At 74.2% G+C, this 55,460-nt stretch carries 58 protein-coding genes (1 of these 58 cut by a window edge); 36 read left to right on the top strand and 22 right to left on the bottom strand.

The genetic code is table 11. The features are described from left to right. On the bottom strand, positions 1-957 hold the 5' portion of the coding sequence (locus ACGFI9_RS01395; RefSeq protein WP_393173640.1) for a sensor histidine kinase. Its footprint begins 237 nt before the window's first position; the window shows 957 of its 1,194 coding nt (coding positions 1-957); the start codon lies at positions 955-957; its stop codon lies off the left edge, out of view. Between the two features lie 76 nt (positions 958-1,033). Further along, a complete protein-coding gene (locus tag ACGFI9_RS01390) occupies positions 1,034-1,939 on the bottom strand; it encodes a RecB family exonuclease (protein WP_393173638.1) in 906 nt (301 codons plus the stop codon). A 72-nt stretch (positions 1,940-2,011) separates the two neighbouring features. Here ACGFI9_RS01390 and ACGFI9_RS01385 point away from each other — a divergent pair, with 72 nt between their 5' ends. The 3 genes from ACGFI9_RS01385 to ACGFI9_RS01375 all read left to right on the top strand — a co-directional run bounded on the left by ACGFI9_RS01385 (position 2,012) and on the right by ACGFI9_RS01375 (position 4,934). Next, positions 2,012-3,163 carry a site-2 protease family protein gene (locus ACGFI9_RS01385; RefSeq protein WP_393175191.1) on the top strand — a complete coding sequence of 384 codons (1,152 nt, stop codon included), beginning with the start codon at positions 2,012-2,014 and terminating at the stop codon, positions 3,161-3,163. After that, positions 3,160-4,137 carry a tRNA (adenine-N1)-methyltransferase gene (locus ACGFI9_RS01380; protein ID WP_393173636.1) on the top strand — a complete coding sequence of 326 codons (978 nt, stop codon included), beginning with the start codon at positions 3,160-3,162 and terminating at the stop codon, positions 4,135-4,137. Before ACGFI9_RS01385 ends, ACGFI9_RS01380 begins: the two co-directional genes overlap by 4 nt. Positions 4,138-4,361: 224 nt before the next feature. Then, positions 4,362-4,934: a hypothetical protein gene (locus ACGFI9_RS01375; protein ID WP_393173634.1), complete on the top strand. Its 573-nt coding sequence runs from the start codon at positions 4,362-4,364 to the stop codon at positions 4,932-4,934. Positions 4,935-4,985: 51 nt separating this feature from the next. Here ACGFI9_RS01375 and ACGFI9_RS01370 read toward each other — a convergent pair whose 3' ends face one another. Continuing rightward, positions 4,986-5,279, bottom strand: coding sequence for a ferredoxin (locus tag ACGFI9_RS01370; protein ID WP_393173632.1), 294 nt, complete (start codon positions 5,277-5,279; stop codon positions 4,986-4,988). Positions 5,280-5,455: 176 nt separating this feature from the next. Between ACGFI9_RS01370 and arc the strand changes: the two genes are divergently transcribed. The 6 genes from arc to prcA all read left to right on the top strand — a co-directional run bounded on the left by arc (position 5,456) and on the right by prcA (position 11,343). After that, positions 5,456-7,237 (top strand): proteasome ATPase, encoded by a 1,782-nt coding sequence (arc, locus tag ACGFI9_RS01365; RefSeq protein ID WP_393173630.1) that lies wholly within the window; start codon positions 5,456-5,458, stop codon positions 7,235-7,237. A gap of 180 nt (positions 7,238-7,417) precedes the next feature. Then, the gene (gene dop / locus ACGFI9_RS01360) at positions 7,418-8,935 is read left to right on the top strand and encodes a depupylase/deamidase Dop (RefSeq protein WP_393173628.1); all 1,518 of its coding nucleotides are present in this window, start codon (positions 7,418-7,420) and stop codon (positions 8,933-8,935) included. A gap of 116 nt (positions 8,936-9,051) precedes the next feature. Next, positions 9,052-9,258, top strand: a complete 207-nt coding sequence (locus ACGFI9_RS01355; protein WP_393173626.1) for a ubiquitin-like protein Pup — start codon at positions 9,052-9,054, stop codon at positions 9,256-9,258. Positions 9,259-9,474: 216 nt separating this feature from the next. Then, the gene (locus ACGFI9_RS01350; RefSeq protein WP_393173624.1) at positions 9,475-9,684 is read left to right on the top strand and encodes an endonuclease VII domain-containing protein; all 210 of its coding nucleotides are present in this window, start codon (positions 9,475-9,477) and stop codon (positions 9,682-9,684) included. Next, a complete protein-coding gene (gene prcB, locus ACGFI9_RS01345) occupies positions 9,603-10,442 on the top strand; it encodes a proteasome subunit beta (RefSeq protein WP_393173622.1) in 840 nt (279 codons plus the stop codon). The genes ACGFI9_RS01350 and prcB overlap by 82 nt, the downstream gene beginning before the upstream one ends. Before the next feature lie 61 nt (positions 10,443-10,503). After that, positions 10,504-11,343: a proteasome subunit alpha gene (gene prcA, locus ACGFI9_RS01340; RefSeq protein WP_393173620.1), complete on the top strand. Its 840-nt coding sequence runs from the start codon at positions 10,504-10,506 to the stop codon at positions 11,341-11,343. A 132-nt stretch (positions 11,344-11,475) separates the two neighbouring features. On the opposite strand, the gene rfbB is transcribed toward prcA, so the two are convergent. Then, positions 11,476-12,453 carry a dTDP-glucose 4,6-dehydratase gene (gene rfbB, locus ACGFI9_RS01335; RefSeq protein ID WP_393173618.1) on the bottom strand — a complete coding sequence of 326 codons (978 nt, stop codon included), beginning with the start codon at positions 12,451-12,453 and terminating at the stop codon, positions 11,476-11,478. A gap of 127 nt (positions 12,454-12,580) precedes the next feature. On the opposite strand from rfbB, the gene pafA reads away from it, so the two are divergent. Together pafA and ACGFI9_RS01325 are read left to right on the top strand one after the other, a co-directional pair. Continuing rightward, complete coding sequence (pafA, locus tag ACGFI9_RS01330) at positions 12,581-13,939, top strand: Pup--protein ligase (protein WP_302764030.1); 1,359 nt, start codon at positions 12,581-12,583, stop codon at positions 13,937-13,939. 58 nt (positions 13,940-13,997) lie between these two features. Beyond that, positions 13,998-14,216: a hypothetical protein gene (locus ACGFI9_RS01325; RefSeq protein WP_393173616.1), complete on the top strand. Its 219-nt coding sequence runs from the start codon at positions 13,998-14,000 to the stop codon at positions 14,214-14,216. Between the two features lie 80 nt (positions 14,217-14,296). On the opposite strand, the gene ACGFI9_RS01320 is transcribed toward ACGFI9_RS01325, so the two are convergent. Both ACGFI9_RS01320 and ACGFI9_RS01315 read right to left on the bottom strand, forming a co-directional pair. Continuing rightward, positions 14,297-15,382 carry a DUF3866 family protein gene (locus tag ACGFI9_RS01320; RefSeq protein ID WP_393173614.1) on the bottom strand — a complete coding sequence of 362 codons (1,086 nt, stop codon included), beginning with the start codon at positions 15,380-15,382 and terminating at the stop codon, positions 14,297-14,299. Between the two features lie 82 nt (positions 15,383-15,464). Beyond that, positions 15,465-16,475, bottom strand: a complete 1,011-nt coding sequence (locus tag ACGFI9_RS01315; protein WP_393173612.1) for a cation diffusion facilitator family transporter — start codon at positions 16,473-16,475, stop codon at positions 15,465-15,467. Between the two features lie 106 nt (positions 16,476-16,581). Here ACGFI9_RS01315 and ACGFI9_RS01310 point away from each other — a divergent pair, with 106 nt between their 5' ends. From ACGFI9_RS01310 to ACGFI9_RS01285, 6 genes are all read left to right on the top strand, one after another. Then, entirely contained in the window at positions 16,582-17,580 is a 999-nt protein-coding gene (locus ACGFI9_RS01310; protein ID WP_393173610.1) for a helix-turn-helix transcriptional regulator, read from the top strand. Continuing rightward, positions 17,577-18,584, top strand: coding sequence for a helix-turn-helix transcriptional regulator (locus tag ACGFI9_RS01305; protein WP_393173608.1), 1,008 nt, complete (start codon positions 17,577-17,579; stop codon positions 18,582-18,584). The genes ACGFI9_RS01310 and ACGFI9_RS01305 overlap by 4 nt, the downstream gene beginning before the upstream one ends. Before the next feature lie 10 nt (positions 18,585-18,594). Further along, complete coding sequence (locus ACGFI9_RS01300; RefSeq protein ID WP_393173606.1) at positions 18,595-18,843, top strand: hypothetical protein; 249 nt, start codon at positions 18,595-18,597, stop codon at positions 18,841-18,843. Positions 18,844-19,059: 216 nt separating this feature from the next. Beyond that, on the top strand, positions 19,060-19,332 hold the full coding sequence (gene tatA, locus ACGFI9_RS01295) for a Sec-independent protein translocase subunit TatA (protein ID WP_393173603.1): 273 nt from the start codon (positions 19,060-19,062) through the stop codon (positions 19,330-19,332). A gap of 21 nt (positions 19,333-19,353) precedes the next feature. Then, a complete protein-coding gene (gene tatC, locus ACGFI9_RS01290) occupies positions 19,354-20,307 on the top strand; it encodes a twin-arginine translocase subunit TatC (protein WP_393173601.1) in 954 nt (317 codons plus the stop codon). 184 nt (positions 20,308-20,491) lie between these two features. Then, positions 20,492-20,887 carry a hypothetical protein gene (locus ACGFI9_RS01285; RefSeq protein WP_393173599.1) on the top strand — a complete coding sequence of 132 codons (396 nt, stop codon included), beginning with the start codon at positions 20,492-20,494 and terminating at the stop codon, positions 20,885-20,887. 8 nt (positions 20,888-20,895) lie between these two features. On the opposite strand, the gene ACGFI9_RS01280 is transcribed toward ACGFI9_RS01285, so the two are convergent. Continuing rightward, a complete protein-coding gene (locus ACGFI9_RS01280; RefSeq protein WP_393173597.1) occupies positions 20,896-21,780 on the bottom strand; it encodes an ABC transporter substrate-binding protein in 885 nt (294 codons plus the stop codon). Between the two features lie 171 nt (positions 21,781-21,951). On the opposite strand from ACGFI9_RS01280, the gene ACGFI9_RS01275 reads away from it, so the two are divergent. The 4 genes from ACGFI9_RS01275 to ACGFI9_RS01260 all read left to right on the top strand — a co-directional run bounded on the left by ACGFI9_RS01275 (position 21,952) and on the right by ACGFI9_RS01260 (position 25,913). Next, positions 21,952-22,329, top strand: a complete 378-nt coding sequence (locus ACGFI9_RS01275) for an SCP2 sterol-binding domain-containing protein (RefSeq protein WP_393173594.1) — start codon at positions 21,952-21,954, stop codon at positions 22,327-22,329. Then, entirely contained in the window at positions 22,326-24,377 is a 2,052-nt protein-coding gene (locus ACGFI9_RS01270; RefSeq protein WP_393173592.1) for a glycogen debranching N-terminal domain-containing protein, read from the top strand. Before ACGFI9_RS01275 ends, ACGFI9_RS01270 begins: the two co-directional genes overlap by 4 nt. A 158-nt stretch (positions 24,378-24,535) precedes the next feature. Next, the gene (locus ACGFI9_RS01265; protein WP_393173590.1) at positions 24,536-25,579 is read left to right on the top strand and encodes a zinc-dependent alcohol dehydrogenase family protein; all 1,044 of its coding nucleotides are present in this window, start codon (positions 24,536-24,538) and stop codon (positions 25,577-25,579) included. Between the two features lie 19 nt (positions 25,580-25,598). Beyond that, positions 25,599-25,913, top strand: a complete 315-nt coding sequence (locus tag ACGFI9_RS01260; protein WP_393173588.1) for a GNAT family N-acetyltransferase — start codon at positions 25,599-25,601, stop codon at positions 25,911-25,913. Here ACGFI9_RS01260 and kynU read toward each other — a convergent pair. Further along, positions 25,906-27,168, bottom strand: a complete 1,263-nt coding sequence (gene kynU / locus ACGFI9_RS01255) for a kynureninase (protein ID WP_393173586.1) — start codon at positions 27,166-27,168, stop codon at positions 25,906-25,908. The genes ACGFI9_RS01260 and kynU overlap by 8 nt on opposite strands. Before the next feature lie 169 nt (positions 27,169-27,337). Here kynU and ACGFI9_RS01250 point away from each other — a divergent pair, with 169 nt between their 5' ends. After that, positions 27,338-28,264, top strand: coding sequence for a diacylglycerol kinase (locus ACGFI9_RS01250; protein ID WP_393173584.1), 927 nt, complete (start codon positions 27,338-27,340; stop codon positions 28,262-28,264). Here the strand turns inward: ACGFI9_RS01250 and ACGFI9_RS01245 are convergent. Together ACGFI9_RS01245 and ACGFI9_RS01240 are read right to left on the bottom strand one after the other, a co-directional pair. Further along, a complete protein-coding gene (locus tag ACGFI9_RS01245; RefSeq protein ID WP_393173582.1) occupies positions 28,227-29,192 on the bottom strand; it encodes a DMT family transporter in 966 nt (321 codons plus the stop codon). The genes ACGFI9_RS01250 and ACGFI9_RS01245 overlap by 38 nt on opposite strands. 65 nt (positions 29,193-29,257) lie before the next feature. Further along, positions 29,258-30,022, bottom strand: a complete 765-nt coding sequence (locus ACGFI9_RS01240; protein WP_393173579.1) for an HAD family hydrolase — start codon at positions 30,020-30,022, stop codon at positions 29,258-29,260. 86 nt (positions 30,023-30,108) lie between these two features. Between ACGFI9_RS01240 and ACGFI9_RS01235 the strand changes: the two genes are divergently transcribed. Next, complete coding sequence (locus ACGFI9_RS01235; RefSeq protein WP_393173577.1) at positions 30,109-32,910, top strand: DEAD/DEAH box helicase; 2,802 nt, start codon at positions 30,109-30,111, stop codon at positions 32,908-32,910. A gap of 128 nt (positions 32,911-33,038) precedes the next feature. Here the strand turns inward: ACGFI9_RS01235 and ACGFI9_RS01230 are convergent, their stop codons facing one another. Together ACGFI9_RS01230 and ACGFI9_RS01225 are read right to left on the bottom strand one after the other, a co-directional pair. After that, positions 33,039-33,956, bottom strand: coding sequence for a 5'-3' exonuclease H3TH domain-containing protein (locus ACGFI9_RS01230; RefSeq protein ID WP_393173575.1), 918 nt, complete (start codon positions 33,954-33,956; stop codon positions 33,039-33,041). 57 nt (positions 33,957-34,013) lie between these two features. Beyond that, positions 34,014-34,235, bottom strand: coding sequence for a hypothetical protein (locus tag ACGFI9_RS01225; RefSeq protein WP_393173573.1), 222 nt, complete (start codon positions 34,233-34,235; stop codon positions 34,014-34,016). 102 nt (positions 34,236-34,337) lie between these two features. Here ACGFI9_RS01225 and ACGFI9_RS01220 point away from each other — a divergent pair, with 102 nt between their 5' ends. Beyond that, positions 34,338-35,411, top strand: a complete 1,074-nt coding sequence (locus ACGFI9_RS01220; RefSeq protein ID WP_393173571.1) for a DUF4037 domain-containing protein — start codon at positions 34,338-34,340, stop codon at positions 35,409-35,411. Positions 35,412-35,423: 12 nt separating this feature from the next. Here ACGFI9_RS01220 and ACGFI9_RS01215 read toward each other — a convergent pair whose 3' ends face one another. Further along, positions 35,424-36,035 carry a TetR/AcrR family transcriptional regulator gene (locus tag ACGFI9_RS01215; RefSeq protein ID WP_393173569.1) on the bottom strand — a complete coding sequence of 204 codons (612 nt, stop codon included), beginning with the start codon at positions 36,033-36,035 and terminating at the stop codon, positions 35,424-35,426. A 74-nt stretch (positions 36,036-36,109) separates the two neighbouring features. Between ACGFI9_RS01215 and ACGFI9_RS01210 the strand changes: the two genes are divergently transcribed. Continuing rightward, positions 36,110-37,225: an FAD-dependent monooxygenase gene (locus tag ACGFI9_RS01210; RefSeq protein ID WP_393173567.1), complete on the top strand. Its 1,116-nt coding sequence runs from the start codon at positions 36,110-36,112 to the stop codon at positions 37,223-37,225. An 11-nt stretch (positions 37,226-37,236) separates the two neighbouring features. On the opposite strand, the gene ACGFI9_RS01205 is transcribed toward ACGFI9_RS01210, so the two are convergent. Then, positions 37,237-38,073: an MBL fold metallo-hydrolase gene (locus tag ACGFI9_RS01205; RefSeq protein ID WP_393173565.1), complete on the bottom strand. Its 837-nt coding sequence runs from the start codon at positions 38,071-38,073 to the stop codon at positions 37,237-37,239. Between the two features lie 92 nt (positions 38,074-38,165). Between ACGFI9_RS01205 and ACGFI9_RS01200 the strand changes: the two genes are divergently transcribed. Next, the gene (locus ACGFI9_RS01200; protein ID WP_393173563.1) at positions 38,166-38,507 is read left to right on the top strand and encodes a winged helix-turn-helix transcriptional regulator; all 342 of its coding nucleotides are present in this window, start codon (positions 38,166-38,168) and stop codon (positions 38,505-38,507) included. Positions 38,508-38,511: 4 nt separating this feature from the next. Here the strand turns inward: ACGFI9_RS01200 and ACGFI9_RS01195 are convergent, their stop codons facing one another. Next, positions 38,512-39,774, bottom strand: a complete 1,263-nt coding sequence (locus ACGFI9_RS01195) for an MFS transporter (protein WP_393173561.1) — start codon at positions 39,772-39,774, stop codon at positions 38,512-38,514. An 85-nt stretch (positions 39,775-39,859) separates the two neighbouring features. Here ACGFI9_RS01195 and ACGFI9_RS01190 point away from each other — a divergent pair, with 85 nt between their 5' ends. The 5 genes from ACGFI9_RS01190 to ACGFI9_RS01170 all read left to right on the top strand — a co-directional run bounded on the left by ACGFI9_RS01190 (position 39,860) and on the right by ACGFI9_RS01170 (position 46,168). Continuing rightward, complete coding sequence (locus tag ACGFI9_RS01190) at positions 39,860-40,765, top strand: winged helix-turn-helix transcriptional regulator (protein ID WP_393173559.1); 906 nt, start codon at positions 39,860-39,862, stop codon at positions 40,763-40,765. A gap of 235 nt (positions 40,766-41,000) precedes the next feature. Beyond that, positions 41,001-42,353, top strand: coding sequence for a PHB depolymerase family esterase (locus ACGFI9_RS01185; protein ID WP_393173557.1), 1,353 nt, complete (start codon positions 41,001-41,003; stop codon positions 42,351-42,353). 117 nt (positions 42,354-42,470) lie between these two features. Continuing rightward, entirely contained in the window at positions 42,471-42,593 is a 123-nt protein-coding gene (locus ACGFI9_RS01180) for a 50S ribosomal protein L36 (protein ID WP_357102463.1), read from the top strand. Positions 42,594-42,600: 7 nt separating this feature from the next. Next, positions 42,601-43,374, top strand: coding sequence for an SDR family oxidoreductase (locus ACGFI9_RS01175; RefSeq protein ID WP_393173555.1), 774 nt, complete (start codon positions 42,601-42,603; stop codon positions 43,372-43,374). Between the two features lie 211 nt (positions 43,375-43,585). Further along, a complete protein-coding gene (locus ACGFI9_RS01170; protein ID WP_393173553.1) occupies positions 43,586-46,168 on the top strand; it encodes a discoidin domain-containing protein in 2,583 nt (860 codons plus the stop codon). Between the two features lie 58 nt (positions 46,169-46,226). Here the strand turns inward: ACGFI9_RS01170 and ACGFI9_RS01165 are convergent, their stop codons facing one another. Together ACGFI9_RS01165 and ACGFI9_RS01160 are read right to left on the bottom strand one after the other, a co-directional pair. Further along, positions 46,227-46,502 (bottom strand): DUF4873 domain-containing protein, encoded by a 276-nt coding sequence (locus ACGFI9_RS01165; RefSeq protein WP_393173550.1) that lies wholly within the window; start codon positions 46,500-46,502, stop codon positions 46,227-46,229. Next, positions 46,499-47,215 carry a TetR family transcriptional regulator gene (locus tag ACGFI9_RS01160; protein ID WP_393173548.1) on the bottom strand — a complete coding sequence of 239 codons (717 nt, stop codon included), beginning with the start codon at positions 47,213-47,215 and terminating at the stop codon, positions 46,499-46,501. Before ACGFI9_RS01160 ends, ACGFI9_RS01165 begins: the two co-directional genes overlap by 4 nt. A gap of 49 nt (positions 47,216-47,264) precedes the next feature. On the opposite strand from ACGFI9_RS01160, the gene ACGFI9_RS01155 reads away from it, so the two are divergent. Further along, positions 47,265-48,158 (top strand): diiron oxygenase, encoded by an 894-nt coding sequence (locus ACGFI9_RS01155; RefSeq protein ID WP_393173546.1) that lies wholly within the window; start codon positions 47,265-47,267, stop codon positions 48,156-48,158. A 48-nt stretch (positions 48,159-48,206) separates the two neighbouring features. On the opposite strand, the gene ACGFI9_RS01150 is transcribed toward ACGFI9_RS01155, so the two are convergent. From ACGFI9_RS01150 to ACGFI9_RS01135, 4 genes are all read right to left on the bottom strand, one after another. After that, complete coding sequence (locus ACGFI9_RS01150) at positions 48,207-49,679, bottom strand: cellulase family glycosylhydrolase (RefSeq protein WP_393173544.1); 1,473 nt, start codon at positions 49,677-49,679, stop codon at positions 48,207-48,209. Between the two features lie 177 nt (positions 49,680-49,856). Next, on the bottom strand, positions 49,857-50,144 hold the full coding sequence (locus ACGFI9_RS01145) for a BON domain-containing protein (protein ID WP_393173542.1): 288 nt from the start codon (positions 50,142-50,144) through the stop codon (positions 49,857-49,859). A gap of 37 nt (positions 50,145-50,181) precedes the next feature. Further along, positions 50,182-50,757: an STAS domain-containing protein gene (locus ACGFI9_RS01140; RefSeq protein WP_393173540.1), complete on the bottom strand. Its 576-nt coding sequence runs from the start codon at positions 50,755-50,757 to the stop codon at positions 50,182-50,184. After that, a complete protein-coding gene (locus tag ACGFI9_RS01135) occupies positions 50,754-51,095 on the bottom strand; it encodes a hypothetical protein (RefSeq protein ID WP_393173538.1) in 342 nt (113 codons plus the stop codon). The genes ACGFI9_RS01140 and ACGFI9_RS01135 overlap by 4 nt, the downstream gene beginning before the upstream one ends. Before the next feature lie 162 nt (positions 51,096-51,257). On the opposite strand from ACGFI9_RS01135, the gene ACGFI9_RS01130 reads away from it, so the two are divergent. From ACGFI9_RS01130 to ACGFI9_RS01120, 3 genes are read left to right on the top strand one after another with little or no spacing between them, the layout of a single operon-like run. After that, positions 51,258-51,926 carry a response regulator transcription factor gene (locus tag ACGFI9_RS01130; protein WP_393173536.1) on the top strand — a complete coding sequence of 223 codons (669 nt, stop codon included), beginning with the start codon at positions 51,258-51,260 and terminating at the stop codon, positions 51,924-51,926. Next, positions 51,923-53,272 carry an ATP-binding protein gene (locus ACGFI9_RS01125; protein ID WP_393173534.1) on the top strand — a complete coding sequence of 450 codons (1,350 nt, stop codon included), beginning with the start codon at positions 51,923-51,925 and terminating at the stop codon, positions 53,270-53,272. The genes ACGFI9_RS01130 and ACGFI9_RS01125 overlap by 4 nt, the downstream gene beginning before the upstream one ends. Then, a complete protein-coding gene (locus ACGFI9_RS01120; RefSeq protein WP_393173532.1) occupies positions 53,272-53,829 on the top strand; it encodes a GerMN domain-containing protein in 558 nt (185 codons plus the stop codon). The genes ACGFI9_RS01125 and ACGFI9_RS01120 overlap by 1 nt, the downstream gene beginning before the upstream one ends. Before the next feature lie 15 nt (positions 53,830-53,844). Here ACGFI9_RS01120 and ACGFI9_RS01115 read toward each other — a convergent pair whose 3' ends face one another. Further along, positions 53,845-54,366, bottom strand: coding sequence for a DinB family protein (locus tag ACGFI9_RS01115; protein ID WP_393173530.1), 522 nt, complete (start codon positions 54,364-54,366; stop codon positions 53,845-53,847). A gap of 210 nt (positions 54,367-54,576) precedes the next feature. On the opposite strand from ACGFI9_RS01115, the gene ACGFI9_RS01110 reads away from it, so the two are divergent. After that, on the top strand, positions 54,577-55,389 hold the full coding sequence (locus ACGFI9_RS01110; RefSeq protein ID WP_393173528.1) for a SigB/SigF/SigG family RNA polymerase sigma factor: 813 nt from the start codon (positions 54,577-54,579) through the stop codon (positions 55,387-55,389). Positions 55,390-55,460: the final 71 nt, after the last annotated feature.

Genomic DNA, 55,460 nt, shown 5'->3' with positions numbered 1-55,460 from the left:
GGCGTGCTTGAGCGCGTTGGTGAGCGCTTCCTGGATGACCCGGTAGACGGCCAGCGCCACGCCCTCGGCCAGCGGCGCGGGCGGACCGTCCACCCGCAGCGTCACCGGCAGCCCGGCCTCCCGCACCTGCTCCACCAGGGCCTCGATGCCGGTCAGCCCCGGCTGCGGGGCCAGGTCGGCGTCCGGCTCGGCGTCGGTGCGCAGCACGTCCAGCAGCCGGCGCAGCTCCCGCAGGGTGGCCCGGCCGGTCTCCTCGACGGTCGCCATCGCCTCATCGGCGGCGTCCGGGTCCCGGCGGAGCACCCGGCGCGCGCCGGTGGCCAGCACTCCCATGACGCTGACCTGGTGCGCCACCACGTCGTGCAGCTCGCGGGCGATTCGGCGGCGCTCGTCCGCGACCGCCTGCTCGGCCAGGGACCGCTGGGTCGCCTCGGCGATCCGGGCCCGTTCGCGCAGCATCCGCGTCGACTGCCGGCGCGCCTGCACCGCCCGCCCCACCGCGTACGCCACGGCGGCGGTGAGCAGGTTGTTGAGCATCAGCAGCGCCGGACCGACCCGCACCGCGCTCGCCGGCGGGACGAAAAGGTTGGCCAGCAGCACCGGCACCCACAGCAGCGCCGCGGCTGCCGCCGCGGTCCGGGCCCGCCGGTGCGCCGCCATGGTGTAGGTGAGCACGACGAAGGCCAGCCCCTGGGTGGCCGGCGTGTGCCGCAGCGGTGCCAGCACGGCCAGGGTGACCAGGGCGGCGACGACCGCCGGCCAGGGCGCCACCCGGCGGGCCGCCACCGGGACGGCGGACAGGGCGCTCCAGGCCAGCGACGACCAGAGCTGCGCCGGTCGCAGCTCGCGCGGGGCCAGCAGCAGGAACGCCACCTCCACCAGCACCAGCGCGACCGCGAAGGCGGCGTCGGTGGCCAGCGGGCGACGGCGCGCCCACGCGCGTACCCGGTTGGTCATGCCACGACGCTAGTCGCCGCCCGGCGCGACCCGTCGTCGTCGACGCCGAACCCCGACTCCTCCTCAGGGAGGAGGGTCACTCGTCCGCCCCCGGGGCGGCCGGGCGGGACCGGGCATCCGTCAGCGGGTCACCGGCGCCGGCGGCCGGGAACGGCGGCGGGGTGCCGCCGAAGCTCGGGCAGAGCGCCTGGTGGCTGCACCAGTCGCAGAGCCGGCTGGGCCGGGGCCGGAAGTCCTGGCGGGCGGTGGCCTGCTCGATCGCCTGCCACAGCGCCACCACCGTGCGCTCGAACCGCACCAGCTCGTCGGCGTCGGGGGTGTAGTCGCAGACCTCCGCGTCCTTGAGGTAGAGCAGCCGCAGCACCCGCGGCACCACGCCCCGGGTGCGCCACAGCACCAGGGCGTAGAACTTGAGCTGGAACAGCGCCCGCGCCTCGAACGCCTCGCGCGGCGCCCCGCCGGTCTTGTAGTCGACCACCCGCAGCGCGCCGTCCGGGGCCACGTCGAGCCGGTCCAGGTAGCCCCGGATCAGCAGCTCCTCGTCGACCACCGCGGAGATCAACGCCTCCCGTTCGGCCGGCTCCAGCCGGCGCGGGTCCTCCACCGCGAAGTAGCCCTCCAGCAGCCCCGCCGCCGAGCGGAGGAATTCGGCCACCCCGGCGGTGTCGCCCTCGGCGAACAGGGTCGCCAGCTCGGGCTGCTCGGTGACCAGCCGGTCCCACTGCGGGGCCACCAGGTCGCCGGCCGACTGCGGGGTCCGCGCCGCCGCCGGCAGGTCGAACAGCCGCTCCAGCACCGCGTGCACCAGCGTGCCCCGGGCCTGCTCCACGGTCGGCCGCTCGGGCAGCCGGTCGATGCTGCGGAACCGGTAGAGCAGCGGGCAGGTCTTGAAGTCCGCCGCCCGCGACGGCGACAGCGACGCCCGCACCGTGGGCGGCGCCGTCGGGGTTTGCTGCGCGTCGATCACCGGTTCCGCCGTCATGTCCGGAAGGTTAGGGCACCGGTGTGACAGGGCGGTCGTCGCCGCACCGGAGCATGATCCGCGCCGCGTAGCATCGACCCGGTGGAGCAGAGGACCCGACCGCCGCGCCGCACCCGGCTGACCGTGGCTCGGGTGGGCGGCGTGCCGCTGCGCGTCGACGCGACGATGCTGCTGCTCACTGCGGTCGTCACCGTCCTCTACGCCGCGCTGGCCCGCCGCCAGCTCGACCTCGGCCACCTCGGCGGCTACCTGGTCGGCCTCGGCTTCGCGGTCTCCCTGCTCGGCTCGGTGCTGCTGCACGAGCTCGGGCACGCGCTGACCGCCCGCCGGTACGGCATCGGTGTGCGGGGGATCACCCTGGAACTGCTCGGCGGCTACACCGAGATGGACCGGGACGCCCCCAGCCCCAAGATCGACCTGCTGGTCTCCCTCGCCGGCCCGGCGGTCTCGGCGGTGCTCGGCGCGGCCGGCGTGGCGGCCACCCTCGCCCTGCCCGACGGCACCCTCGCCGACCAGCTCGCCTTCCAGCTCGCCGTCTGCAACGTGGTGGTCGCCGTCTTCAACAGCCTGCCCGGGCTGCCGCTGGACGGGGGCCGGGCGCTGCGCGCCGCGGTGTGGGCGCTCACCCGGGACCGGCACCGGGGCACCGAGGTGGCCGGCTGGGTCGGGCGGGCCGTCGCGGCGGGCACCCTGGCCCTGGTGGTCCTGCTCACGCTGCGCCGGGCCGTCGCGCCGCTCGCCCTGCCGCTGATGCTGCTGGTCGCGATCACCCTCTGGCGGGGCGCCGGCGAGTCCATCCGGATGGCCCGGATCAGCCGCCGCCTCCCGTTGGTCGACCTGTCCCGGCTGGCGCGTCCGCTGATCCCGGTGCCCAGCGGCACCCCGCTCGCGGAGGCGCAGCGCCGCCGCGGCGAGGGGGCCACCCCGTACGCCGCGCTCACCGTCGTCGACTCCGCCGGCCGGCCGGTCGCCCTGGTCGACCCGGCCCGGGTCGCCGCCGTACCCCTGGAACGGCGGCCCTGGGTGGCGGTGGACGCGGTCTCCCGTGACCTGGGCAGCGTGCCCGCGCTGCCGGTCGGCGCGGACGGCGAACGGGTGATGGAGACCGTGCGCAGCCACCCGGGCGCACAGTACGTCGTGACGGCAGGCGAAGATGTCGTCGGCGTTCTGCACATCGCGGATCTGGCTCAGCTCCTGGAACCCAAACGGAAGACGAACACGTGACCGCACATTCCTCCGCCGTCCCGGCCGACCCCGCCGCCCCGGCGCTGCCGCCCGTCCACCGCGGGCCGTTCCGGCCCGGCGACCGGGTGCAGCTGACCGACCCCAAGGGCCGGATGCACACCGTGACGCTGGAGCCCGGCAAGGAGTTCCACACCCACCGGGGGATCCTCAAGCACGACACGCTGATCGGCCTCCCCGACGGCAGTGTGGTCACCACCGCCGGCGGCGGCACCGCCTTCCTGGCCCTGCGGCCGCTGCTGTCGGACTACGTGCTCTCCATGCCGCGCGGCGCCCAGGTGATCTACCCGAAGGATTCCGCGCAGATCGTCGCGATGGGCGACATCTTCCCCGGTGCGAAGGTCCTCGAGGCCGGCGCCGGCTCCGGCGCGCTCTCCTGCTCCCTGCTGCGCGCCGTCGGCACCGAGGGCGAGCTGCACTCCTGGGAGGTGCGCGAGGACTTCGCCCAGATCGCCCGCCGCAACGTCGAGGCGTTCTTCAACGGCCCGCACCCGGCCTGGCGGCTGCACGTCGGGGACGTCGCCCAGTGCGAGGAGACCGGCTTCGACCGGATCATCCTGGACATGCTCACCCCGTGGGAGACCCTCGACATGGTCGAGCGGGCGCTCGTCCCCGGCGGCGTCTTCATCGGGTACGTGGCCACCACCCCGCAGCTGTCGGAGCTGGTCGAGGCGCTGCGCGAGCGGGGTGGCTGGACCGAGCCGCGCGCCTGGGAGTCGCTGGTGCGGGACTGGCACGCCGAGGGGCTCGCCGTGCGCCCCGACCACCGCATGATCGCGCACACCGCGTTCCTGGTCTCCGCGCGCAAGCTCGCCCCCGGGGTCACCGCGCCGCCGCGCCGGCGCAAGCCCAGCAAGGGCACCGAGGCGTACGTCCAGCGCCGGCAGGCGCTGCGGGAGGCGGAGGCGGCCCGGCAGGCGGCGGCCGAGGCGGAGCGGGAGACGGACCGGCCGTGACCCGGCGGCCCGGGTGGATCGTGGGTGCCGACGGGGACGGCAGCGGACCAGCGGAGAGGGTGGCATGAGCGAGCGGATCGGGACGCGCGGCGGGTACCGCGTCCGTCCCGGCGGGCGGGACCGGCGGCGGCACGGGCACCGGGAGGCGGCGGCATGAGCGAGCGCAGCAGCGGGCTCCACGCGGCGGAGCCGCCGGCCGGCGCCGACGGGCGGGAGGCGGCGGCGTGACCAGCCCCGGCTACGGCAACGGCGACCTGCCCGCGGTCTTCCCCGACTGGTCGCCCTACGCCGACCTGGAGTCGGCGGCCCGGGCGTACCTGCGCGACCCCGACATCGCCCTGGACGCCCTCGGCGGGGTGCTGCGCGGGGCGTCCGTGCTGGGTTTCACCCTGGAGCGCTTCGTGAACGAGGTCAACGGGGTCTGGCAGGAGGTCGTCGTCTGCGACGGCAGCCGGCTGATCCTCTGGCACGGCGAGGACGTCCCGCCGGGGGAGGGGCCGCCCGGCTCGATGACCTCGTCGCTGCGGGTGGTCCCGGTCTCCACGGTCACCGAGGTCGGCTGCCGGCGGCGGCTCACCCGCGCCGACACCGGCGAGGTCCGGGTCGACAGCATCGACGTCTACCTGCTGCTCAGCTCGCTGGACGAGGCGCCGCCCGGGGACGAGGTGACCGGCGCGCCCCGGCACGACGCGCTGCGCTTCGGCAAGACCCTCGACGACGGCGGGGCCGGGCAGATTGCCCGGTTGGAGGAGTTCGCCCGACTTGTCGCCTCGGTGGTCGGCCGTCCCATGCTGTGAACGGACGCGGGCCGGGGACGACCGTCCCCGGCCCGCGCTCCGTCAGCTGGGTCAGTCCTCGGCCTCCGGGCCGGCCACCTCGACGCCGTCGCCGGCCCGCACCACGTGGATGCACTCGCCCGGGCACTCCTTCGCCGAGTCGATCACCTCGAGGCGCAGGTGCTCCGGCACGTCCACCCGGGCGCCCGCGGCCTGCCGCAACTCGCCGTCCGGGCCCTTGACGTACGCCAGGCCGTCGATGTCGAACTCGAAGATCTCGGGCGCGTACTGCACACACAGCCCGTCGCCGGTGCAGAGATCCTGGTCGACCCAGACCTGAAGCTGGTCCGTCGCGACGTCGGTCACGAAGCACCCCCCATGTTCTCCCGTCCCACGCCCCGACGGTACCCGAACGCCCGTACCCGCCCGTCGACCAGCCCTTGGCGATCAAGCTTCGGTGACGAGGGCGTTGCGTGGGACCGAATCGGGCTCATAGCGGCTAGTGTTAGCTCAGAACGTTCAAGCCCCCGGGGAGGTGGGACGTGGCACGCAGCGACGACGCGGACTCGCGCGCCGCACGGTGGGAGAAGGAGGCCCACGATCTCTCCACGCAGGTCGCCTTCCTTCAAGAGGAACTCGCCCTGGTGCGGCGCAAGTTGACCGAAAGCCCCCGACACGTCCGGCAGCTCGAGGAGCGGCTGGCGGCCACCCAGGCCCAGTTGGCGCGGCTGACCGAGAACAACGAACGGCTCGTGAGCACCCTCAAGGAGGCTCGCGCGCAGATCGTGACGCTCAAGGAGGAGATCGACCGCCTCGCGCAACCGCCGAGTGGCTACGGCGTCTTCCTGGCGAAATACGACGACGGCACGGTGGACGTCTTCACCGGCGGGCGCAAGCTCCGCGTGGCCGTCTCGCCCTCGCTGGAGGTCGACGAGCTGCGCCGCGGTCAGGAGGTCCTGCTCAACGACGCGCTCAACATCGTCGACGCGCTCGGCTACGAGCGGGTCGGCGAGGTGGTCATGCTCAAGGAGGTGCTCGCCGGCCCCGGCGGCGCCCCGGGCGACCGCGCGCTGGTCGTCTCCCACTCCGACGAGGAGCGCATCGTGCACCTCGCCGAGACCCTCATCGGCACCCCGATAAGGGCCGGCGACTCGCTCATGATCGAGCCCCGCTCGGCGTACGCGTACGAGCGGATCCCGAAGAGCGAGGTCGAGGAACTGGTCCTGGAGGAGGTGCCCGACGTCGACTACGAGGACATCGGTGGCCTCCAGGCGCAGATCGAGCAGATCCGTGACGCGGTGGAACTGCCCTTCCTGCACGCCGACCTGTTCCGCGAGCACCAGCTCCGGCCGCCGAAGGGCATCCTGCTCTACGGCCCGCCCGGCTGCGGCAAGACGCTGATCGCCAAGGCGGTGGCCAACTCCCTCGCCAAGAAGATCGCCGAACGGCGGGGCGAGGAGAAGCACACCAGCTTCTTCCTCAACATCAAGGGCCCCGAGCTGCTCAACAAGTACGTCGGTGAGACCGAGCGGCACATCCGGCTGATCTTCCAGCGCGCCCGGGAGAAGGCCGGCGAGGGTACCCCGGTGATCGTGTTCTTCGACGAGATGGACTCCGTCTTCCGCACCCGCGGCTCCGGCGTCTCCTCGGACGTGGAGAACACCATCGTCCCGCAGCTGCTCAGCGAGATCGACGGTGTCGAGGGCCTGGAGAACGTCATCGTCATCGGCGCCTCCAACCGGGAGGACATGATCGACCCGGCGATCCTGCGCCCCGGCCGGCTCGACGTGAAGATCAAGATCGAGCGGCCGGACGCCGAGGCGGCCAAGGACATCTTCTCCAAGTACATCCTCGCGGGCCTGCCGCTGCACGCGGACGACCTGGCCGAGCACGGCGGCGACCCTCAGGCCACCGTGGCGGCGATGATCGACGCGGTCGTCCTGCGGATGTACTCGGAGACCGAGGAGAACCGCTTCCTCGAGGTCACCTACGCCAACGGCGACAAGGAAGTCCTCTACTTCAAGGACTTCAACTCCGGCGCGATGATCCAGAACATCGTCGACCGGGGCAAGAAGATGGCCATCAAGGAGTTCCTCACCTCCGGACGCAAGGGCCTGCGCCTGCAGCACCTCCTCGACGCCTGCGTCGACGAGTTCCGCGAGAACGAGGACCTGCCCAACACCACCAACCCCGACGACTGGGCGCGCATCTCCGGCAAGAAGGGCGAGCGGATCGTCTACATCCGCACGCTCGTCTCCGGCGGCAAGGGCGCCGAGGCCGGCCGGTCCATCGAGACCGCCAGCAACACCGGCCAGTACCTGTAGTCCGACGGCACGACGGAGGCCCGTGGCGCACCGCGCCGCGGGCCTCCGCGCGTAACCCGGCCGGCCCGCGCGTGACCCGCCACACCGTACGCCCCGCGCCGCCGCGCCCCCTTCTCGCGTGACGACGACTACGCTCGACGTGACGGGGGACCGGGACGGGCGAGCGGAGCGGGCAGGTCGATGAGCGTAAGACGGATCATGGGCACCGAGGTCGAGTACGGCATCTCCGTGCCCGGCCAGGCCGGGGCCAACCCGATGGTCACCTCCTCCCAGGTGGTCAACGCCTACGGGGCGCGGCCCGAACTCAACCGCGGCGGCCGGGCCCGCTGGGACTACGAGGAGGAGTCGCCGCTGCGCGACGCCCGCGGCTTCACCTACTCCGGCGCCGCGTACGACCCGGCCGAGGCGCTCGCCGACGAGGACCTCGGGCTGGCCAACGTCATACTCACCAACGGCGCGCGGCTCTACGTCGACCATGCCCACCCCGAATACTCCACTCCCGAGGTGACCAACCCCCTCGACGTGGTGCGCTGGGACAAGGCGGGGGAGCGGGTGATGGCCGAGGCGGCCCGGCGGGCCGCCACCATCCCGGGCACCCACCCGATCCACCTCTACAAGAACAACACCGACAACAAGGGCGCCAGCTACGGCGCCCACGAGAACTACCTGATGCGGCGGCAGACCCCGTTCGCCGACATCGTGGCGTACCTGACGCCGTTCTTCGTCACCCGGCAGGTGGTCTGCGGCGCCGGCCGTGTCGGGATCGGCCAGGACGGCGGCCAGAGCGGCTTCCAGATCTCCCAGCGGGCCGACTTCTTCGAGGTCGAGGTGGGGCTGGAGACCACCCTCAAGCGGCCCATCATCAACACCCGGGATGAGCCGCACGCGGACGCCGACAAGTACCGCCGGCTGCACGTCATCATCGGCGACGCCAACCTGTCGGAGATCTCCACGTACCTCAAGGTCGGCACCACCGCGCTGATCCTCACCATGATCGAGGAGAAGGCCCTCGGCTCCGACCTGGGCATCGCCGACCCGGTCAGCGAGCTGCGCGCGGTCAGCCACGACCCGTCGCTCAAGCACCTCATGCGGCTGCGCGACGGGCGCAGGCTCACCGCCCTGGACGTGCAGTGGGCCTACCTCGAACGGGTCCGGTCCTTCGTGGACGACCGGTACGGCGACGACGTGGACGAGCAGACCGCGGACGTGCTCGACCGGTGGGAGAGCGTGCTCGACCGGCTCGGCCGGGACGCCTTCCTCTGCGCCGACGAGCTGGACTGGGTGGCCAAGCTGCGGCTGCTGGAGGGCTACCGGGAGCGGGAGAAGCTCGGCTGGGGCTCGCACAAGCTCCAACTGGTCGACCTGCAGTATTCCGACGTGCGGCCGGAGAAGGGCCTCTACCACCGGCTGGTGCAGCGCGGCTCGATGAAGACCCTGCTCACCGACGAGCAGACCCGCAGCGCGATGACCGAGCCGCCGGAGGACACCCGGGCCTACTTCCGGGGCCGCTGCCTCGCGCAGTACGCCTCCGAGGTGGTCGCCGCCAGCTGGGACTCGGTCATCTTCGACGTGGGCCGCGAGTCGCTGGTCCGGGTGCCGATGATGGAACCCGAGCGGGGCACCCGCAAGCACGTCGGGCAGCTCTTCGACCGCTGTGCGAGCGCGAAGGACCTGCTGGAGATGCTGACCGGCGGCTGAGCGACCCGCCGCGTACCGAGAAGCCCGTCGCGCGCCGAGGAACCCGGCGCGCGACGGGCGTTTCGTCGCCTGGGCGAGGTAAGTTGATCGCAGGCGATCGTGGAGGAGGCACCACCATGGCGACGCAAGAGGGCGGGCAGACCCAGGCCGGCAAGTCGCACGAGGAGGTCGAGGAGGTCACCGCGCAGGCCAACCCGGAGGTTGCCGAGCGGCACGCCGAGATCACCGAGGACGTCGACGACCTGCTCGACGAGATCGACTCCGTCCTGGAGGAGAACGCAGAAGAGTTCGTCCGGGGCTATGTCCAGAAAGGCGGACAATGACGGTTGTGTCCGATTTGCCGCGAGGCGTCGGACAGGGCCCCGGTTCGATTCGGTCCGTCGCGGCCGGCGATCTGCCGCCACACTCGGCACCGTCCGGACGGTCCGGCCTTCCAAGGTGAGACCTGCGCGGCCGCGCGCTCGGAAGAGGGTTGCTGTTCAGGTCTCCACGGCCTGACGGACGAGGAGTTCCGGGACGGCGACCCCGATCCGGAACATGTGGACCACGATCATCGCACCGGCTGGGTGCGCGGGATACTCTGCTTCAACTGCAACGGTGGTCTTGGCCAGTTCCGGGACAGCCCGGTGAGGCTGGCCAGGGCGATCACGTACCTGAGAGGAACCACGTGGCAGCGGGTTTTGATCCATCCGGGCGTCTACCAGATGTGTTCACCAACGCGGGGACGTCCTCCTTCACAGCGTTCCTGAGCAAGGTGGCCCCCGAGATGCTCCCCGGCCGACGGCCGCTGCCGCCCGGCATGGCCGCCGACATGGCGCCGCACGCGACGACCATCGTGGCCATCTCGGCCGCCGGTGGCGTGGTGATGGCCGGCGACCGGCGCGCCACGATGGGCAACCTGATCGCCCAGCGGGACATCGAGAAGGTGCACCCGGCCGACGCGTACTCGCTGGTCGGCATCGCGGGCACCGCGGGCATCGGCATCGAGCTGATGCGACTGTTCCAGGTGGAGCTGGAGCACTACGAGAAGATCGAGGGCGCGATGCTCTCGCTCGACGGCAAGGCCAACCGGCTGGCCTCGATGATCCGGGGCAACCTGGGCGCGGCCATGCAGGGCCTCGCGGTGATCCCGCTCTTCGCCGGGTTCGACCTGGCGGCGAGCGACCCGGCGCGGGCCGGGCGGATCTTCAGCTTCGACGTCACCGGTGGCCCGTACGAGGAGACCGGTTACGACGCGATCGGCTCCGGCTCGCTGTTCGCGAAGTCGGCGCTGAAGAAGCGGTTCCGGGCGGGCCTGTCGATCGACGACGCGGTGCGGCTGGCCGTCGAGGCGCTGTACGACGCGGCCGACGACGACACCGCGACCGGCGGTCCGGACCTGACCCGCCGGATCTACCCGGTGGTGATGACCGCGACGGCGGAGGGCACCCACCGGCTCACCGACGCCGAGACGGCGGCCATCGCGGAGGGCGTGGTGGCCGGCCGGATGGAGAATCCCGGCGGCTGAGCCCGCGCCCACCTGACCCGTCCGCAGTCCCCAGCACCGCTCCCGAAGGAGAACCGCCGCCGTGGCCATGCAGTTCTACGCCTCGCCCGAGCAGATCATGCGCGACCGCTCCGAGCTGGCCCGCAAGGGCATCGCCCGGGGCCGTAGCGCGGTGGTCCTGAGCTACGAGGGCGGGGTGCTCTTCGTCGCGGAGAACCTCTCCAGCACCCTGCACAAGGTCAGCGAGATCTACGACCGGATCGGCTTCGCCGCGGTGGGCCGGTACAACGAGTTCGAGAACCTGCGCCGCGCCGGGGTGCGGATGGCCGACCTGAACGGCCTGAGCTACGACCGGCGGGACGTGACCGGTCTCGGCCTGGCCAACGCGTTCGCGCAGACGCTGGGCGCGATCTTCACCGAGCAGTCGAAGCCGTTCGAGGTGGAGATCTGCGTGGCCGAGGTGGGCGCGACGTCGGACGACGACTCGCTCTACCGGCTGACCTACGACGGGTCGGTCAACGACGAGCCGGGCCGGATGGCGATGGGCGGTCAGGCCGAGGCGATCACCGGAGTGCTGAAGAACGAGCACCGGCCGGACATGTCGCTGTCGGAGGCGGTCCGTGCCGCGGTGAAGGCGCTGAGCAGTGTCGGCGGCGAGGGCGGCGCGGCCCGGACCATCGCCGCCAACCAGCTGGAGGTGGCGGTCCTGGACCGCCGCCGGGTGGGGCGGACGTTCCGCCGCATCACCGGGGCGGCCCTGACGGCGCTGCTGGACGGCGAGGTGGCCGCGGACACCGCGCCGGCGCCGGGCCGGGCGAAGACCCCGACGGTGCCGACCGAGGAGGCCGGCAAGCCGACCACGTCGGCCGGCTCGGCGGACCTGGAGGGCCAGCAGCAGGAGGAGGAGCAGCCCGGCGAGTGACGCCGCCCGCCCGGCCGCCCCTGGCGGTTGGGCGCAGGGGCGCATCCCCGAGGTGGCGGTGTCCGGCGCCCGCTGACACCGCCACCGCCCCGAGTTCGCGTCGCGCACCCCGGTCCGGCGGTGCCGGCGTGCTCAGCGCGGCTGCTTGAGCGGCGCCCACCAGGCGCGGTTCTCCCGGTACCACTCGACGGTGGCGGCGAGCCCCTTGTCGAGGTCGACGGTGGGGGACCAGCCCAGTTCGCGGTGGGTGGTGGTGCAGTCCAGCGCGTACCGCCGGTCGTGGCCCTTGCGGTCGGCGACCGGCCGGACGCGGTTCCAGCCGGCGTCGCAGGCCGCCAGCAGCCGGCCGGTGAGTTCCCGGTTGGTCAGGGCGGTGCCGCCGCCGAGGTGGTAGATGCCGCCGGCGCGGCCCCGGGTCTGGGCCAGCGCGATGCCGTGGCAGTGGTCGTCGACGTGCAGCCAGTCGCGGACGTTGCCGCCGTCGCCGTAGAGCGGCACGTCGTGGCCGTCGAGCAGGTTGGTGACGAACAGGGGGACGATCTTCTCGGGGTACTGGTACGGCCCGTAGGTGTTGGCGCCGCGGGTGACCACGACGTCGAGGCCGTGGGTGCGGTGCTGGGCGAGGGCGAGCAGGTCGCTGGCGGCCTTGCTGGCCGAGTACGGGGAGCTGGGGGCCAGCGGGGCCTGTTCGGTCCAGGTGCCGGTGTCGATGGAGCCGTACACCTCGTCGGTGGAGACCTGGACGTACCGGCGGACGCCGTGGCGGTGGGCGGCGTCGAGCAGGTTCTGGGTGCCGACCACGTTGGTGGTGACGAAGTCCGCGGCGCCGGCGATGGAGCGGTCGACGTGGGATTCGGCGGCGAAGTGCACGACCACGTCGTGCCCGGCGACGCAGGTGTCGACCAGGGCGGCGTCGCGGACGTCCCCGCGGACGATCCGCAGCCGGGGGTCGGCGCGCACGGCGTCGAGGGCGCCCTCGGTGCCGGCGTACGTGTAGGCGTCGAGCACGGTGACCGCGTCCACCCGCAGGTCCGGCTCGGCGCCGGTGAGCAGCCGCCGGACGTACGCCGACCCGATGAAGCCGGCGCCGCCGGTGATCAGGATCCTCACGGTGGCCGACCGTACCGGGTGCGGGAGGTGCGCGCGGTGGGATGCCCGGACCGCTCGCGCGGGACGCCGGCGAGACCACCGGGTTGAGCGCTGCCCATCCGGTGCCTCGGGCGGCTAATGTCACATCATGGAGCGGCGAATCTTCGGCCTCGAGACCGAGTACGGCGTCACCTGCACCTATCGCGGGCAGCGCCGACTGTCCCCCGACGAGGTCGCGCGGTACCTGTTCCGGCGGGTGGTGTCGTGGGGCCGGTCGAGCAATGTGTTCCTGCGCAACGGAGCCCGCCTCTACCTGGACGTGGGCTCGCACCCGGAGTACGCGACGCCGGAGTGCGACTCGGTGACCGACCTGGTCGCGCACGACCGGGCGGGGGAGCGGATCCTGGAAGGGCTGCTCGTCGACGCGGAGAAGCGGCTGCACGACGAGGGCATCGCGGGCGAGATCTACCTGTTCAAGAACAACACGGACTCGGCCGGCAACTCGTACGGCTGCCACGAGAACTACCTGGTGTCCCGGCACGGCGAGTTCGGCCGGCTGGCGGACGTGCTGATCCCGTTCCTGGTGACCCGGCAGTTGATCTGCGGCGCGGGGAAGGTGCTTCAGACGCCACGGGGGGCGGTCTACTGCCTGTCGCAGCGGGCCGAGCACATCTGGGAGGGCGTCTCCTCGGCGACCACCCGGAGCCGGCCGATCATCAACACCCGGGACGAGCCGCACGCGGACGCGGAGCGGTACCGCCGGCTGCACGTGATCGTCGGCGACTCGAACATGAACGAGGTCACCACGCTGCTGAAGGTCGGCACCGCCGACATCGTGCTGCGGATGATCGAGGCCGGGGTGGTGATGCGGGACCTGACGCTGGAGAACCCGATCCGGGCGATCCGCGAGGTGTCGCACGACATCACCGGGCGGCGCAAGGTCCGGCTGGCCTCCGGCAAGGAGGTCTCCGCGCTGGAGATCCAGCAGGAGTACCTCGCCAAGGCGACGGAGTTCGTGGAGCGCCGGGGCGGGGACCAGACCGCGAAGCGGGTGGTGGACCTGTGGGCCCGGGTGCTGCGGGCGGTGGAGACCGGCGACCTGGACCCGGTGGCCCGCGAGATCGACTGGGTGACGAAGCTGAAGCTGATCGAGCGGTACCAGCGCAAGCACGACCTGCCGCTGTCGCACCCGCGGGTGGCGCAGATGGACCTGGCGTACCACGACCTGCGGCGCGGCCGGGGCCTGTACGGGCTGCTGGAGCGGCGGGGCGAGGTGGACCGGGTGGCGACCGACCCGGAGATCTTCGAGGCGAAGGAGACGCCGCCGCAGACCACCCGGGCACGGCTGCGCGGCGAGTTCATCCGGCACGCGCAGGAGAAGCGGCGGGACTTCACCGTCGACTGGGTGCACCTGAAGCTGAACGACCAGGCGCAGCGCACGGTGCTGTGCAAGGACCCCTTCCGGGCGTACGACGAGCGGGTGGAGCGGCTGATCGCCAGCATGTGACCGCGGGGCGGCCGGTGCCCGTCGCCGGCCGCCCACCCACCGGTACGCTGGCGTCGCGATGAACACTTCCGAACCCTCCGACCGCGACCGCGGCGGGCGACCGGGCCGCGACTCCGGCACCGAGAAGCTCAACTGGATCGACCGGCGCCGGGAGAAGATCCGCGCCGAGATCGAGCGGAACCGCCGCGGCGAGTACACGGTGCCGACCTGGGTGCTGGCGGCGGCGCTGGTCATCATCGTGGGCGCCTGGCTGGCGTTGATCTTCCTGGCCGGCTGAGCGGCCCCAGGAGGGCGAGGTGGCGGTGTCCCCAGGCGCCGGGCGCCGCCACGTGGCGTGGATCAGGGAACCGCGGCCGGTCAGCGGGTGAGGGCGGCCGCGTGCCGGCCGGCGGCGGCCGCCGCCAGGAAGTAGGCGTGGTCGGCGTCCAGCCCCCGTCCCATCGTGGACAGCCCCACCGGGCTGGCCCGCAGCGCCGCGTCCAGGCCGTCGGTGGGCACGGTGACGATCCGGTGCCGGTCGGCGAGCGGCGCCAGCGCCGCGGCCACCTCGGCGGCGAGCGCCGGGTCGAGGCCGTCCGGCACGACCAGCTCCGCCGGGGCGAGGGCCACCCGGCCGTACGCGGTGAGGCTGTGGTGGGAGACGCCCCGGTGCCGGGGGCGGGGGTCGGCGGCGGAGATGCGCAGTGAGCCGACGGCCCGCCCGCCCAGCGTGGCGACCGCGTTGACCGCCTCGCCGACCGCCACCCCGGAGAAGCCCCAGCGGGTGCCGGTGCCGAGGTTGCCGGGCCCCTGGGCGACGATCGCGACGTCGGCGCCGAGCACGTGCCGGGCGGCGAGCAGCCCGCTGTGCAGGGTGCTGGCCTCCAGGTCGCCGCCGAACGCCTGGCCGACGCTGACGGTGCCGGCGAGGTGGCCGGCGAGCCCGGCGAGGGTACGGGAGAACCAGGCGGGCAACGCCCCGCCGTCGGTGAGCAGGTACGCCACCCGGGCGTGCGGGGCGTCGGCGTGGACGCCGGCGAGGATGGCCGGGAGCGCGGAGTGCAGGTCGGCGGTGACCACCGGCATCCCGTCCAGGCTCTCCGCCGCGGCCAGCAGCTCGTGGTGCGGGGACGCCTCCTCGTCCACCCCGAGCAGGATCGGTTGCAGCGGGGTGTAGCGGGCCTTGACCAGGTGGCCGGCGTCGCGGGTGTCGACGGCCTGCGGCGGGTCGGCGGGGAGCCGGTCGGGCAGGGCGACCACCAGGGCGTACCCGCCGGTGCCGAGGCCCATCAGCAGGGCGCCGGCGTTGAGCAGCACCCGGTCGCCGGGCCGCGGGTCGCCGACCAGCGCCGGGTACGCCAGGGCGCGCATCCGGCCGCCGTCGGGGAGGTCGACGTCGAGTTCCCTCGCGCCGGCCCACCGCCGCCGTACCGCCGTCACCGTCCCCGACCGCCATCGCACCATGTCCGGCACGCTATCGGCCGGCCACGCGGGGGAACGCGGCCGGGTCGGCCGGTGCCCCGGGCCCCGGCCGTGGGCGCACGGGTCAGGGCGGGCCGGGGACGCCGCCGGGTCCGCCCAGCCGGTCCTCGTCCTCCTGGGTTCGCCGCGTCCCCTGGCCGGCGGCGCCGGGCATCGACCGGGTGGGGTCGAGGAAGACGTACCCGATCTCGGGGAACTGCTCGGTGAGCCGGCGCTCGGCCTCGTCGGCCGCGGCCTCGATGTCGGACCCGGAGGCGTCGTCGTCGAAGTCGACCTTGGCGGCGACCAGGATGTCCTCCGGGCCGAGGAACATGGTCAGCAGCGTGTCGACCCGGTCGACGTGCGGTATGCCGACCAGCTCGTGCTCGATCCGCCGGTGCACCCGGTCCGACACCGCCCGGCCGACCAGCAGCGAGATGTTGCTCCGGGCCAGGATGCCGGCGACCACCAGCAGGAGCACGCCGATCAGGATCGAGGCGACGCCGTCGTACAGCTCCTCGCCGGTGAGCTCGGACAGCCCGAGGCCGACGGCGGCGATCAACAGGCCGATCAGGGCGGCGGTGTCCTCCAGGAAGACCGCCTTGACCGTGGTGTCGGCGGTCAGCCGCAGGTAGCGGCTGGTGGTGGCGCGCCAGCGGTCGGCTTCCCGGCGGACCTGCTGGTAGGCCCGGCCCAGCGACACCGACTCGACGGCGAAGGAGATCCCGAGCACGATGTACGAGGCCAGGTAGTTGCCGGTGTGCTCGTGCACCAGGATCGTGGTGACGCCGTGGGTGATGGCGAACCCGGCGCCGACGACGAAGGTGAACAGCGCGGCGAGGAACGCCCAGACGTAGCTCTCCTTGCCGTACCCGAACGGGTGGTGCCGGTCGGCGGGCCGCGCCCCCCGCCGCAGCGCCAGGTAGAGCAGCACCTCGGTGGTGGTGTCGGCGACCGAGTGGGCAGCCTCGGAGAGCATCGCCGCCGAGCCGGAGATCAGGCCGGCGACCAGCTTGGCGACCGCGATGGCGAGGTTCGCCGCGCCGGCCACCACGACGGTGGCGACGCTCTCGCGCTTGGCTGCGGCTTCCGACATGGGCTCACCCTATGGCCGGTGCCGGCGGCCCGCCCGGCGACCGCTTTCCCCGCGCCGCGCCAGCGCGGGTGCACGCCCACGCCGCGCGGGCTGCTAGCGTTCAGGCGTGTCGCGGACCCGTACCGAACGCCTGGTCAACCTGGTGATCTGTCTGCTCTCCACGCGACGGTTCCTCACCGCCGCGCAGATCGCCGCGACCGTGCCCGGTTACGAGCACGATCCGGACGACGCCAAGGACCACGAGGCGTTCCAGCGCAAGTTCGAACGGGACAAGGCGGAGCTGCGCGAACTCGGGGTGCCCCTGGAGACCGGCACGGCCAGCGTCTTCGACGCCGAGCCCGGCTACCGGATCGCCCACCGCGAGTACGCGCTGCCCGACATCCCCCTGGAGCCGGACGAGGCCGCCGCGGTGGGCATCGCCGCCCGGCTGTGGCAGCACGCCGGCCTGGCGGCCGCCGCCTCCTCCGGGCTGGCCAAGCTGCGCGCCGCCGGCATCGACGTGGACCCGCAGGCCACCCTGGGCCTGGAGCCGATGGTCACGGTCGACCCGGCGTTCGCGCCGCTGACCGCCGCCGCCCGGGACCGCCGGGAGGTCAACTTCGACTATCGGGTGCCGGACCGGGACGCCCCGACCCGCCGCCGACTCCAGCCCTGGGGCGTGGTCTGCTGGCGCGGTCGGTGGTACGTGGTCGGGCATGACCTGGACCGGGCGGCCACCCGCTGCTTCCGGCTCTCCCGGGTGGTGGGCACGGTCCAGGCGACCGGCCAGCCGGGGGCGTACGAGCCGCCCGCCGGGGTGGACCTGATCAGCCACGTCGCCCGCTGGTCCGGGCCGGTGGAACGGACCGGGCGGGCCACCGTGCTGGTCGCCCCGGGGCGGGCCGCCGGGCTGCGCCGGTGGGCGGTGGAGTGCACCTCCGGCCCGGACGGGGACCGCCTGGTCCTGCCGTACGCGGACGCGGACTTCCTGGCCGGCCAGCTCACCGGGTACGGCCCGGACGTGCGCGTGCTGGACCCGCCGGAGGTGCGGGAGGCCGTGATCCAGCGGTTGAAGGAGATCGTCGCCCGGCACGACGAGCTGGCAGTGACCGGGGGTGCCCGGTGACCCGTCCGGCGGCCCGTGGCGGCCGCGCCTCGGCGGACCGGCTGGCCCGGCTGCTCAACCTGGTGCCCTACCTGCTCGCCCGCCCCGGCATCGAGATCGCCGAGGCGGCGCAGGACCTGGGGGTGACCGAGAAGCAGCTCCGCGAGGACCTCGAGCTGCTCTGGGTGTGCGGGCTGCCCGGCTACGGGCCGGGTGACCTGATCGACATGGCGTTCGACGGCGACCGGGTGACCATCACCTACGACGCCGGCATCGACCGGCCGCTGCGGCTCACCCCGGACGAGGCGCTCGCCCTGGTGGTGGCGCTGCGGATGCTGGCCGAGACCCCCGGGGTGGCCAACCGGGAGGCCGTCGAGCGGGCCCTCGCCAAGATCGAGAGCGCGGCGGGTGACCTGGCCGGCGCCCCGGTGGAGGTCCGGCTGCCCGGCGACACCGCCCGGGCACGGGAGCTGCGTGCCGCCGTGGAGCGCGGGCGGGCGCTGCGGATCACCTACTACACGGCCGCGCGGGATGAGACCACCGAGCGGACCATCGACCCGCTGCGCATGCTGATGGTCGGCGGCCGGGCGTACGTGGAGGCGTGGTGCCGCCGGGCCGAGGCCGTGCGGCTGTTCCGGGCCGACCGGATCGACGCGGTCACCGAGCTGGCCGAGGCGGCCGTGGTGCCGCCGCAGGCCCGCCCGCACGACCTCAGCGACGGGGTGTTCCGTCCCTCGCCCGACCTGCCGCTGATCACCCTGCGGATCGGCCGGGGCGAGCGGTGGATCACCGAGTACTACCCGTGCGAGCGGGTCGAGGCCGACGGCGAGCAGTGGCTGGTGTCGCTGCGGGTCACCGACCTGGGCTGGGCCCGCCGGTTCGTACTCGGCCTCGGCTCGGACGTGACCGTGCTGGCCCCGGCCGAGCTGGCCGAGCAGGTCCGCGCCCAGGCGGTCGCCGCGCTGGACGCGTACGCGTCGCCGGCCGAGCGCGCCGACCCGGCGGTGTCCGGCATCACCCAGTAGGCTGACCGCCGTGGTGACGTGGATCGTGGTCGGGGTCGTGCTGTTCGCCGTCGTCGTGCTGGCCCTGGCGGTCCGCCCGGTGCTGGCGCGGCTGCCCCGGCTGCGTCGGGCGGCGCTGGCCCTGCAGCGGCGCCAGGCGGACGCGGAGGCGCTGCGGTCCGCGGCCGAGGTGCTCCAGGAGCGCGCCGTGGCGCTGCAGGAGCGGGTCACCGTCGCGCAGGAACGGACCGCGTTGATCAAGGCCAGGCGCGGAAAGTGATCGACGGCGGTCGGTCTGTTGCGCGCTAGCTGCGCGTTCCGCGCCGGGTTCGCGCACGATCGCGCCCGCTTGGGTGGTTGACGGGACACTTCGGGTTGGTCGAGACTTCACCGACCGGGCCCGCACCGAGGGGCCCGGCGGGGTGGCAAGCCTCTTCGGCGCACGTACGATGGGCTGCGACCACCCCTCAACACACCTGAGCGACTGGAGCTTCCCATGGGTGCCCTCAAGCCGTGGCACATCGCCGTACTCGTGGTCGTGCTGATCCTGCTCTTCGGCGCGAAGCGGCTCCCCGACGCGGCCCGTTCGCTGGGCCGCTCGCTGCGGATCATCAAGGCCGAGACCAAGAGCCTGCACGACGACGACCGCGACCTGGCCGAGAAGGCCGACGCGCAGGCCGGCTACCAGCCGCTCCCGCCGCAGGCCGCCCAGCCGCAGCAGCCGGTCGCCCCGCCGGTCGACCCGGTGCAGCGCGTCCGCGAGAACTGATCCGAAAGGGCCCCCACCACCGTGGCCTTCGGGTTGAAGAAGCGCGGCCCGAGCGACTTCGAACGGGCCGCGGACGGCTCGATGACGCTCATGGAGCACATCCGTGAGCTGCGCAACCGGCTGTTCCGCGCCTCGCTGGCGATCCTGGTCGGCTTCGGGTTCGGCGTCTGGCTCTCCGGGCCGGTGCTGCACCTGTTGCAGAAGCCGTACTGCGACCTGCCCAAGGCGCGGCTGGTCAACGGCGAATGCAACTTCGTCCAGCTCGGCCCGGCCGACCTGTTCCTGTTGCAGATGAAGGTCGCCCTCTGGGTCGGCCTGATCATCGCGGCGCCGGTCTGGCTGTACCAGCTCTGGGCGTTCATCGCGCCGGGCCTGCACCGGCACGAGCGGCGGTACGCGTACTTCTTCACCGCCCTGGCGGCGCCGTTGTTCGCCGGCGGGGCGGTGCTGGCGTACTTCGTCACGTCCAAGGGCCTGGAGTTCCTGCTCAACGTCTCCGGCGGCGGGGACATCACCACCACGCTCGACATCACCCGCTACATCTCGTTCGTCACGAACCTGATCCTGCTGTTCGGGGTGGCGTTCGAGTTCCCGCTGGTCGTGCTGATGCTCAACTTCGTCGGCCTGGCCAGCGCGAAACGGCTGCTCGGCTGGTGGCGGGTGGCGATCTTCGTGTTCTTCGCCTTCTCTGCCGTGGTCACCCCGACGCCCGACCCGTTCGGCATGACCGCGCTGGCGATCTGCCTCTCCGCGCTCTACTTCGGCGCGGTGACGGTGGCCTTCCTCAACGACAAGCGGCGGGGGCGGGGCCGGGAGATCTACGCGGACGTCGCCGACGACGAGGTGTCGCCGCTGGACCTCTCCGTCGAGCCGGTCGAGGCCGCCGGGCGGGTCGAGGCGACCGCGCCGATCGGGGCGCCGCAGCCGATCGACGCACCGGCGCCGATCGACCGCCGCTACGACGACATGACCTGACGGTCACCGCGTCGACCCGGAACGCCGTCCCCCGGTCCGCGGGGGGCGGCGTTCCCGCGTACCGGGGGTCACCCCGGCGCGCGCAGGCGGTCCAGCGGCGCGGGGTCCGGGTCGAGGGCGCTGGCGAGGTCAACCCGACTCCCGGGTCTCCCGGACGGACCCGGACGGCGGCATACTGGCGGCCGTGATCGACAACCCCGCGCCGAGCCGCCCCGACCTCGCCTCCGCGCTGCGCTTCCTGACCGAACTGGTCGCCTGGGTCGCCACCCCGTGGGCGCTCGCCCCGCACTCCGTCGTCCTCGCCGTCGCGTCGGTGGTGGTGCTGATCGGCCTGCCCACCGTGTTCGCCACGCCCGGCGACAAGCGACAGGTGCTCGTGCCGGTCCCCGGGGTGGTGACCATCGGCCTGGTGCTGCTGCAACTGGTCGCCGCGGTGGTCTCGGCCTGGGCGGCCTGGCCCCGGCCGGCCGCGGTGCTGGTGACCGTGCTGGCCCTGGCCGCGCTGGTCACCGAGCTGCCGCGCTGGCGCCGGCTCGCCCCGCTCGGCAGCGACGGCCAGCCGGTCCGCCCGACCGCCTGACCGCCGGCTCAGGCCACCCGGCGGATCCGATCCGTCGGCGGGGCCGGCACCGCGTCGGGATGCAGGATCGCCGCGACCGCCTCGGCCCCGTCGACCAGGCGCGGACCGGCCCGCACGATCAGCCCGTCCGCGTCGACCGCCCACACCTGGGCGTCGGGGAAGTGCCCGGCCACCTCGGCCGCCTGCGCGGCGGCCCCGTCCAGGTCGAAGCCGCACGGGGTGACCAGCACGACCTCCGGCCGGGCCGCCCGCAGGGCGGCCCAGGTGGTCGCCGTGGAGCGGGCCCCGGGACTGGCGGCCACCGGGCCGCCGCCGGCGGCCCGGACCAGGTCCGGGATCCAGTGCCCGGCGCCGAACGGCGGGTCGATCCACTCGACCACCGCGACCCGCCGCCGGGGCCGGCCCGCCACCGCCGCGCTGACCGCCGCGAGCCGCGCCCGCAGACCGTCCACCAGGGCCTCCGCCCGATCCGGTACGCGGGCCGCCGCGCCCACCTCGAGGATCGTGCCCAGCACGTCGTCGAGGGTGTACGGGTCGAGCGACAGCACGTCGGCCCGGCAGCCCAGGTGCTCCACCGCGTCCGCCACCCGCCCGGCGGGCAGCGCGCAGACCCGGCAGAGGTCCTGGGTGAGGATCAGGTCCGGGTCCAGGCCGGCGAGCGCCCCGGCGTGCAGGGTGTAGAGGTCCGTCCCGGCGGCGAGCTGCCCCTTGACGTAGGCGTCGATCTCGCCCGGGCGCATGCCCCGGGTGTCCCGGCCGCCCACCACCACGGTGACCCCCGCCCGGTACGCGGCCGGCACCTCGCACTCGAAGGTGACCCCGACCAGGTCGTCCCCGAGACCCAGGGCGTAGACGATCTCGGTGGCGGAGGGGAGCAGGGAGACCAGGCGCATCCCGCCATCCTGCCGGCCACCGACGGATCCGGCGCACCGCCCCCGCAGTTCCGTCGATCCGAACGTCCCCGCCCGGGCCCGGCGATAGTCTGGGGCGGCGCGGGGCCCGTCCGTCGTCGCAGCCCACGGGTCGTCACGCGGTGCGACGTCCCGCTCCCGGGAGGCGTGTACGTGTCCGATCCGATCGAGGCGTTCTTCGCGCAGCTCGCCCGTACGGCTCCGGAACGGCTGCTGCGCCGCGCCGCCGGCACGATCCGGTTCGAGCTGACCGGAGCCGGTGGGATGGACGTCTGGCACCTGACGATCGCCGAAGGCCAGGTGGCGGTGACCCGCGCCGAGCGGGAGGCCGACACGGTGATCCGCACCGACCGCGAGTTCTTCCTCCGGATGGCCCGGGGCGAGGCCAAACCGCTCGCCGCCTGGCTGCGCAACGACATCACCACGGAGGGACGGTTCCGCTTCGTGGTGCTGCTGGAGCGGCTCTTCCCGCCGCCACCGGGGGCGCGTCACCCGCGGGCGCTCGACGCCGGGCGGGGGGAGCCAGGATGAGGCCGGACCTGGTGCGCGTCCTGGACGGCAACATCTTCGTCCTCAGCGAACCCAACGGCGACATCGAGGCGACGGTCGTCAACCCGTGCGGCTTCTTCGACTTCGACACCCGTTTCCTGTCCCGGTGGCGGCTCAGCCTCGACGGCGAGCGGCTGAACCCGCTCTCCATCGCCGAGCGGGACCACGTCCTGCTGCGCTTCTTCCTGGTGCCGGGCGCGCCGACCCACTACGTGGATGCCAAGTCGTCGGTGATCCGGGAACGCACCATCACCGGCGGCTTCTTCGAGGAGCGGCTCACCGTGTTCAACCACAACCAGCAGGCGGCGGAGTTCATCGTACGGCTCGACGTGGCGAGCGACTTCGCCCCGATCCTGAGCGTGGGCGAGGTACGGACCGCGCCGGGCCGGATCTACCACCGGGTCGAGGATGGCGGCCTGCGGCTCGGATACCGGCGCGAGCGGTTCCAGCGGGAGACGGTGATCTCGACCAGCGAGCCGGCACAGGTGGACGAGCACGGCCTCACGTACGCCCTCCGGTTGGCCCCGAAAGAGAGCTGGACGACCACCCTGCGGGTGCAGGCGCTGGTGCTGCGCCCGGACGGGCGGGACGTGCGGGAGATGCTGGAGCGACGGCCCCGCCGCAGCGCCGCCGACCGGCGGCGGGACCTCACCGCGTGGCTGGACCGGGCACCGACCCTGAGCTGCGAGTGGGCGCCGGTCACCAGCACCTACCGGCGCAGCCTCGTGGACCTCGCGGCGCTGCGCTACTCGCCGCTGACCCTGCCCGACGACGTGATGCCCGCCGCCGGCCTGCCGTGGTCGGCCACCATCACCGGCCGGGACAGCATCCTCACCTGCTTCGAGGCGTTGCCGGTGGCCCCGGATCTGGCCGCCTCGACCCTGCGGATGCTCGGCATCGACCAGGGCGCGGTGCTCGACGACTTCCGGGACGAGGAGCCCGGAAAGATTCTGCGCGAGTTCCGCTACGGCGAGATGGTGGCCTTCGAGGAGCGCCCGGAGTCCCCCTACTACGGCACCGCCGACGCCACCCCGCTGTACGTGATCCTGCTCGACGAGTACGAGCGGTGGACCGGCGACGCGGAGCTGGTCCGGGAGTTCGAGGACGAGGCCCGGGCGGCGCTGCGCTGGATCGACGAGTACGGCGACCTCCTCGGCGACGGCTACGTCCGGTACCGGCGGCGCAACGGGCTGACCGGGGTGGAGAACCAGGGCTGGAAGGACACGCCGGAGGCGATCTGCCATGCCGACGGCCGGTTGCCCGGCCCGCCGCTGGCCACCTGCGAGCTGCAGGGGTACGCGTACGACGCGAAGCGGCGCGGGGCGCGGCTGGCCCGCGAGTTCTGGGGCGACCCGGCGTACGCCGAGCGGCTGGAGCAGGAGGCCGCCGCGCTGCGCGAGCGGTTCGACCGCGACTTCTGGATCGCCGACCGGGGTTACTACGCCCTCGCGCTGGACGGCGACGGCCGGCAGGTCGACGCCCTCGCCTCCAACATGGGCCACCTGCTGTGGAGCGGCATCGTCCCGGACGAGCGGGCGGGCCGGGTGGTGGAGCAGCTGATGGGTCCCCGGCTCTTCTCCGGCTGGGGTGTGCGGACGTTCGCCGAGGGACAGGACCGGTACAACCCGATCGGCTACCACCTCGGCGCGGTGTGGCCGTTCGACAACGCGCTGATCGCCTGGGGCCTGCGCCGGTACGGCTTCGCCGAGGAGGCCGGGCGGATCGCCGAGGGCATCGTCGAAGCGGCCAGCTACTTCGACGGCCGGCAGCCGGAGGCGTTCGCCGGCTATCCGCGCGAGCTGACCCACTACCCGGTGCGGTACCCCACCGCCAACAGTCCACAGGCGTTGGCGACCGGGGCGCCGTTCCTGCTGCTGCGGGCCCTGCTCGGGCTGGAGCCGGCCGGGGAGCACCTGCTCATGTCGCCCAAGGTGCCGGCCCGCTTCGGCCGACTGGAGCTGCTCGACGTGCCGGGACGGTGGGGCCGGATCGACGTGATCAGCAGCGGACTGAGCCGGGTCGGCGCCTGACTCGGCCCCACCTGCCCCGCCGGGGGCGCGGGTGGGCCGGTGAGCCGGGCCACCCGGCGTCCCGCCGGGGTGGCGAGCCCGTCGGCACGGGTCTAGCGTTCCGCGCCGGGGCGGTTCGCCCCGTCGGCCGAGAACCCTCACCGGGAGGACACCGTCCCATGCGCGCCACCGTGATCCACGGCCCGAACGACATCCGGGTCGAGGAGGTGCCGGACGCCGCCGTCCGCACCACCACCGACGCCGTCGTCCGCGTCCTGCTCGCCTGCATCTGCGGCAGCGACCTGTGGGCGTACCGGGGCGTGGCGCAGCGCCAGCCGGGGCAGCGGATCGGCCACGAGTTCCTCGGCGTCGTCGAGGCCGTCGGCGGCGAGGTCGGCTCGGTACGGGTGGGCGACCTGGTGGTGGCCCCGTTCGTCTGGTCCGACGGCGTCTGCGACTTCTGCCGGGAGGGGCTGCACACCTCCTGCCCGCACGGCGGTTTCTGGGGCACGCCGGGCTCCGACGGGGGCCAGGGCGAGGCCGTCCGTGTGCCGTACGCCGACGGCACCCTGGTCAAGCTGCCCGCCGAGGCGGCCGGTGACCAGCGGCTGCTCACCGCCCTGCTGGCGCTCTCCGACGTGATGTCCACCGGCCACCACGCGGCCCTGGCCGCCCGGGTCCGGCCCGGCGCCACCGTCGCGGTCGTCGGCGACGGCGCGGTGGGCCTCTGCGGGGTGCTCGCCGCGCGGCGGCTCGGCGCCGAGCGGATCATCGCCCTCGGCCGGCACACCGCGCGCACCGACATCGCCCGCTCCTTCGGCGCCACCGACGTGGTCGCCGAGCGGGGCGAGGCGGCGGTCGCCGCGGTCCGGGAGCTGACCGGGGGGCAGGGCGCGCACGCCGTGCTGGAGGCGGTCGGCACCGAGGAGTCGATGCGGACCGCGATCTCCATCGCCCGCGACGGGGGCGCGGTCGGCTACGTGGGCGTGCCGCACGGCGGCAGCGCCGGCGTCGACATCCGCCAGATGTTCAACCGCAACATCGCCCTCGGCGGCGGCGTCGCGCCGGCCCGGGCGTACATCCCGGAGCTGCTCGCGGACGTCCTCGCCGGCACCATCGACCCGTCGCCGGTCTTCGACAGCTCGGTGACCCTGGACGGGGTGCCGGACGGCTACCGGGCGATGGACGAGCGCACCGCGCTCAAGGTGCGGATCACGTTCTGACCACCGGCCGGGCCCGTGGTTGGATGGCGGGATGCAGTACACGGTGACCGACGTGCCGGAGCGGGAGCGGTTCGAGGCGCGGGACGAGACCGGGACGGTGGCCGGGGTCGTCACCTACCAACTGACCGGCAACATCATCGTCTACACCCACACCGAGGTCGACCCGGCGTTCGAGGGGAAGGGTGTCGGGTCGACCCTGGCCCGCGCGGTGATGGACGACGCGCGGGACAGGGGGCGGACCGTGGTGCCCGTCTGCCCGTTCCTCAGCGCCTGGCTGGAGAAGCACCCCGAGTACGACGGGATCGTGGCCCGGTCGACCCGCAAGGTCAAGTGACCCGGGACGGCTCGCCGGGCAGCCGCTCGTACGACCGCCGCTCGGCGATGTCCCGGAGCCGGTCCAGGGCGTCCCACACGTCCACGAAGCGGGTGTAGAGCGGGGCCGGGCCGAGGCGCAGCCGGTCGGGCGCGCGGTAGTCGCCGACCACCCGGCCCTCCGTGGCGAGGGCCCGGGAGATCCGCAGCGCCTCCGGGTGGTGCAGGCTGACGTGGCTGCCCCGCCGGTCCGGGTCGCGCGGGGAGGCCACGGTGAAGCCGTACGGGGTGAGCCAGGCGTCGGCGAGGGACACGATCGCCTCGCCCAGCCGCCGCCCCTTCTCGCGTACCCGGTCGATGCCCGCCTCGGCGAGCACGTCCAGCGCCGGGTCGAGCGCGGCCATGCCGAGGACCGGCGGGGTGCCCACCTGGAACCGGTCCAGGTGCGGCACCGGGTCGTAGCCGGGGCCCATCGCGAACTGGTCCCGCTGGCCGAACCAGCCCCAGATCGGCTGGCGCAGCCGCTCCTGCAGCTCCCGCCGGACGTAGAGGAACGCCGGCGCGCCCGGCCCGCAGTTGAGGTACTTGTAGGTGCAGCCGACCGCCAGGTCGGCGCCGCTGGCGGTCAGCTCGACCGGCACCGACCCGGCCGCGTGCGACAGGTCCCACAGCACGTACGCCCCGACCTCCCGCGCGGCCGCGTTCACCGCCGCCAGGTCCAGCAGCGCTCCGCACCGGTACGACACGGCGGAGAGCACCACCAGGGCGACGTCGGAGTCCAGCGCGGCCCGCAGCGCCGCCAGGTCCAGCCCCTGGTCGAGGTCGGAGGGGAGCGCCCGCAGGGTGAGGCCCCGGGCCTCGGCGAGCCCCTGGAGGATGTACCGGTCGGTGGGGAAGTCCTCGGCGTCGACCAGGATCGTGCGCCGGTCCCCGGCCGCGTCCAGCGCGGCGGCGGCGAGCTTGTAGAGGTTCACCGAGGTCGAGTCGGAGATGACCACCTCGCCGGGACGCGCGCCGAGGGCGTGGGCGGCGAGCCGGTCACCGATCCGCCGGGCCCACTCGATCCAGGTGGGCCAGCCCCGGACGAGCTGGTCGCCCCAGCCCTCGCGGACCAGCCGGGCCAGGTGGTCCGGGGTGGCCGCGGGCAGCCGGCCGAGCGAGTTGCCGTCGAGGTAGATCAGGTCCTCGTCCGGGATGACGAACCGGTCGCGCAGCTCGGCGAGGGGGTCGGCGGCGTCCATCTCCTTGAACAGGTACCGGGGGAACTCGTCGGACACGCGCACTCCTCACCTCCACGCCGTCCCGCCCGGGCGGGACGGGACGGACGCGGGACAGGCTAGGTAGTGCCGGGCGGACCACGGCGCGCGCCACGGCCGCCTCTCACGGGCTGGACCGGGCCGGCCGGGCGCCGTCTCCCCTGGTGAGCCGGGACGGTCGTGCCGTACGGTGCTCGCCGTGACCGCGCACGATCATCTCCCGCCCGGCCCCGTGGCCGTGCTCGCCAACCCGACCGCCGGCCGGGGACGGCACCGGGGGCTGCTGCCCCGGCTGCTGGAGCGGCTGGCCGCGGCCGGGCGGCCGGTCCGCCTGCTGGAGGCGACGACCCCGGCGGAGGCGGAGGCGGCCTGCCACGCGGCGGTCGCTGACGGCGCCGGCGCGCTGGTGGCGGTCGGCGGGGACGGCACGGTCCACCGGGCGTTGCAGGCGGTCGCCGGTACGGCGGTGCCGTTCGGTCCGGTGCCCGCCGGCACGGGCAACGACTTCGCCGTCGACACCGGCTTCCCGGCCGACCCCGTCGCGGCGGTCGAGACGATCGTCGAGGCGCTGCGTGACGGCCGTACCCGGTCGGTCGACCTGGCCCGGCTGACCACCCCCGACGGCGGCGACCGCTGGTACGGGGCGGTGCTCGCGGCCGGCTTCGACGCGATCGTCAACGAGCGGGCCAACCGGATGGCCTGGCCGCGCGGCCCCCGCCGGTACGACCTGGCCATCCTGGTCGAGCTGGCCCGGCTGCGGCCGCGCCGCTACCGGCTGCGGCTGGACGGCGAGGAGCACGAGCTGGACGCGGTGCTGGTGGCGGTCGGCAACACGGCCAGCTACGGCGGCGGGATGCGGATCTGCCCCGACGCCGACCCGACCGACGACCTGCTCGACGTGGTGGTCGGCGGCCGGATCGACCGGCGCACCCTGATCCGGGTCAAGCCGCGGATCTACCAGGGCACGCATGTGACGCACCCGCTGGTGCGCAGCTACCGGGCGCGCACGGTGGAGCTGGACGCGGCCGGCATCACCACGTACGCCGACGGGGAGCGGGCGTTCGACCTGCCGGTGCGGATCACCGCGGTGCCGGCGGCGGTGCGGCTGCTGCGCTGACCAGCGGGACGTCCTCCGGCTCGGGCTCGGCGGGCGGCGGGGCCGCGGCCGGCCGGCCGGCCCGCACCGCGCCGATGCTCGCGGCGATCACCAGCCCGATGGCGAGGACCTCCACCGGGTGCAGCGCCTGGCCGAGGACCAACCAGCCGGCCAGGGCGGCGACGGCCGGGCCGAGGCTCATCAGCACCGCGAAGGTCGCGGTGGGCAGCCGGCGCAGCGCCAGCAGCTCCAGGGTGTACGGCAGCACCGAGGCGAGCAGCGCCAGCCCGGTGCCCAGGCCCAGCATCGCCGGGTGCCACAGCCGGCTCCCCGAGCCGATCAGCCCGATCGGCAGGGTGACCAGCGCGGCCACCGTCAACGCCAGGGCGAGCCCGTCGGCGCGGGGGAACCGGCCGCCCACCCGGGCGGAGCAGACGATGTACGCGGCCCACATCGCCCCCGCGGCCAGGGCGAGCCCGGCGCCCACCGGGTCGAGCCGGTCGAAGCCGCTCTGGCCGAGCAGGGCCACTCCGGCCAGCGCCAGGGCGGCCCAGCACCAGGCGGCGAGCCGCCGGGCGGTCACCACGGACAGCACCAGGGGCCCGAGCACCTCCAGGGTGACCGCCGGACCGAGCGGGATCCGCTCGATGGCCTGGTAGAAGATCGAGTTCATGCCGGCCAGGGCCAGCCCGAAGGCGCCCACGGCGGTCCAGTCGCCCCGGCCGTGGCCGCGCAGCCGGGGCTGGCAGACGGCCAGCATCAGCAGGGCCCCGATGGTCAGCCGCAGCGTCACCGCCCCGGCCACCCCGATACGCGGGAACAGCAGCGCGGCGACCGCCGAGCCGAACTGCACCGACAGCGCCCCGCCGAGCACCAGCCCGACCGCGCCCAGCCGGCCGGCGGAGCGGCGCAGCGGAATCGGCGTGGTGGCGGGCCGGTGGGACGTCATGCCGGCGACGCTAGCCGCGCCCTCGGCCAGGGCCCGGGCCAGGAGCGGGCGGAGAGACGTCCGCCTCAGGCGGGCAGGGCGAGGTCGAGCACCGCGCCCAGCCCGTTGGGGCGGCCCGCGTCGGCGCAGGGCAGCACCAGCACCGCGCACCCGGCCCGCACCGCGCCGGCGTCGGCCGGGGTGTCGCCCACCATCAGCGCGCGCTCCGGATCGACGCCGAGCATCCCGCAGGCCCGCAGGAAGATCCCCGGGTCCGGCTTGCAGCGCCCCACCTCGTACGACAGCGCGTACGCGTCGACCAGCCCGTCGAGCCCCCACGCCGCGAACAGCGGCCGGATGTCGAAGCCGATGTTGCTGACCACGGCCACCTTCACCCCGGCCTGGCGCAGCGCCTTGAGCACCGCCTCGGTGTCCGGGTACGGCACCCAGCCCTCGGGGACCAGCACCCGCTCGTAGAGCGCGTCGGCGAACCCGTCGATGCCGGCGTCCACCGTCTCGGCCAGCCCGGTGTACGCGCCCCGGTGGGCGTGCTCGTAGAGATCCCGGTCCGCCCAGAGCTCGGCCAGCCGGGGCGGCACCCGGGCCGGCAGCGGCCCGCCCGCCCGGCCGGCGGTGAGCAGCCGGTCGGCCAGCGCGGTGGCCCGGGCCCGGTCCAGCTCCACCCCGCACGCCGCCGCCGCGGCGAGCACCCACTCGCGGGGGTCCTCCACCTGGGCGAGGGTGCCGTGGAAGTCGAAGAGCACCCCCTCCACGGGGCGACGGGACGGGCTCGGGCGGACGGCGTCGTCGGCGCCGCTCGAGGCGTGGGGTGGTTCGGCATGGTCCGGCACGTCGTGCACCCTACCGACCCGCTCCGACCGGGCTGCCGGATGGCCTTGGCCGGTGGTCGTCGGCCGTACCGATTAATCTTGGAGGCATGTCGAGCCCCGCCGAGCGGTACGCCGCGGCGCGCCGCCGGGCCGCGCAGGCCTCCGCCTTCCCGGCCCTGGACGAATTCGCCCGAGACCTGGGGTTCGACCTCGACGACTTCCAGCGCGAGGCGTGCGAGGCCCTGGAGCGGGGCAGCGGCGTGCTGGTGTGCGCTCCCACCGGCGCCGGCAAGACGGTGGTCGGCGAGTTCGCCGTGCACCTCGCCCTGCGGGGCCGGCCCGGGAAGCCGGCGGTCGCCGACGGCGGGGAGGGCCCCTCTACCCGGCGCAAGTGCTTCTACACCACGCCGATCAAGGCGCTGTCGAACCAGAAGTACCACGACCTGGTCGACCGCTACGGCGCCGAGCAGGTCGGCCTGCTCACCGGCGACAACGCGATCAACGGCGACGCGCCCGTGGTGGTGATGACCACCGAGGTGCTGCGCAACATGCTCTACGCCGGCTCGGCCACGCTGGAGGGCCTGGCCTACGTGGTGATGGACGAGGTGCACTACCTCGCCGACCGGTTCCGCGGCGGGGTCTGGGAAGAGGTGATCATCCACCTGCCCGCCTCGGTCACGCTCGTCTCCCTGTCGGCCACCGTGTCCAACGCGGAGGAGTTCGCCGACTGGCTGGTCACCGTGCGGGGCGAGACCGCCGTGGTGGTCAGCGAGCACCGGCCGGTGCCGCTGTGGCAGCACATGCTCGTCGGCAAGCGGATGTTCGACCTGTTCCACGACGCCGACGCGGCGCGCAAGCACGACGTGCACCCGGAGCTGCTGCGCTACACCCGGGACACGATGCGCCGGCTGGAGCTGGGGGAGGGGCGCAGCGCCGGCCCCGGCGGCGGGCGGCGCGGCCCCCGCTGGCGCGGCCCGATGCGGCCCGACATCGTCGACCGGCTCGACCGCGAGGGCCTGCTCCCGGCGATCCTGTTCATCTTCAGCCGGGCCGGCTGCGACGCGGCGGTGCAGCAGTGCCTCGCCGCCGGGCTGCGGTTGACCTCCCCGGATGAACGCGCCGAGATCCGCCGTGTGGTCGAGTCCCGGGTCACCGCCATCCCCGGTGAGGACCTCTCGGTCCTCGGCTACTGGGAGTGGCTCGACGGCCTGGAGCGGGGGCTGGCCGCGCACCACGCCGGCATGCTGCCGGCGTTCAAGGAGGTCGTCGAGGAGCTGTTCGTCCGCGGCCTGGTCAAGGCGGTCTTCGCCACCGAGACCCTCGCGCTGGGCATCAACATGCCGGCCCGGTGCGTGGTGCTGGAGCGCCTGGTCAAGTTCAACGGCGAGGCGCACGTCGACCTCACCCCGGGGGAGTACACCCAGCTCACCGGGCGGGCCGGTCGACGCGGCATCGACGTCGAGGGGCACGCGGTGGTGGTCTGGTCGCCGGAGACCGACCCCCGGCACGTGGCCGGCCTCGCCTCCACCCGCACCTACCCGCTGCGGTCCAGCTTCCGGCCGTCGTACAACATGGCGGTCAACCTGGTCGGCACGGTGGGCGCGGAGCCGGCCCGGGCCCTGCTGGAGTCCTCGTTCGCGCAGTTCCAGGCGGACCGGTCGGTGGTCGGCCTGGCCCGGCAGGTGCAGCGCAACACCGAGACCATCGAGGCGTACGGCGTGGAGGCCGCCTGCCACCACGGCGACTTCGACGAGTACTTCGCGCTGCGGGTGGCCATCGCCGACCGCGAGCGCGCCATCGCCCGGCAGGGGCAGACCCAGCGCAAGGCGGCCGCCATCGCCTCGCTGGAGCGGCTGCGGGTGGGCGACGTGATCCGGGTGCCCTCGGGCCGGCGGGCCGGCCTGGCGGTGGTCCTCGACCCGGCGACCGGCGGCTTCGGCGAGCCCCGGCCGCTGGTGCTCACCCAGGACCGCTGGGCCGGCCGGGTCAGCCCCGGCGACTTCACCACCCCGGCCGAGGTGCTCACCCGGATCCGGGTGCCGAAGCACTTCAACCACCGCTCCCCGGCGGCCCGGCGCGACCTCGCCGCCGCGGTCAGCGGCACCGGGCTGGACCGGCACGCCGGCCGGCGCGGCGGGCGCTCCCGGCAGGCCGCCGGCGAGGACCACCGGCTCAGCCAGCTCCGCACCGAGCTGCGCCGGCACCCCTGCCACGCCTGCCCCGAGCGGGAGGAGCACGCCCGCTGGGCGGAGCGGCGCCGCCGGCTGGAGCGCGACACCGAGGAGCTGCGCCAGCGGGTCGCCGGCCGGACGGGTTCCCTGGCCCGGACGTTCGACCGGATCGTGGCGCTGCTCACCGCGCGCGGCTACCTCTCTGCCGAGGGTGAGGTCACCGACGCCGGGCGGATGCTCGGCCGGATCTGGACCGAGGCGGACCTGCTGGTCGCCGAGTGCCTGCGCCGCAAGGTGTGGGACGGGCTCTCCCCGGCCGAGCTGGCCGCCGCGGTCTCCGTGGTGGTCTTCGAGGCCCGCCGGGACGTCGACGAGCGGGCGTCCCTGCCGCGCGGGCCGGTCGCCGACGCGGTCGACGAGACGCTCAAGCTGTGGAGCGACATCGAGGGTGACGAGGCCGCCCGTGGCCTGGCGGTCACCCGGGAGCCCGACCTCGGCTTCGCCTGGCCGATCTACCGCTGGGCCCGGGGCGAGGCCCTCGCCAAGGTGCTCGCCAGCGGCCACCAGATCGACGGCGAGATGCCGGCCGGCGACTTCGTCCGCTGGGCCCGGCAGGTGGTCGACCTGCTCGGCCAGCTCGCCGATTCCGGCGGGGCCTCGGCCGAGCTGCGGTCCACCGCCCGGCAGGCGATCGCGGCGGTCAACCGGGGGGTGCTGGCCTACCACGCCGCCGCCTGACGGCCTCGCCCGGCCGGCGGCCAGGCCGGCGAGCTGGGGGTGTCCCGGCCGCCCGGGTGCCACCGGTCCGCCGAGGTGGGGTGTTCCGGCGGCCCGGATCCCACCCGGGCCCCCGAGGCGGGGGACGGTCAGGAAGTGCCGGCGAGCGCGTCCACCAGCCGGCGGCACGAGCCGGCGAGGTTCCACCGCTGCGCCAGCTCCAGCAGCCGCTCCGGGTCCGCCGGCGCGGTCGGCAGCGCGGTGGTCAGCTCCGGCAGCGGCACGTCGGTGGCGACCCGCACCACCTTCGGCGCGACGGCCAGGTAGTCCCGGGCCGCCGCGAGCTTGGCGCGCAGCCCCGGGGCGAAGCCGGTCTCGCCGTCGTCCAGGGCGGCGAGGATGCCGTCCAGCCCGCCCCACCGCTCGATCAGCCGGGCGGCCGTCTTCTCGCCCACGCCGGGCACGCCGGGCAGGCCGTCGGAGGGGTCGCCGCGCAGGGCGGCGAAGTCGGCGTACCGGTCGGCGGGCACCCCGTAGCGGCCGCGGACCGCCGCGTCGTCGCAGTCGTCCAGCTTGGCCACGCCGCGACCGACGTAGAGCAGCCGCACCTGGCGGGCGTCGTCGACGAGCTGGAAGAGGTCCCGGTCGCCGGAGACCACCTCGACCGGGCCCGGCTGGGTCACCGAGAGGGTGCCGAGCACGTCGTCGGCCTCGTAGCCGGTGGCGCCGACCGCGGGGATGCCGAGCGCGTCGAGGACCTCGAGGATCATCGGCACCTGCGGGGAGAGGGTGTCCGGCACCACCTCGCCGCCCTCGGGCGCCACCCGGTGCGCCTTGTACGAGGGGAGCAGCTCCACCCGCCAGGCCGGCCGCCAGTCGTGGTCGAGCGCGCACACCATCCGGTCCGGTCGGCGGGTGCGGACGAGCTGGGCGAGCATGTCGAGGAAGCCACGCACGGCGTTGACCGGCTGGCCGTCGTCCGTCTTCGCCGCCGACTCGGGGATGCCGAAGTAGGCGCGGAAGTAGAGGCTGGGGGAGTCGATCAGCAGGATCGGTCGCTGTGCCACGTCCGTCAGCCTGACACAGCGGTACGACGCGGTGGGGGACCGGTGCCCGGGCGGGCGTCAGCCGCCGTCGTCGCGGTACAGGGTCTCCCGGCGGGCCATCCGCTGCAGCGTGTAGCTCGCCACGAGGAGGACCAGCGCCAGCACCACCTCGACCCAGGCCACCGTCCCGTTGGCGACGGTCAGGCCGATCAGGAGCAGGGCCAGCCCGACCACGGCCAGGAGGCCGGCCCACAACCGCCGGCGAGTCCGTACGGCCGCCCGGCCCCCGCTGTCCGTCACCGCCCACCCTCCCGGCCGCTTTCCCCCAGGTTATCGGCGACGGGCGGCCGGTGGACCGATAACGGCGGGGCGGCCCGGCGCGCTGCCCGGCAGACTGGGCCCGTGACGTTCGTACCCGGGCTGACCCTGGCCCGCCGCTTCCACGGCGAGGTCGTCGCCCCGCTGCTGGCCCGGCGCCTGCCCGGCCTCCGGTACGCCGCCGGCCTGCTGGACGGCGGCTCGGAACTGCTCGGCCTGGACACCCCGCGCTCCACCGACCACGACTGGGGGCCGCGGACCCAGCTCTTCGTGGCCGACCCGGCCGACGTCGCCCCGGTCCAGGCGGTCCTCGACACCGGGCTGCCGGCCGAGTTCCTCGGCTGGCCCACCCGGTTCGCCGGCGGGCCGGAGGTCCGGCTCGGGGTGGTCCGCCCCGACGGCGAGCGGCACGGGGTGACCGTCGACGAGCTGGGCGAGTGGCTCTGCGGGCGGCTCGGCTTCGACCCGCGCGCCGGGGTCGGGGTGGCGGACTGGCTGTCCGTGCCGACCCAGCGGCTGGCCGAGCTGACCGGTGGGGCGGTCTTCCACGACGGGCTCGACGGCGCGCTCACCGCCGTCCGCGCCCGGCTGGCCTGGTATCCGGACGACGTCTGGCGGCACGTGCTGGCGACCGGCTGGCAGCGCGTCGGGCAGGCGGAGCACCTCGCCGGCCGGTGCGCCGAGGTGGGTGACGAGCTGGGCAGCCGGGTGGTGGCCGCCGGGCTGGCCCGGGACCTGATGCGCCTGGGCCTGCTGCTGCACCGCCGCTGGCCGCCGTACGCGAAGTGGCTCGGCACCGTCTTCGCCGCGCTGCCGGTGGCCGCGCCCGTGGTCGACGCGCTCGGCACCGCGATCGGGCCGGGCGACTGGCCGGCCCGGCAGGCCGGGCTGGTCCGGGCCCTGGAGACGGTCGCGACCTGGACCAACGACACCGGACTGGCCGCGCGGGTCGACCCCGGCGCCCGGCCGTTCCACGACCGGCCGTTCCTGGTGCTGCGCGCGGAACGGTTCGTCGCCGCCCTGCGCGCCGCGATCGCCGACCCGGCGCTGCGCGACCGCCCGCCGGTCGGCGCGGTCGACCAGTACCTCGACAACGTCGACGTGCTCACCCACCCGGACCGGGTCCGCCCGGTCGCCGCGGCCGTCCTGCCGGGCTGACCCCCGCGCGGTTCAGCGGGTCGGCGTGGCGGGCAGCCAGGCGGCGAGAGCGACCTCGGTGGCCCGGCGCATGGCCTCCTGCACCGCGGCCGGGTCGCCGGCCCGGTCCGGGTCCTCGAGGAGCACCTGGAGCGCGCCGGTCACCGCGCCGACGAACGCCCCGACCAGCGCCGCCGCCGACACCGCGTCGAGCTGGTCCGGGTACGCCGCGGCGAGGTGCCGGGCGATCTCGCGCTGCGCGTCGAGCTGGAGCTGCAGGGCACGGCCGCGGACGACCGGCACCTCGCGGATCAGCCGGAGGCGTAGCGCGGCGAGCCGTCCGCCCATGTCCTCGCTGCCGGTGGTGGCCGTGCGCAGCGCCCGCAGCAGCACCTCCGCCGGTCCCTCGTCCGGCGCCCGGTCGGCGATCGCCTCGACCGCCGCCCGCACCCGGTCGTCGCTCTCGGGGAAGAGCAGCGCCTCCTTGCTGGGGAAGTAGCGGAAGAAGGTCCGGGTGCCGACCTCGGCCGCGGCGGCGATGTCGGCGACGCCGGTCCGGTCGTACCCGTGCCGTTCGAAGAGCTCGACGGCGGCGTCGACGAGCGACTGCCGCGTCCGGGCCCGCTTGCGGTCACGCAGGGACATGCCGACATGCTACGGCACCGAGAGCCGTATGGCAGCCATTGCACAATGGCATTGAGTGCCACTATGGTCGACGCATGCGCACCGTACTCATCTCCGGTGGTGGTATCGCGGGCAACACGCTCGCCTGGTGGCTGGCCCGGCACGGCATCCGGGTCACCGTGGTGGAACGCGCCGCCGGGCAGCGGTCCAGCGGCAACCCGGTCGACGTGCGTGGTCCGGCCCTGCCCGTCGTCACGGCGATGGGCCTGCGGGACGAGCTGGCCGCGGCCGCCACCCCGGTGACCGGCATGCGGCTGGTCGACGACGCGGGCGCCACCGTCGCCCGGGTGCCGATGTCCGCCTCGTCGAGCGACCCGGGGCTGGAGATCCCCCGCGCCGACCTCGCCGCGATCCTGCACCGGGCCGCCGCCGACGACGTCGAGTTCCGGTACGACGACACGATCACCGGGCTGGCCGAGGATGCCGGCGGCGTCGACGTCACCTTCGCCGTCGGTGCGCCCCGCCGGTTCGACCTGGTCGTCGGGGCGGACGGTCTGCACTCGACGGTGCGCCGGCTCGCCTTCGGGCCGGAGGCCACGCACGTGCGCCACCTCGGTGTGTGGGTGGCCACCCTGCCGCTCGGCGCGCCCGCCGACGACCCGTACGACGTGCTGCTGCACAACTCGCCCGGGCGGCTGGTCTCCGTGCACCCGGCCCGGGGCAGCGCCCTGGCCGCCTTCATCTTCCGCGGCGGTCCGGTCGACGGCTTCGACCACCGCGACCTCGCGCAGCACAAGCGACTCGTCGTCGAGGCGTACGCGCAGCAGCGGGGCTGGCGGGTGCCGGAGCTGCTGGACCGGGTACGCGCCGCCGACGACCTGTACTTCGACAGTGTCAGCCGGGTCCACCTGCCCCGCTGGTCGCGCGGCCGGGTCGTGCTGGTCGGCGACGCCGCCTCCTGCGTGTCGCTCTTCGGCGACGGGTCCAGCCTCGCCGTCGCCGGCGCCTACACCCTCGCCGACGCGCTGGCCGACACCGCCGACCATGCGACGGCGTTCGACCGGTACGAGACGTGGCACCGCCGCCGGACCGAGCCGAGGCGGCGGGCGGCCCGGTACGCGGCGGGACTGCTGGTGCCGCGTACCCGGTTCGGCCTGGCGGCCCGCAACGCCTCGGCCCGGGCGCTGACCGGCCTCCGGGCCGCCCGCTGACTCCGGGCCCGTCAGGCGGCCGCGCCGGCCGGCGCGGACAGCCGGCGGAACTCCCACGGGTCGTGCGCGGAGACCACCTCGACCCGCTCCGGCTGCTCGGCCAGCAGGGTGCGGAGCCGGTCCAGGTTTGCCAGCCGCAGTGGACGGTCGGTCTCCACGGACGCCTGGAGCGCGTCGAACATCGGCGGGGTCGGGGGCAGCCCCGGGGCGATCTCGCCCCGGTAGAAGTAGGCGTCCCCGGCGTGCACGAGCCACTCCGGCCCGCCGGGCCGGTCCGCCCGGACGGCCACCGCGCTGTGCCCGGGGGTGTGGCCGGCGAGCGGCACCAGCAGGATCTCCGGCGGCAGGCCGGCAAGCTGCCGTACCCCGTCGAAGCCGAGCCAGCGCTCGCCCTGGTGGTCCGGGTAGGTGACCCACTGCGGGCCGTGGGCCCACCGGGCCGGCAGGTAGCTGGGGTGGCCGTCCACCGTGGCCGCCCGGTGCTCCGCCTCGTGCAGGTGCACGCGGGCGTGCGGGAAGTCCGCCAGCCCGCCGACGTGGTCCCGGTGCAGGTGGGTGAGGACGATGTGGCGGACGTCGGCCGGTGCGTGCCCGAGCCGGGCGACCCGCCGCACGGCGGTCTCCTCGGGGTCGAGGACCGGCTGCGACCAGGCGAGGAAGTCCGCCCCGAGCCGCCCCTCCGGATCCCGGAGGTCGTGGGTGCCGAAGCCGGTCTCGACCAGCACCAGCCCGTCGGCGTCGGTCTCGACCAGCAGGCAGTGGCAGACCGCCGGGAGCGGCCGGAGCACCTGGGTGTCCACCGGGGTGATCTCCCGCATGGTCCCGCAGTTGAGATGGTGGACGCGCATACTTCCCCCTTGAACGGCGACGATCGCAGCCGCGCCGAACGCTAGGAGGTGCTGTCGTGACTCACCAAACGGTTGGCCATACCGGGACGGGCGTGCTCGAACCCTGCTCCGGCCCGGACGCCCGGCCCGACCCGTCCTGCCCGGTGGAGGTCACCCTGGCGGCCCTGCGGGGCCGCTGGACGGCGCTGGTGATCGGGGAGCTGACCCGGGGGCCGCGCAGCTTCACCGACCTCGCCCAGGCGCTGCCGGCCCTCTCCGACAAGGTGCTGACCGACCGGCTGGCCCAGCTCACCGCAGCCGGGGTGGTCGACCGGCGGCGCACCGCGTCCTGGCCGCCCCGGGTGAGCTACACGCTCACCGAGCGGGGCGTCGCGCTGCTCCCGGTGCTGCGGGCGATGTGGGACTGGGGCCGGGGCGACCGCCCGGAGGCGTGATCGGTCAGCCGAGCGCCGCCACGGCGGGCCGCTCGTCGGCGTCGTCGACGAGGTCGGCCAGGTCGCGTAGCCGGCGTACCGGGGACAGCAGCAGGGCCAGCGGCGCCAGCACCGCCGCCGCGGCGAAGGCGAACAGGGTGACCCGCGCGCCGGCCAGGCCGGCGAGGGCGCCGGCGGCCAGGCCGCCCACCGGGATCGCGCCCCAGGAGACGAAGCGGACCGTGGCCATCACCCGGGACAGCAGCTCCGGCGGGCTCGCGGTCTGCCGGTAGGTGCGGGTGGTCACGCTGAGCACCACCACGCCGCCGGCGAAGACCACGTTGCCGGCGGCGAAGGCGAGGTACGCCGGCCAGCCGGCGCCCACCGGCACCAGGAACGCACCGCCGGTCGCCATCAGGCAGGCGACCACCAGGGACCGGGCGGTGCCCCACCGGCCGGTGATCCACGGCGTCAGGGCCGCCCCGATCAGTGAGCCGACGCCCTCGACGGCGAGCAGCACACCGACCAGCGCGGCCGGCGCGTGCAGCTCCCGGACCAGGTAGAGCGGGTAGACCGCGAGCTGCGCCCCGCAGACGAAGTTGACCGCCGTGGCCGTCCACATGGTCGGCCCCATGACCGGGTGGCGGGTGACGTACCGCCAGCCCTCCCCGATCATCGCGCGTACCGGCGGCCGGTGCTCCGGGGTGTCGACCCGGCGGGCCGGCAGGGACCACAGCAGCGCCGCCGAGACCAGGTAACTCACCGCGTCGACCAGCACGGTCGGGACCGCGCCGAGCGCCTGCACCGCGAGGCCGCCCAGCGACGGGCCGCTGAGCTGGGTGCCGGCATGGGTGGCCGAGGTCAGGCTGTTACGGGCGTGCAGCTGTTCGCGGCTCACGATGGCCGGCAGGAAGGTGGCGTTGGCGACGTCGAAGAGCACGTTGGCGAAGCTGACCACGAGGGCCACCACGACCAGTTGGGCGACCGTCAGCCAGCCCCACCACCAGGCGAGGGGGATGGAGGCCACCGCGACCGCCCGGGCCAGGTCAGCGCCGACCTGGGCGCCGCGCAGCGGCAGCCGCTGCACGATCACGCCGGCCGGCAGGCCGACCACCAGCCACGCCACGTAGCTCGCCGCCGCGATCAGGCCCATCTCGAAGGCGGACGCGTCCAGCACGGTGAGGGCGGTCAGCGGCAGCGCCACCGCGCCGACCGCCGACCCCACCTGGCTGGTCGTGCCCGCGGCCCACCAGCGCCAGAACACCCCGGCCCGCTGCCCGACGGTCATGCCGCCACCCCCCGATCCGAGCCAGTGAGTTCCAATCTGAAACGGACTATAGTCGAAGCGACCGGACGAGCGGGAGGTGGGACTGATGCGGCGGGCGGACCTCGGCGACGCCGACTGCGGCATCGCGCAGGCGTTGGGCGTGCTCGGCGACTGGTGGACCTTCCTGATCGTCCGGGAGATCGCCGGCGGCACTACCCGGTTCGACGCCCTGCAACGGGAACTGGGCGTCAGCCGGCGGGCGCTCACGGAGCGGCTCGGCGGCCTGGTCGAGCACGGCGTGCTGCACCGCCGGCCCTACTCGACGCACCCGCCGCGGCACGACTACCTGCTGACCGCCAAGGGGGAGGGGCTCCTGCCGGTGCTGGTCGCCCTCCAGGACTGGGGGACCCGGCACGTCATGGGCGACGGCACCCTCACCGCCACTGCGGCCCGTGACTCCGCCGAGGCGCGCCGGGTGCACCAGCTGGTCGGCCGGCGCGTACCGGAGCTGACCCTGGGTCGGCACGACGGCGGGGCGGAGCGGCCGGCCGTGCCCGGCCGGTGGACCGTGCTCTACCTGTTCCCGGGCGCGTTCGCCCCGGGCGCGCAGGGCGTGCCGCCGGGCTGGGACGAGATCCCCGGCGCCGTCGGGTGCACGCTCGAGTCCCGGACGTACGCCGACCGGCACGAGCGCTTCCGCGCGGCGGGCGCCGAGGTGCGCGGGGTGAGCACGCAGCGGCCGGACCAGTTGTCGGCCTTCGCCGCGCACGCCCGGCTGCCGTACCCGCTGCTGTCCGACCAGGACGGTCGGCTCGCTGCCGGCCTGCTGCTGCCCACCTTCCGGGCCGGCGGGGTGGACCGGTTCAAGCGGCTGACCCTGCTGGTCGACCCGGAGGCCGTGGTGCGGGCGGTGCAGTTTCCGGTGACCGACCCGGCCGGGTCGGTCGACGAGATGCTCGACGAGGTGGGCCGCCGGACGGCCGCCGCCTCGGCGCCGACGGTCAGCGGCTGAGCCTCGGCGGGCGGGCCTCGGTCCAGGGCGACGGGGTGGCGTTCCGGAAGTGTTCCGGAAGGTGCTTGTTGGTCGTGGTGGTGCGGCCTACACTCCGACTCGGACCGCTTCGATCTGCGGTCGTCTATCTCGCCCCGAGGGTCCGGGCCGCCGTCATGGCGCCTCGCCGGCGAGCGTTGTCGCAGGTGGCAGGGCACCCCTGCGCGGCTTTCCCCACCACCTCAGGAGAGAACGCATGCGACAGTGGCATCGCCGCACCGGCGGGAGAAGAAGGATGAAACTGCTCGGCGCGGCGCTGGTCGCCGCCGGGCTGGCCGCGCTGGCGGCCGTGACGCTGCCCGCCCCCGCCTCGGCGGCCGCGCTGACCGAGGTGACCAGCTTCGGCGCGAACCCGAGCAACCTGCGGATGTACCTGTACGTGCCGAACGTCGTCGCGGCACGGCCGGGACTGCTGGTGGTCAACCACTACTGCACCGGCACCGGCCCGGCGATGTACTCCGGCACCCAGTTCGCGTCCCTGGCGGACCGGTACGGCTACATCGTCGTCTACCCGTCGGTGACCCGCAGCAGCCAGTGCTTCGACGTCTCCTCGCCGCAGGCGCTGCGCCGCGACGGCGGCAGCGACCCGGTGGGCATCAAGTCGATGGTCGACTACGTCCGGCAGCGCTACCCCGTGGACCCGAACCGGATCTTCGCCACCGGCGTCTCGTCCGGGGCGATGATGACCAACGTCCTGCTCGGCGACTACCCGGACGTGTTCAGCGCCGGCGCGGCCTTCGCCGGGGTGCCTTTCGGCTGCTTCGCCACCACCAACGGCTCGGAGTGGAACAGCGACTGCGCCAACGGCCTGATCGTGAAGACCGCGCAGCAGTGGGGTGACCTGGTCCGCAACGCGTACCCGGGGTACACCGGCCGGCGACCGCGGATGCAGCTCTGGCACGGGACGAACGACGAGACCCTGCGCTACCCGAACTTCACCGAAGAGATCAAGCAGTGGACCAACGTCAACGGGCTGAGCCAGACGCCGACATACACCGACAGCCCGCAGTCCGGCTACACCCGCACCCGCTACGGCGGCACCGGCGGCACCGCGCCGGTCGAGGCGATCAGCATGCAGGGCGTCTCGCACAACCTTCCGGTCGACGCCGCCCAGGCCGTCCGCTTCTTCGGCCTCGACAGCAGCACGCCGCCGAGCAGCCCGCCGCCGTCCACTCCGCCGCCGACCACGCCGCCGCCCACCACGCCGCCGCCGACCACGCCGCCGCCGTCGGGCGGGTGCCGGGTGGCGTACGCGGTCAACGCCTGGAACACCGGGCTCACCGCGTCGGTGACCATCACCAACACCGGCACGGCGACCGTGAACGGCTGGAGCCTCGCGTTCACGTTGCCGAGCGGGCAGACCATCACCAACGGCTGGAACGCGACGTACGCGCCGACCAGCGGCGCGGTGACCGCCCGCAACGTCTCCTACAACGCGACCATTGCCCCGAACGGGTCGGTGGACATCGGGTTCCAGGCGACCCACACCGGTAACACCGGCAAGCCCACCTCGTTCACGCTCAACGGCGCGCCCTGCGCGGTGGCCTGAACCCGGCGCCGCCGGACGCCGCCTAGGCGTCCGGCGGCCCGCCCCGGCATGAGCCCGCCCTCTTCCGGGTACGCGTGCCCGGCAGCCAAGAGTCGAGCCGGAACGGGGTGACCCGGGATGAAGGTGCGCAGCTCCCTCCGCGGCCTGAAGCGGAAGGTGAACTCGATCGTGGTACGCCGCCGCGGCAAGCTCTTCGTGATCAACAAGGCCGATCCGCGGCAGAAGGCCCGGCAGGGCTGAGCCGACCGTGGCGGACATCCTGATCACCGGCGCGGGCACCGGCCTCGGGCGGGGTGCGGCGCTGGGCCTGGCCCGGGCGGGCCACCACGTCGTCGCCGGGTGCGAGAACTGGCCGCAGGTGCGGGACCTGCGCGCCGAGGCGGGCCGGGAGGGCGTGGCCCTCGACGTGATCAAGCTGGACGTCACGGCCGAGGCCGACCGGGCGCACGCGTTGCGGTACCCCGTCGACATCCTGGTGCTCAACGCCGGCATCCAGGAGGCGGGCGCGGTGGTCGAGATCCCCGTCGGGCGCGTGCGTCGGTCGTTCGAGGTCAACGTCTTCGGCCACCTGCACCTCGTCCAGGGTTTCGCCCCGCACCTGCTGGCCCGGGGCAGCGGCAAGGTGGTCTGGGTGTCGTCGGCGGTGGGCGTCCGGACCCGCCCGTGGATCGGGGCGTACGCCGCCACGAAACACGCGATCGAGGCCCTGGCCTGGGCGATGAAGCGCGAGCTGGAGCCGCGCGGCATCCGGGTGGCCACCATCAACCCCGGCCCCTACCGGACCGGCTTCAACGACACCGGGGCCGAGGCCATGTTCCAGTGGTGGGACGAGTCGACGGCGCTGCTCGACCGGCCGGACTTCGACGACTACCTGGCGAACCAGGGTGACCCCGAGGAGATGGTGGCGGAGATGGTACGGGTGATCCCCGCCGACCACCATCCCTTCCGGACGGTCCAGCCCGAGGGCCTGCGGGACCAGCTGCGCGAGTTCGAGGCCCAGGTCTGGGATGCCGGAACCTGACCGCCGCGGCGGGCCGACGCGGCTGCGGAACCGGCAGCTCACGTCTTTAGTTCCGGACTTTTCACAAGGCGCGAAAAAAGGGGTCGGCGGGCGACGGATCCATTGACACCCGCCACTGCCGGGGGAACTCTGCACCGGAACGGGCGGGCACCGTGACCGCCCGGTAACCCGTACCCCCGTCCCGGTCCCCACCGCGTCCCCGGAGAGGCCCATGTCACCGGTCCCACCGCGCCGCCACCCCGCCCGCCGTACACTCCGCCGCCTGCTCGCCACCCTCGCCTCGCTGCTCGTGGCGACCGCGCTGGTCGCCCCGCCGTCCCCGGCCCGCGCGGCCGACCCGCTGCTGTCGCAGGGGCGGCCGACCACCGCGTCGTCCACCGAGAACGCCGGCACCCCGGCCGCGAACGCCACCGACGGCAACACCGGCACCCGCTGGTCCAGCGCCTTCGCCGATCCACAGTGGCTCCAGGTGGACCTCGGCGCCACCGCCACCGTCTCCCGGGTCACCCTGGTCTGGGAGGCCGCGTACGCGCGGGCGTACCAGATCCAGACCTCTGCCGACGGCGTCACCTGGACCACCGTCTGGTCCACCACCACCGGTGACGGCGGCACCGACGACCTCACGGTCAACGGCACCGGTCGGTACGTGCGGATGTACGGCACCGCCCGGGGCACCGCCTACGGCTACTCGCTCTGGGAGTTCCAGGTCTACGGCAGCAGCGGCGGCAGCGGCTGCGACACCGCCACCAACGCCGCGCAGGGCCGGCCGGCCACCGCCTCCTCCACCGAGAACGCCGGTACCCCGGCGAGCGCGGCGGTCGACGGCAGCCTGAGCACCCGCTGGTCCAGCGCGGCCAGTGACCCGCAGTGGCTCCAGGTCGACCTGGGCAGCGTCCGGACCCTGTGCCGGGTGGTGCTGACCTGGGAAACCGCGTACGCCAAGGCGTACCAGATCCAGACCTCGACCGACGGCACCGCCTGGACCACCGTCTCCGCCACCACCACGGGTGACGGCGGCACCGACACCCTCACCGTCAGCGGCAGCGGCCGGTACGTGCGGATGTACGGCACCGTCCGGGCCACCGGCTGGGGGTACTCACTCTGGGAGTTCGCCGTGCACACCTCCGGCGGAGGGGGGCTCCCGGGCGGCGGCCCGCTCGGGCCCAACGTGATCACCTTCGACCCGTCGATGTCGGCCGCCACCATCCAGAGCCAGCTCGACACGGTCTTCCGGACCCAGGAGTCGAACCAGTTCGGCACCCAGCGGTACGCCCTGATGTTCAAGCCGGGCGACTACTCCGGCATCAACGCCCAGATCGGCTTCTACACCTCGATCATGGGCCTCGGCCGGAACCCGGGCGACGTGCGCATCCACGGCGACGTCACCGTCGACGCGGGCTGGTTCAACGGCAACGCCACCCAGAACTTCTGGCGCTCGGCCGCCAACCTGCAGATCTTCCCGTCCGCCGGGTTCACCCGCTGGGCGGTGTCCCAGGCCGCGCCGTTCCGTCGGATGGACATCCAGGGCGACCTGAACCTGGCCCCGAACGGGTACGGCTGGGCCAGCGGCGGGTACATCGCCGACAGCCGGGTCACCGGCGTCGTGCAGCCGTACTCGCAGCAGCAGTGGTACACCCGGGACAGCAACGTCGGCGGCTACCTCAACGCGGTCTGGAACGTGACCAACTCCGGGGTGGTCGGGGCGCCGGCCACCAGCTTCCCCAACCCGCCCTACACCACCCTGGCGCAGACCCCGGTCAGCCGCGACATCCCGTACCTCTACCTCGATGCGTCCGGCGCCTACCAGGTCTTCGTGCCGTCCACCCGGACCAACGCGTCCGGCGCGTCCTGGCTGGGCGGCGCCACCCCGGGCACGTCGATCCCGCTGAGCCAGTTCTACGTGGCGCACCCGGGTGACTCGGCCGCCACCATCAACGCGGCCCTGGCCCAGGGGCTGCACCTGCTGTTCACCCCCGGGATCTACCCGGTGGGCGAGACGATCACCGTCAACCGCCCGGGCACCGTCGTCCTCGGCATCGGCTTCCCGACGCTGATCCCGCAGAACGGCGTCACCGCCATGACGGTCGCCGACGTGGACGGGGTGCGGCTGGCCGGCATGCTCTTCGACGCCGGGCCGATCAACTCGCCGGTGCTGCTCCAGGTCGGCCCGGCCGGCTCCACCGCCGGCCATGCCGCCAACCCGACCTCCATCCAGGACGTCTTCTTCCGGATCGGCGGCGCGGGCGCCGGCAAGGCGACCACCAGCCTGGTGGTCAACCAGCACGACGCCCTGATCGACCACATCTGGGCCTGGCGGGCCGACCACGGCACCGGCGTCGGGTGGACCGTGAACACCGCCGACACCGGCGTGATCGTCAACGGCAACAACGTCACCGCGCTCGGCCTGTTCGTCGAGCACTACCAGAAGTACGAGGTGATCTGGAACGGCAACAACGGCCGGACCATCTTCTTCCAGAACGAGCTGCCCTACGACCCGCCGAGCGCATCGGCCTGGATGAACGGGTCGATGGTCGGCTACGCCGCGTTCAAGGTGGCGAACGCGGTCACCTCGTTCGAGGGGTGGGGGATGGGCAGCTACTGCTACTTCAACGTCGACCCGACCATCGCCGCGTACCACGGGTTCGAGGCGCCGACCACGGCCGGCGTACGGTTCCACGACCTGCTCACCGTGTCGCTGGGCGGCAACGGGTCGATCACCCACGTCATCAACGACACCGGCGGCACCGCGCAGGGCACCGACACCGTGCCGGTGAACCTGGTCAGCTATCCGTGACCCGGCCGGGCGGCGGCGCGCCCCGCGTGCCGCCGCCCGCGCCCGTCAGTCCGGCCGCTCACGCCTCGTCCGCCTCCGGCGGCCACGGTGGTTCGCCGGTCCCGGTGATCCGGACCCCGCCCCAGGGGTCGACCTCGGCGAGCCGGCCGCGGGTGGTCCGGTGGCCGACGCGTACCTCCACGTCGCGGCGGCCGGACCGGAGCAGCCGGACGATCCGGGGCTCCGGCGCGATCCGCCCGGCCCAGTGGTAGCGGCCGTCGACCGGCTCCCAGCGGCCGGTCACGTGCAGCCGCACCTCGGTGTCGGCGATCCACGCCGGACCGTGCCAGCTCATCGGACGATCCGCTCGTGCGCGCGGGTCAGCTCCGGGGCCAGGTCGGCGCCGCGCCGGACGCCCTCGATGCCGCTCCACAGCAGGGTGGTCAGGTAGTCGGTGAGCGCGGCCCGGCGGATCGGCTGGCCGTGCGCGGTCCACCAGTCGCCGACCGCCTGCACGAAGCCGACCAGGCCGTACGCCCACGGCTCGGCGGGGCCGGCGTCGAGGCCGAGGGCGCGCAACCGGTCGCCGATCACCCGGGCCAGTCCGGCGGCCACCTGCCGACTGGTGCCGGCGACGACCTGGTGGATGCCGGGATGGCCGGCCTGGTGCATGAGGAACCGGTAGAGCGTCGGCTCCGACTCGATGATCCCGAGGTACGCGTCGATCGTCGCCTCGACCAGGGCGCGCTCCTCGCGGACCCGCTCGATGGCGGGGGCGATGGTGTCGACGACCCGGGCCGCCACCACCTCGCTGACCGCGAGCCACAGTTGCGACTTGTCGGCGAAGTAGCGGTAGAGGACCGGCTTGGTCACCCCCGCCGTGGCCGCCACCTGGTCCATGTCGACCTGCGGCCCGTGCCGGAGCAGTGCCTGCACGGCGGCGCCGATCAGCTCCTGCCGCCGCTGTTCGCGGTGGGCCGCCCAGCGGTCCCGCCGGCCGGGGCGCCGGTCCGCGGCCGGCTCCGGCGGGGTGTCGGCTCCATTGACATCGGTGGAGGTGCGCTGCATGCTACCACTCGTAACAGTTACCCGAAGTTACGTCAACAGGGGAGGGGTCATGGACAGCGGCTTCGCGCGCGAGGCGGTCGCCACCCGGCTGCTCACCGCCTCGGTGCGCACCAGCTACGACCCCACCGTCGAGATCGACTGGACGGCGCCGCACCGGCCCGGGGCCTACTGGCTGCCGCCGGAGCGCAGCAGCCTCTACGGCACCGGGATCTGGGAGCGGCTGAGCGAGGAGCAGCGGATCGAGCTGACCAAGCACGAGGTGGCCAGCGCGGCCAGCGCCGGGATCTGGTTCGAGACGATCCTCATGCAGTTGCTGATCCGGCACTACTACGACGCCGACCCGACCAGCCGGCACGCCCAGTACGCGCTCACCGAGGTCGCCGACGAGTGCCGGCACTCCATCATGTTCGGCCGGCTCATCGAGGCGACCGGCTGCCCGGTCTACCGGGCCGACCCGGTCGACCACCTCCTCGGCCGGTGGCTCAAGACCACCGCCACCGGCCCGCAGATGTACGCGGCCATCCTCATCGCCGAGGAGATCCTCGACGCGTTCCAGCGGGAGATCATGGCCGACGATTCGCTCCAGCCGCTGATCCGGATGGTGTCCCGGATCCACGTGGTGGAGGAGGCCCGGCACGTGCGCTTCGCCCGGGACGAGCTGACCCGCCAGGTCGAGGCCGCCGGCCCGCTCGCCCTCGGCTACGCGCGGCTGGTCATCGGCCGCGCGGCGTACTCGATCACCCGCCGCCTGGTCCACCCGCGGGCGTACGCGGCGGTCGGCATCCCGCCCGCGGCCGGCCGGGCGGCGGCCCGGGCGAACCCGCACTGGCGGGCGACCCTGCGCTGGTCCGCGCAGCGGGTGCTCGACCACCTGGCCGGCCTGGGCCTGGTCTCCGGGCCCGGCCGGCTGCTCTGGGCGCGGGCCGGCCTGCTCGACCGATGACGGCGACCGGCGGCGACCCACCCGGGGTGGGCCGCCGCCGGCGCCGGTTCAGCTGGTGGGGAAGTTGTCCGGGGTACGGATCCGGTTGCGCATGAAGTTCCCCGACTCGGTCAGCACCGCGGTGCCGGCGTACGTGCCGCCGGCGCAGGTGCCCGGCTTGAACGCGGCGCTGCCCTCGCTGGCGTCGGAGTACGTCCAGTTCGCGTAGCTGATCTTCAGCCGGTCGAGCAGGTCGAGCCAGGCGGTGCTGCTGGCCGTGTCGACCGCGCCGTCACCGGTGTAGCTGACCGTGCCGAACTCGGTGACGAACAGCGGGATCCGGGACGCGGCGCGCTGCACCTCATTGCGGTAGTTGTCCTTGTGCGACGCGGCGTAGAAGTGGAACGTGTACATGATGTTGTCGGCCCGGACCGGGTTGTTCACGATCTCGTCGGAGTTGCCGCCCTCCGAGACGCCCAGCGAGGACCAGCCGCGGGTGCCGACGATCACCACGGCGTCGGGGTCGTTGGCCCGGATCACCGGGATGACCTGCTCGGCGTAGTTCCTGATGGTCGACCAGCTCACGCCGTTGGGTTCGTTGGTGATCTCGTAGATCACGTTCTTCTTGGCGGCGTTGCGGGCCGAGACCGCGGCGAAGAAGGTCTTCGCCCGGTCCAGGTTGTACATCGGGTCGCCCGGCGTCAGGGTGTGGAAGTCGATCAGGGCGTACAGGCCGCGCGCCTCCGCCTTGTCCACCAGCGTGTTCACCTGGTTGGTGAAGCCGGTGGGGTTGGTCTCGTAGCCCTGCTCCTGCACGTACATCGAGATGCGGAAGAGGTCGGCCTGCCAGTCGTTGGCCAGGGCGTCCAGGGAGGCGTCGTTGTAGCAGTTGGCGAACCACTGCAACCCGTGGCTGCTCATGCCGCGCAGCTGGATCGGCCGCCCGTACTGGTTGCAGAGGTTGACCCCGCAGACCCGCAGCTGACCGTTGATCGCCACCGGCGTGGTGCCGGCGGGCGGCGGGGTGGTCGGCGGGGGCGTGGTCGGCGGCGGGGTCGTCGGCGGCGGCGTGCTGGGCGGGGGAGTGGTGGTCGGCGGCGGGGTGGTGGGGGTGGTCCCGCCGGTGCAGGTCGTGCCGTTGAGGGTGAACGAGGTCGGGGACGGGTTGGCGGTGGTCCACGAGCCGTTGAACCCGATGGTGGTGCTCGCGCCGGTGGCCAGCGCGCCGTTGTAGCTCAGGCTCTGCGCGGTGACCGCGCTGCCGCTCTGCTGCCAGGTCGCCGACCAGCCCTGCGTGACGCGCTGGCCGGAGTTCGGGAAGGTGAAGCCCAGCGTCCAGGCGTTCACCGGATCGCCCAGGTTACTGATGCTGACCGTGGCGGTGAACCCGCCCTGCCAGGAACTGGTGGTGTACGTGACGGCGCAGCCGGTCGCCGCCATCGCGTTCGTCATCGGCAGCACGGCCGTCGCGGCCAGGGCGAGCGCACCGACGACGCCGCCCACGAGCAGGCTGCGCCGGGGCGGGCGGGGAATCGAGGTCATGCGGGGTCGTCCCATCTGGTGGGTGGTGGTGAGTGGACGGTGCCCGTCGCGGACTCGCCCGGAAAGTCCGACGCGGCAACCTCGGGAGCGCTCCCACGGGAAGGGTAGAGGGCCGTGGCGTCCAGTGCAACCTGTCGATGTCGCGTCGCCACCGACGACGGCCGTCGCCGAAGGCGATCAGCGGATCCGGCGCTCCCCGTACAGGCCCAGCGCGTTGCAGACGTCGAACACGCCCGGGACGTCCCAGGCGAGCTCGCCCGCCGCCTGGCGGGCGCCCCGGTCGGCGACCGTCCCGGTCAGGATCACCACCCGGTTCTGCACGCTGATCGCGATCCGCTGCCGGCGCGTGGTCCAGTCGATGCTCAGCCGTTGTGCCACGAGGGCGGCGAGCCGGACGTCCTCGGCGTCCGGTTCCGGCCCGCCCCCGGTGAACGGGAACTCGGGGTACGGCCAGGACATCACCACGGGGGCTCCTTCGACGGCGGGTGGGCCGGTCCGGCGCCTACGGCCGGACGGCAGGGGGTCGGTGCGGACGGGATCGGGGCACCCGCGGCTCCGCCGAGCCGCTCAGCGCCCGCGCGCGGCTGTCGAACACCGGGAACACCCCGTCCAGTCGCATGGTGTGCAGCGCCGTCAGCACGAACCGGGACGGCGCCACCAGGCACAGCCGCCGGCCGCGCTGCCGGGCGTCGCGGTGCGCGCGGACGAGCAGCCCGAGCCCGGGCGGGTCGATCACCTCGACCTCGGTCAGGTCGACCAGTTCGCGGTCGCCGACGACCACCGTCTCGGCGAGGGACCGGCGCACCGCCTCGACCAGGTCCGGCTCCCGGCCCGCCGGGTCGTCGCCGACCTCGTCCAGGTAGTCGACGCCGAGTCCGCCGTCGTCGGCTTCGGCCGGGACGCTGCACCGGGGGCAGTGGTGCGGTCCGGAGGCGAAGGGCGAGCCCACCCAGTCGTTCTCGAACACCAGCGTCCAGACCACCTCGGCGTCGGGCAGGGTGGACCCGGCCCCGGTGACCGTGGCGCCGCAGCCGTCGCAGATGAGGGTCATCAACTGGTCCGCCGGTACGACCGTCACGACCACTCCTTCCGCCCCGCGGCCGGCCCGGCCGGCGGGCCCTCCGGCACCCCGGGCGGGCGCGCCGACCCGTCCGGGTCCGGCCGGCCGGCCGTCGCCAGCGCCAGCCCGACGGCCACGGCGGCGAACCCGGACTGCACGACCAGCGGCAGCACCGCCGGCCGCGTCCCGTCGCCGCCGACGAGACCGACGACGATGGCGCCAAGCAGGGCGGCGGCCACCCCGAGCGCGAGGGTCAGCCAGACCGGGGCGGCCGTCCGGCCCGGTACGACGACGCGGCCGAGCGCGCCGACGACGAGCCCGACGACGAGCGCGCCCACGAGCGTGGTCCCGTTCACGGCTCCTCCCTCAGTGGTGGGTGGCGACCCGGGTCCGGTTCGCCCACCACTGTCCGCAGCGATCGTGGAGGTCGTCCCGCAGTTGTGTGACAGTTGTGTGACAAAAGGTCGCAGCGGCTGACACGGTTGGGTGACCTGGGGTCGGCCGGGGATGATGCCAACATGACGGCCGTACTGGTGATCGAGGACGACGACCGCATCCGGCTCGCGCTGCTGCTCGCCATCGAGGAGGAGGGTTACACGGCGTACGGGGCGGGGACCGCCGAGGAAGGGCTGCGGCGGCAGCGGGAGACCCCGGCCGACTACGTGCTGATCGACCTGATGCTGCCCGGCATCGACGGCTTCGAGTGCATCCGGCAGCTGCGCCGCGACGACGACGTCCCGATCGTGGTGGTCAGCGCCCGGGACGACACCCACGACATCGTCGCCGCGCTGGAGGCCGGCGCGGACGACTACCTGGTCAAGCCGGTGGCGATCAAGGAGCTCTCGGCCCGGCTGCGGGCGCTGCGCCGGCGGGGTCGCGCCACCACCGTCCCCGCTCAGGTCTTCGGCGAGCTGGAGATCAGCCCGGAGGCCGGCGAGGTACGTCGCGCCGGCCGGCCGGTCGCGGTGACCCGCACCGAGTTCCGGTTGCTGTGCGAGCTGGCCGATCACGCGGGACGGGTGCTGTCCCGGCAGCAGCTGCTGCGCCGGGTCTGGGGGTACGACACCGGCGACGAGCGCCTGGTCGACGTGCACGTCGGCCGCCTCCGGCAGAAGATCGAGCCGGACCCGGCCAACCCCCGTCACCTGGTCACCCTGCGCGGCCTCGGCTACAAGCTGCAACGATGACCCGGCTCGGACTCCGCGCGCGGGTCACCGCGGCCTTCGCCGTCGGCGCGTTGCTGCTCGCCGCGTCGATGGCGCTCTTCTCGTACGACCTGACCCGCCGCTCCCTGCTCGACGAGCGGGAACGCGCCGCCGTCCGGGCCGCCTACTACGACGCCGCCGTCGTCCGCTCCGGGCTGGACACCGAGACGCCGGACGTGGTCGCCGTGCTCCGGTCCCTGGACACCGGCAGCAGCCGGCGCCCCCTGCTGCACCTGCCCGACGGCTGGTACGCCCGCAACGCCGAGGTCGGCGGCGCCGCCGTGCCGGCCGAGCTGCAACGCCTGGTCCACGCCGGGCAGCCGGGCGTGCAGCGGGTCCGGATCGACGGGCAGCCGATCCTGCTGGTCGGCATCCCGCTCGCCGCCGGGGTGGGCTACTACGAGTTGACCTCCCTGCGGGAGGTCGAGGAGACGTTCCAGGTGGTGGGCCTGGCACTGACCGCGGTCGCCATCATGGTCGCCGGGGCCGGCGCGGCGCTCGGCTGGTACGCCACCCGGCACAGCGTGCGTCCGCTGACCGCGGTCGCGGACGCGGCGGAGCGGATCGCCGCGGGAGACTTCACCACCCGGCTGGACCCCACCACCGACCCGGACCTGACCCGGCTCTCCAGCTCGTTCAACCACATGGTCGACCAGTTGGCCCGCCGCATCGAGCAGGACCGCCGGTTCGCCGCCGACGTCAGCCACGAGCTGCGCTCGCCGCTGCAGACCCTCGCCGCCGCGGCCAGCGTGCTGACCCGCCGCCGGGCGCATCAGGACGAGCGCACCGCGACCGCCGCCGGCCTGGTGGCCGACGAGGTGGCCCGGTTCCAACGCCTGGTCGACGACCTGATCCAGCTCGCCCGCACCGAGCAGCCCGCGCAGCGGGAGACCGTGGACATAGGGTTGCTGGCGCGGGAGGCGTGCCGGGCCCGCGCGCTGCCCGAGCGCCTCGTCCAGGTGCCCGCCGGCACCCTGACCGAGTGGCGCGTCGATCGGCGGCGGGTCGAGCAGATCCTGTTGAACCTGCTGGACAACGCGGTCCGCTACGGCGGCGGGCCGGTCGCCGTACGGCTGTCGCTGCGCGACGGCGCGGTCGGGGTGATCGACGTCGACGACGACGGCCCGGGCGTGCCCGACGCCGACCGGGAGGTCATCTTCGACCGCTTCGTCCGGGGCCGCGCCGCGCACGCCCGCGCCGGCACCGACGGCACCGGCCTCGGGCTGGCCCTGGTCGCCCAGCACGCCGCCGCGCACGGTGGCCGGGCGACCGTCGTCGACCGCGCGCGGGGCGCCCGGTTCCGGGTCGAGCTGGCGGAGGTGCGGTGATGCGCCGCCGTCTCGCGCCGGTCCTGCTCGTGGTGCTGCTCGGCGGCTGCGGCGTACCGGTCGACGACGCGCCACGGCCGGTGTCGGCCCCGCCCGGCTCGTTCCCCACCGCGGTGGGGACGGCGAGCACCGATCCCGACGGCCGCGTCGACGAGACCCTCTGCTTCGTCCGCGGCGACGGGCTGGAGGCCGTCACCCGCCGGGTCGACGGCGTCTCCGGCGTCGACACGCACCTGCAGCATCTGCTCGCCGGACCGCACGACGCGGAGCGGGAGCGCGGCCTGGCCACCGCCCTGCCGGGCACGATCACCGTCGCCGGGGCCACCGCCGCCGGCACCGTGGCGACCGTCGACGTACGGGAGGCCGGCGAGGAGACCGGCCGCAGCGACGAGGTGCTCGCCTTCGGGCAGATCGTCTGCACGCTGACCCAGCGCGCGGACGTCGACAGCGTCGCGTTCCGGCGGGACGGCCAGCCGTTGGAGGTGCCCCGGGCGGACGGCTCCCTCTCCGCGCTGCCGCTGACCGCCGCCGACTACCGACCGCTGCTGCGGCGCTGACCCGCCCGTGACCGTTCAGCCCTGGGGCGGGGCGGCGGTGCCGGAACCGGTCGCCCGCCGGATGTCGAGCAGATGGTGCTCACCCTCGTGGACCGTGTGCTGCCCGAGCCAGAGCAGCGTCCGGGCCTGCCGTCGCGGCCAGGGGTAGACGCCGGTGCGGGCCAGCTGCGCGGGGTCGAGCCCGGCGAACCGGGCCGCGAGGTCGTCGGCGGCCGTGGTCAGGTCGGCGAGCACGATCGCCGGCTCCTGCTCGTTGTACCGCTCCTCGACGGCGCGTTCGTCGCGCCCCATCGGGACGAACTCCGGGCCGTCGACCGTGAGCGCCAGGGCGAGCCGGTCGCCCTGGACACGGAGCACGTCCCGGACGTGGCAGGTGTATTCCAGCGGGGACCACACTCCCTCGGCCGGCCGCCGGCGCGGGTCGGCGACCTCGGCCAGCGCGGCCGTGAACCGCGCGCCCAGCGGACGCAACAGATTGGGAAGCGCCTCGGCCGACACGGCGGCATAGACGAACCCACACTCGTCGCACCGTTCCACGGGGGGAGCGTACGCCGTCGCTCCCCGGTCCGAGGACCGCCTGTTGTGGCGGCCGTCGCACCCGAACCGGGCGCGTTCAGCGCTCTATTGTCCGACTATGGGCGAGTTATCCATCAGCCGTTCGGTTGAATATCCGGCAGCCTTTGGTCTAGGGTGACTGGCACGACCGGTGCTGGGAGGCACCCGTTCTCCCCGGACAGGAAGGGCAGCATGACCACGACGACCATCGCGCCGACGACGACCACCGATGTGCACCGCGCCGCGGTGACCGGCGAGGAGTCCCGCGCCAGCGAGCTGATCGCCGCCCTGTCCGCGCTGCCCGAGGGGCACCCGGACCGTCCGGCGCTGCGCAACCAGGTCATCGAGGCGTGGCTGCCGCTGGCCAACCACCTCGCCGCCCGCTACAGCGGCCGGGGTGAGCCGACCGGCGACCTGGCCCAGACCGCGGCGCTCGGCCTGATCAAGGCCGTGGACCGGTTCGACGCCGCCCGCGGCGTGGACTTCGCCGGCTTCGCGATCCCGACCATCCTCGGCGAGATCAAGCGCCACTTCCGCGACCGCACCTGGAACATCCGGGTCCCGCGTCGCCTCCAGGAGCTGCGGCTGCGCATCTCGGAGGCGAACAGCACCCTCACCCAGACGCTCCACCGGGCGCCGACCGTCGCGGACATCGCCACCCACCTCGACCTCACCGAGGAAGAGGTCCTCGAGGGTCTGGAAGGCGCCCGCGCCTACAACGCCGTGTCGCTGTCCACCCCGATCGGTGACGGCGACAGCGCCACCGAGCTGGGCGACACCCTCGGCACCGAGGACAGCGAGTACGAGCTGGCCGAGCTGCGGGCCTCGCTCGGCCCGGCCCTGGCGACGCTGGACGAGCGGGAGCAGAAGATCCTCACCCTGCGCTTCTACGGCAACCTGACGCAGAGCGAGATCGCCGCCCGGGTCGGCGTGTCCCAGATGCACGTCTCTCGGCTGCTCGCCCGCGCGCTGACCAAGCTGCGCGGCCAGCTCACCGAGGCCTGACCGCCACCGACCCACGCACCGCCACCCGGCTCCCCCCGGTGGCGGTGCGTCTCTTTCCGGGGTGGTCCGGT

The sequence above is a fragment of the Micromonospora sp. NPDC048930 genome, from assembly GCF_043197935.1.
In the GTDB taxonomy this organism is placed as follows: Bacteria; Actinomycetota; Actinomycetes; order Mycobacteriales; family Micromonosporaceae; genus Micromonospora.
Note: the sequence above shows the minus strand (reverse complement) of the source record. Positions and strands in the feature narration are given on the sequence as shown.

Coding starts and splice junctions, on each gene's coding strand:
- ACGFI9_RS01390 (WP_393173638.1), bottom strand. CDS start 1,939: ATGACGGCGGAACCGGTGATCGACGCGCAGCAAACCCCGACGGCGCCG.
- dop (WP_393173628.1), top strand. CDS start 7,418: ATGAGCGTAAGACGGATCATGGGCACCGAGGTCGAGTACGGCATCTCC.
- ACGFI9_RS01355 (WP_393173626.1), top strand. CDS start 9,052: ATGGCGACGCAAGAGGGCGGGCAGACCCAGGCCGGCAAGTCGCACGAG.
- pafA (WP_302764030.1), top strand. CDS start 12,581: ATGGAGCGGCGAATCTTCGGCCTCGAGACCGAGTACGGCGTCACCTGC.
- ACGFI9_RS01325 (WP_393173616.1), top strand. CDS start 13,998: ATGAACACTTCCGAACCCTCCGACCGCGACCGCGGCGGGCGACCGGGC.
- ACGFI9_RS01320 (WP_393173614.1), bottom strand. CDS start 15,382: ATGGTGCGATGGCGGTCGGGGACGGTGACGGCGGTACGGCGGCGGTGG.
- ACGFI9_RS01315 (WP_393173612.1), bottom strand. CDS start 16,475: ATGTCGGAAGCCGCAGCCAAGCGCGAGAGCGTCGCCACCGTCGTGGTG.
- tatA (WP_393173603.1), top strand. CDS start 19,060: ATGGGTGCCCTCAAGCCGTGGCACATCGCCGTACTCGTGGTCGTGCTG.
- ACGFI9_RS01280 (WP_393173597.1), bottom strand. CDS start 21,780: ATGCGCCTGGTCTCCCTGCTCCCCTCCGCCACCGAGATCGTCTACGCC.
- ACGFI9_RS01270 (WP_393173592.1), top strand. CDS start 22,326: ATGAGGCCGGACCTGGTGCGCGTCCTGGACGGCAACATCTTCGTCCTC.
- ACGFI9_RS01265 (WP_393173590.1), top strand. CDS start 24,536: ATGCGCGCCACCGTGATCCACGGCCCGAACGACATCCGGGTCGAGGAG.
- ACGFI9_RS01245 (WP_393173582.1), bottom strand. CDS start 29,192: ATGACGTCCCACCGGCCCGCCACCACGCCGATTCCGCTGCGCCGCTCC.
- ACGFI9_RS01235 (WP_393173577.1), top strand. CDS start 30,109: ATGTCGAGCCCCGCCGAGCGGTACGCCGCGGCGCGCCGCCGGGCCGCG.
- ACGFI9_RS01215 (WP_393173569.1), bottom strand. CDS start 36,035: ATGTCCCTGCGTGACCGCAAGCGGGCCCGGACGCGGCAGTCGCTCGTC.
- ACGFI9_RS01210 (WP_393173567.1), top strand. CDS start 36,110: ATGCGCACCGTACTCATCTCCGGTGGTGGTATCGCGGGCAACACGCTC.
- ACGFI9_RS01205 (WP_393173565.1), bottom strand. CDS start 38,073: ATGCGCGTCCACCATCTCAACTGCGGGACCATGCGGGAGATCACCCCG.
- ACGFI9_RS01195 (WP_393173561.1), bottom strand. CDS start 39,774: ATGACCGTCGGGCAGCGGGCCGGGGTGTTCTGGCGCTGGTGGGCCGCG.
- ACGFI9_RS01190 (WP_393173559.1), top strand. CDS start 39,860: ATGCGGCGGGCGGACCTCGGCGACGCCGACTGCGGCATCGCGCAGGCG.
- ACGFI9_RS01185 (WP_393173557.1), top strand. CDS start 41,001: ATGCGACAGTGGCATCGCCGCACCGGCGGGAGAAGAAGGATGAAACTG.
- ACGFI9_RS01180 (WP_357102463.1), top strand. CDS start 42,471: ATGAAGGTGCGCAGCTCCCTCCGCGGCCTGAAGCGGAAGGTGAACTCG.
- ACGFI9_RS01170 (WP_393173553.1), top strand. CDS start 43,586: ATGTCACCGGTCCCACCGCGCCGCCACCCCGCCCGCCGTACACTCCGC.
- ACGFI9_RS01165 (WP_393173550.1), bottom strand. CDS start 46,502: ATGAGCTGGCACGGTCCGGCGTGGATCGCCGACACCGAGGTGCGGCTG.
- ACGFI9_RS01160 (WP_393173548.1), bottom strand. CDS start 47,215: ATGCAGCGCACCTCCACCGATGTCAATGGAGCCGACACCCCGCCGGAG.
- ACGFI9_RS01155 (WP_393173546.1), top strand. CDS start 47,265: ATGGACAGCGGCTTCGCGCGCGAGGCGGTCGCCACCCGGCTGCTCACC.
- ACGFI9_RS01150 (WP_393173544.1), bottom strand. CDS start 49,679: ATGACCTCGATTCCCCGCCCGCCCCGGCGCAGCCTGCTCGTGGGCGGC.
- ACGFI9_RS01130 (WP_393173536.1), top strand. CDS start 51,258: ATGACGGCCGTACTGGTGATCGAGGACGACGACCGCATCCGGCTCGCG.
- ACGFI9_RS01125 (WP_393173534.1), top strand. CDS start 51,923: ATGACCCGGCTCGGACTCCGCGCGCGGGTCACCGCGGCCTTCGCCGTC.
- ACGFI9_RS01120 (WP_393173532.1), top strand. CDS start 53,272: ATGCGCCGCCGTCTCGCGCCGGTCCTGCTCGTGGTGCTGCTCGGCGGC.
- ACGFI9_RS01110 (WP_393173528.1), top strand. CDS start 54,577: ATGACCACGACGACCATCGCGCCGACGACGACCACCGATGTGCACCGC.